Consider the following 57,671-nt stretch of genomic DNA (forward strand, 5'->3'; position numbering starts at 1 on the left):
TTTCTTTCGACCTAACTCAGTCAAGGTCAGTGTCTTACATTCAATCAGTGCCTTAGAGGCCAGCATCAAGCTGTTTAATCGTTTTAGGTGAAGTTCTGGGCAGTATTGGTGTAAAGAATGTTGTAGGATATTGGCTTCGCGCATCTTGTTGTCCAAGTGTAGTTTTTAGCGAAACCATTTGATCATGCAACAAGATGCGCTTCCACCCTAATTTGATGATTTATTTGTAAATCATCAGGGGATTCTTCAGGACCAAGTGTTGCAAGAGTGCTTCAACCGCCACCACGTTAACCCACGAAATGTGCATATTGAGATCACTGAAAGCATGCTGATGGGCGATGCCAGCCATTGCTTGAGCACGCTCGAGTCTATTCGTCATTTAGGCTCGCAAATCTATATCGATGACTTTGGTACGGGTTATTCTTCCCTGAGTTATCTGAAAAAATTTCCGATTTCAGTGATTAAAATCGACCGTAGCTTTGTGGAAAATGCCCTCGAAAATAACTCGAACGCCAACTTAGTCAAAGCGATTGTCATGATGGGGCAAAGCCTAGAAATGGAGTTAGTTGCTGAAGGCATAGAAACCGAAGCACAGTGGCACTTCCTACGAGATTTAGGTTGCCACTTCGCTCAAGGGTATTTGATCTCCAAACCGCTCCCCTTCAACGAGATCACTCCCTTGCTACGCATCAAGCACACAGCGCTGTTGAATGATGGCTATCAAGATAAATGCGTGAATATCTAAGCTTATAAAAAATAAAACGATAAAGAACAAAAAAGCAGCCTAGGCTGCTTTTTTTGTGGCAAATAAAACGGGTTTAAGCCTGTGGTTGGCCTTGACCGTTCATTATGCTTTCGCCACCCTTAGAGGCTAGCTTAGCTAAATCTTTATCGATAAAGAACAGTGCCTTACCATCTTCGCCCACTAAACGTATCTTATCGACAATCGACTTAAACAGCTTTTCTTCTTCGTGCTGCTCAGCGACATACCATTGTAAGAAGTTAAAGGTTGAGTAATCTTGATTCGAAAATGCGGCATGGGCCAAGGCATTGATCTGACGGGTAATAAGCTGCTCATGCTCATAGGTTAATTCAAACAACGCCAGTAAAGAATCGAACTGTGACTGCGGCGCCGCAATCGCACCTAACAAAGGTAAGCCACCGGTTTCACTCACATACGTGAACAGACGACGCATATGGCCCATTTCTTCATCCGCGTGCTCACGCATAAACTTAGCTGCGCCTTCAAATCCCTGATCTTCACACCACGCACTCATTTGCAGGTATAAATTTGAGGAGAAGAACTCCATATTAATTTGTTCATTCAACTTTTCGATCATAGTTGCAGACAGCATAGTAAATCCTCTTTTGCATTCGAACTGAATCATAGGGGACATTGTCATCAAGGGGGTCGACAAAAGCAACAAAATTTACCTTTGGATTTCTTGCTAAGTTAATGATTCACTGATAAAAATGATTTTCATTTGTTCATCGACTCGCGTTCAACCCTCGAATTAGCGCAGTAAATTGTGTGACTTCTAGCGAGGTTATCGCCCAAAGTGGCAGAAAAAACTGACTGGCCTATCACAGAAACTCACATGCAAATCATAGCCATCCCTGATCACCGTGGCATAATAGCCAGTCATAATCAGGTGGAAATTCATTCAGCGTCATTACGACCCATTGCATATAAGGCAGACCCTAATGTCCGTAACAGCCGATCCTTGTTCGCAACCTAGCTTAATGCATCCAGATCAAGCTATTCCCCTTTTGCTCGAGCAAGTTAGCCCAGTGTCAGACACCGAAGTCGTATTGCTTCCCCATGCCCTTGGCCGCGTCCTAGCAGAAGATTTAGCTTCCTGCATCGACCTGCCGCCCTTTAACAACTCCTCTATGGACGGCTACGCCTTCCGTTTTGTCGACTTAAATACGCAAACCAATCAGACCGCATTGCGCCTTATCGGCAGTTCCTTCGCTGGCCATGGTTTTAAAGGTGAAGCCAAACCTAATACCTGCGTGCGGATCATGACAGGCGCGCCTGTGCCTACAGGTTATGACACAGTGCAAATGCAGGAAGAAGCCGAGGTTGAAGGTGAGATTATTCATATCCGCCATCCTAGGGCGCAAGGCGCCAATGTGCGTTGCCGCGGTGAAGAACTCACCCAAGGCACTAAAGTGCTCAGTGCTGGCATTCAAATTGGTGCCGCCGAACTCGGGGTGTTGGCCACGATTGGTGTTAGCCAAGTGCGAGTTTATCGTCAGCTTAAAGTGGCCTTTTTCTCCACAGGCGATGAACTGCGTCCCGTTGGCAGCGAATTAGCCCTAGGACAAATTTACGATTCAAACCGTTACTCGATCCAAGGCTTACTCAGCCGCGCTAATGTGGAATGGCTCGATTTAGGCGTAATAGCCGATGATCCTGAAGCCATACGTCAGGCATTTCGCAATGCCGCTAGCCAAGCCGACATGGTATTAACCTCGGGTGGCGTGTCGGTCGGTGAAGCAGATTTCACTAAACAAATTCTTGATGAGGAAGGCAAAATTACCTTCTGGAAACTCGCCATCAAACCAGGCAAGCCCTTTGCCATGGGCCGAATAGGCAAAGCGATATTCTGTGGTTTACCGGGGAATCCCGTGTCTTCTATGGTGACGTTTTACAAACTCGTTTGGCCAATACTGAACAAGATGCAGGGGTTAACCCCAGTTGCACCTTTGATGTTAGACGCTACGCTCACCACGCCCGTGCGTAAACAACCAGGCCGCGTCGAATATCAACGGGGCGTTTTAAGCCGTAATGCACAAGGTAAACTTGAAGTTGCCATTACCGGTAGCCAAGGTTCAGGCATGTTGACTTCGATGAGCTTAGCAAACTGTTTCGTTTTATTGGAGCAATTCCAAGGTGATACTCCCGCTGGCGCCCAAGTGACGGTCGAGCCATTTAACAGCGTGCTTTGCTAGGAAAATCCCAATGAATGTGCCAGAAGATATTCTCAGCGACAGCGAACTCTTAAGATACAGCCGCCAAATATCCATCAAGGCTATGGATATCGACGGTCAAGAACACCTAAAACAAGCCAAAGTGCTGATGATAGGCGCTGGCGGTTTGGGCTGTGCTGCTAGCCAGTACCTGACAGTTGCGGGTATTGGTGAACTGACACTGGTCGATTTTGATACAGTTGAATTATCCAACTTGCAGCGCCAAGTGCTTCATCAAGATGCCAATGTCGGCCAGCCTAAAGTCGAATCGGCTAAACAGAGCCTCATGCAGCTCAATCCCTTTATTAAGATCAATATTATCAATGCTGTATTAGATGATCATGAGATTGATGCCCTTGTCGCCGATCACAATCTAGTGCTCGACTGTACCGATAATGTCAGTGTGCGCGAGCAACTTAATCTCAGCTGTTTTAAGCATAAAGTGCCCTTAGTGTCTGCCGCGGCAATTCGGATGGAAGGCATGGTCACTGTGTTCGATTATCACAGCGAAACGCCTTGTTATCATTGCTTTAGCGCCCTATTTGGCGAGCAACAACTGAGCTGCGTTGAATCGGGTATCCTAGCCCCTGTCGTCGGCATGATAGGTTGTTTGCAGGCGGTTGAAGCCATCAAAGTGATTACTGGCATGGGTAAAACCTTAGCGGGACGCATTTTGATGATCGATGCAATGACGATGGAGTTTCGCGAGATGAAGTTACCGAAACAAGTCCGCTGCAGTGTTTGTGGTACTAAAGAGGCTTAGGTTGTTCTCGCTTGAAAAACGGCTTTATTTACACTAGCTTAATTGCCACCGCTTAATTTGCCGTCATATAGCTCAACACTGATGACGCTTAATGGCCCGTTAAAATAAGGAAATCACAAGGAAAACATATGGATTCGGAAAACAGTGTATTTGACCGCATGACCACAGACGACCCCATAGTTGGCGCAGGTATTTACAACCTCGTTATCGGCCTCACGCTGATTTGGGGTTTTGCCGTTAACTATTGGATGGTCACCAATATCGACCCAGAGGCGATTGCCAGTGTTAATCCTTGGATTTTCTTTATCGGCTATTTCGCCTCCTGTTTTTTTGGGATTTATCTGTTCCAAAAATCGACTAACCCCGTTGTCAGTTTTATTGGCTACAACTTTGTGGTCGTGCCCTTCGGCTTAATTATCAATATGGTGGTTAGTCAATACGATCCCGAATTGGTGACTGAAGCCATTCGTATCACAGGGCTAGTGACCATAGCCATGATGTGTTTAGGCACACTCTTCCCCGCCTTTTTCCAAAAAATTTCCGGCGCACTCACGATTGCTTTATTGCTCGTTATCGTCGTCGAACTGATTGAAGTGTTTATCTTTAATACTCACCACGGCATTTTAGATTGGATAGTCGTGCTGATTTTCTGCGGTTATATTGGTTATGACTGGGGACGGGCGAATCAAATCCCTAAAACCATAGATAATGCCATCGATAGCGCCGCCGCTTTGTATATGGATATCATCAACTTGTTCCTACGGATCCTGCGGATTTTAGGGCGAAAATAACTCACCAAGGAGTGTCTATGAAAATCAAATTCCTACTTGTTACTGCTCCACTTCTGGCGAGTGTGGTATTAGTCGGATGCAGTGATACTGAACAAGTAAAAATAGCCAATCCCGCCTCTGAGTATTGTGTCTCCATTGGTGGCAAATTAACAATTGAGAAAACCGCTGAAGGTGAACATGGGATCTGCACCTTACCCAGCGGTGAAGCAATTGAAGAGTGGGCGTTATTCCGTCGCGATCATAAGGAAGAAAAGCCGCAGTAACAGTGGCTATTTTTACCTTTAATAAAAACAGGCGCCATTAGCGCCTGTTTTGTTAGCTGTACTTAATTGGGTCATACTCAACAGTCTTAACGGGCTAAGTGTTCACCGCGCCAGATTTTGCGCTTAGATGCTGACTGGAAACTCCACGCTAAAACCCGCGTAATTTTATTACCCTGCTGCATCTCAATCGTTTTCACAGTATCGACTTTCAACTGCGCTAAGGCTTGATAACAAGGTTTCAGGTTTTCCTTCTTCGACACTAGACTGGTAAACCATAAGCATTGATCTGCAAACATTTGGCTCTCACGGATCATAGTCGTTAAAAACTGTCGTTCACCGCCTTGGCACCAAAGCTCAGCCGCTTGACCGCCGAAATTCAGCTTAGGTGCAACCTTTACCAAGCCACCCCGATTGAGCTGCAGATTATTCACCTTACGCTTTGTACCTTCGCTCGCCTCAGCCATAGAGGCATGAAATGGCGGATTGCACAGGGTTAACGCAAAACATTCTCCGGCTTGAATGATTCCCTTGAAGACCGCCTTGTCATTTGGCTGTAATCGTAAACCTATCTGCCCTTGCAGCACTGGGTTTTGCTCAATAATACTCTGCACATTACTGAGTGAATGGGCATTAATATCCGAGGCGACAAATTGCCAACCGTATACTTGGCAACCCAATATGGGATAAATACCGTTCGCGCCAGTGCCGATATCTAATACCCTAGTTTTATCCAAAGCAAATACATCATCGCCTTCGGCTAGAAGGTCTGCTAAATAATGTAAATAATCGACTCGACCGGGAATAGGAGGACATAACGCTCCATCAGGAATATCCCAAGACTCAATCCCATAATGATATTTCAGTAGCGCCGCATTAAGGATTTTAACTGCTAACGGATCGGCAAAATCGACCGATAAAGCCCCATAAGGCGTGGGTCGAACAAAGGCTTTTAGCTTAGGGAATGAACTCATCAGCGCCGGAAAATCATAGCCGTTCAAGTGTACATTTCGAGGATGTAAAGCTTTTTTAATCTCAGCACTAGGCCTGTTTTTGACCGACTTGGCTTTGCCTTTCACCTCAGTTCTAGCCTGCTTTGGTGCTTTAGTTTTTGCATGACCAATGTTGGCTGTACTCGTTAGGCGTTTCGCAGTCACTAATTGGACGGGTTTCACGGCAGGTTTTGACATAATAGCTCTTGTAACGCAATGGGCCGACCTAAGTCAGCCCATAGAGTGAGGCAGTAAATTAATCGTACAGATAAGAGGTAAACAATAAGTTTACGATCAAGGGTTTACCAGCTTCTTTGGTGATCAAATTGTTAACCATTTCAAAGCACTCACGACGAATCTCTTCACGACCCGTGAGTGACTTAATCTTCTCTTCCGATTGATTGCCTAACACTTCAACAATTGCGGCTCGTAATAATGGATTATGGAGCTCAATTGTCACTAGATCATCTGGACTCTTTACCATTAACTCAACGCTAATCTTCACAAAACCCAATTTCTTGCGATTAGAAATGTAGTTAGTGACAATTTCGGGTTCGAAACCATAGTAGGCATACTCACCCGTAGGTGGGGTTGCTGCTGCAGGTGCAGCTTCTTTTTCATCGGCCGCATAAACACTGAAAATACTTGTAACCAAGATAAGACAGACTGAAAGTAATTTTTTCATAGCGACTTACGGCTCCCTAAAACAATAATGGTAATGGAAGAAACTTCCCAATCTATATAGCCAAACAACCTGAAGATGCGGTATCCGTATCTGGAAGTAGCTTGGGTATATATGCTCGCGTCGCGACATGCTAGACTGCCGACGTTTGTTTATATTGTAACGAGTATTTAATGAATGTGACTAGCTTAAGCTTTCCCTATGGTGAATCTATTCAGTGGTTTTCAGCCGATCTAGCCGACAAACTCCCCAAATCGCCCTTGAAAGAATGGTTGCTTGCCACTGGCAGCCTAACGCAAAAACTCAAAACTTGCTGTGCTCAATTTGAAGTAAAGATACTAGGCGAAGGACTGCATGCTCCCTTAGAGGGCGAATATCCCCAGCAAGGTGCTGTATGGATCCGTGAAGTCTTGCTTTGCCTCGACTCGATACCTTGGGTATTTGCCAGAACCTTGATCCCTGAAAAATTAATGGCCGAGCGCAAAATGGATTTCCTTAGTTTGGGTACTCGCCCCTTAGGTGAATTACTGTTTAGCCAAGATAACTTCATCCCCGGTAGAATCGAAGTTGCCAGTTTCGAAACCTGTAGTCGCCTTGCCCACTTAGCTGAAAGTTTAGATCAAAGTGTCGAACATGCACTCTGGGGACGCCGCCGCTATTTCCATCACGGTGAGCATGAAATGATCGTCAGCGAAATCTTTCTGCCAGCGGCCGAGCAAGCTATCCGTCAGTTGTAAACTTTAGACTTCATCCAAAGCTTAGTCAGAATTTAGCCTCAAGACAGATAAAAAATGCCTCTAGATCAGAGGCATTTTTGTTCGGGTTTCAAACAATCAACTTAGTGGACATTTAACTTAGTGCACATTTAACTGGCGGCGCCAAGTCAATAAGCTAAGGAAGGCAAGGCTTAACCAACCTAAGCTGCCGCCACCTGAACCCTCACTGGCCGGCGGAGTTACTGGAGGCGTAACAGGTGCAACAACCGTTACCGTCGAACTGCTAATCGCCTTAGTATTTTGCGCATCGATAACCGTAAGTGTCACTGTATAAGTGCCAGCCTTCGCATAGGTATGGGTTGGCGCCGTGACAGTGCTTGTCGTGCCATCACCAAAATCCCAAGCGTAGGTTAATACTCCCATACCACCATCAACGTTACTGGTGAAGTTCACCGCTAATTGACTAACTGTCTTACCAAAACTGACAGTTAACGGCGCTATAGCATCAGAGTTCGCATTCGCAAGACGAATAACCGCAGTACCATTGTTGCTGGCTTGAGATAGTACCTGCATTGTCAACCCTAGCTGCTGCAACACCATACCTGACTGTGGCTGTAGTGGCGCGCTGTAATCAAAACTGTCATCGAACAGGCTGACAGCATCGCGATGATTGTCCTCAAAATAGAAGGTTTGATTTACTGTACTAAAGGCCGCATCACGAATTTGTACGTCGGTAGAGCGAGTGCCAATCATGTTTTGGTCAGCATCAATCACGCCAATCAAGCCATGGCCAGCATGGTTTGAAACGTTATTGTCTCTGAAACCTAAATCTTCTAACCAGAGTAAAACTCCGGGATCAAAGCTTTTTGCTTTCAAACCCGCATCGACACCATTATGGCTACGCAGCTGAATAATATAACGAGACTGGGATTTTGGATCCGGACGAGAATCCTTAATCCGGCTATAGCCATAAAGCGTCATTTTATCCGCAACTTCAGCGTTATCACCATATAACTCAGTGGTATTTTGTTTAACACTGATGTTATCAATAGTGATCCCTGACTTAGAGGTTAAATCATCGGTGACATAGTTGATCTCGACAGCAACAGATTTTCCAGCATATGCGGTTAAATCATATTCTAATGTTACCCAAGCATCGCTACCATCCGCAGACGACTCGCCAGTAATAATATGACGAGCGCCATTTATCCCATTGTTCGACTTAGTGTAATTACCTGCAATGGCCACACCATCCACTTTCACCTGCATGTAGTCAAAGTCAAGTTCAATACTCCAACGAGCCTTCATACTCAGAATCAGTTTATCTGTGGTTACGGCAGGTAATTTAACATTAAAAATCATACTGTTATTCAGCATATTCCCTTGACCAGAATAGTACTGATAACTGCCCTGATAAGGTGTTTTAAAAGGAATTAGCGTTGGAGGAAGTGGAATAGAGATCTGATTAACCGCCTGATGATTAACCGCCTCATTCAACGTCACTTCCATGCCTGATTTGGGAATGCTATCTAAGGAAATTTCACGTTCATTTAACCACTTACCTTTGTATCTTTTCTGTAGATAAGATCGAGCATAAGGACTAAAACCACTCGGCTGAGCGCCAGGAATAGCACCAGCCCAACTACCACCAGACATTAAAGACCATAGCCCCACAGGCGAGCCGTCTTTCTTATCATTTTCAGAGGTATCGTACTCATCAGGCAGACCTAGATCATGGCCAAACTCGTGGGTACACACGCCCGTTGCCGCATCGATAGGCTGAATGGTATAACCGAATACTTTTTTGTTGGTACCAGTAAGCGCATAACCATTGGTTGCTTGGTCGACATAATATCGATGCGACCATATCGCACTTTCACCTAGTTTTCCGCCACCGACCTCTTCGCCTACGCTAGAGTGGAAAATCATCACATGGTCGATAATGCCATCGGGCTCATCGTAAATACCGTTACTGTTCAAATCATTTTGGTCTTCAATATCATAGCTAGCCAGCTCTGCTTCAGACATATTTGCAACAGCTTGAGATACGGCTTCTTTGACCAATTGTTCGACCTGTGAATCACTACGGGTATCTGGATCATTAGCACCATAGTATTCAGCATTTTGCGAGGCGGTATACCAGCCCTTCACATCCCCAGTAAAGGAGAAGGTTTGCCCAGATACCGCTTGATAATATTGATACCCCGAATCTAACGTCTGCCCCTGTGGACCTTTGAAGCCCGTAGGCGAAAAGAGTAATTCCTTGTAGTGGGACGCAGGATAACTCGGGTAATACATGTCTGTATCCCCCGCTTTTAAGCCATTGTCATCATGTTTTAGATCAGCAAAATCCACTAATACTGTGAGCACTTTAACGGTTTTCTTTACATCCGCATCGGCCTGTAAACGCTGTGCAGGTGAGCGCATCATTTGCGATGATTTAGCTCTTTGTAGACGCGCATGTTCAGCTTCAACTTCGATGCGTGGCGCTTTAGGTTGTGCCAAAGTGGCGCGATGAATATAAGCTTCTATCGCCTCCTGCTTTACGCTATCACTGGCATCGGCGGCCACTTCGCCACGCTTAATCAACCAATATAAAATTCGATCTTTATTAATCACACCCGCATCTGCAGGTGTATGATTCGGAGCCGCAATACTCGCGCCGCTAATCAATGCCAACATCAGTCCAAACGCTGTTACGCCTTTTGTACTTCGCATTTTTAACATCCTTACTGTAACAGCCAACGCCATTCTATTTATTAAGACTAGTGTCTCTTTGTATTAAGACAAATTACCTTTAATGAGTAACCTACTCAGGGTTTATCCATCTTCAAGTGATAGAGACAGAGTTTTCGACATTAGCAGCACTGCACTTCAGTAACAACTTGATACACCTGTTCGCAGGTAAGATTTGCACTTTTGTCAGCAAATATTCAGCAAACCTCTGTGCTGACTCAATTCCAAGCCAAATCTCAGCCATAAAAAAACCGCATTAACAACGTTAATACGGTTTCGTTTTGATCAAACTAGATAAAGTTAGCCAGCGGTTTTCAGATAGTTTGAAATACCGTCGAGGAACATTTGTACTGAGATCATGACCAGCACCATACCCATCAAACGCTCGACTGCTGTGAGCCCCTTTTCCCCCAGCACACGGGTGAAAAGTTTATAAAACATTAAGATCACCGCACTCGCCCCCCAAGCTGACACTAACGCTATGGTCCAATCGCCCATACGTGAGCTATCGGTATGCGCCAGTAAAATCAAGGCTGCAAGAATCGATGGGCCAGCCATCAAGGGAATAGCCATAGGCACGATAAAAGGCTCTTCTCCCGCGGCTAATCCAACGACACCACCGGGTTGGGGGAAGATCATCTTAATCGCGATCAAAAACAGAATAATACCGCCTGCAATACTCACAGATTCGGAACGAAGATTTAAGAAACTTAAAATGGCTTCACCCGCATAAAGAAAAGACAGCATGATCACTAAGGCGAAAAGTAACTCGCGGATGAGTACCTTACGACGTTTCTTGGGATCGATATGCCGCAGAATCGATGCGAAAATCGGCAAATTCCCCAAAGGGTCCATGATCAGAAACAACATTACCGCAGCAGAAAATATATCCATTTAACGTATCAACACCCAAGCCAACATAAGCCGATATTATATACCCAAACAACCTGAAGATGCAGGATTCAGCGGGAATGTAACGCACTTTAGGCAAGGCGGTTATTTGCGGACCTAGTGGGCTAAGTTAAAAATAACCAACACGGCATAAAGTACGTTACAACCCGCCGGAACGGAGCGCCTAGGGAGCTCCACTTCCGTGTTGCAACAATTCAAAAGGTGGCCGACATTCTGTCATTGATGCGCCTTGAATTGAAGCACCCTAGGCGCTCTGAAACTCGTATCTTCAGGTAGCTTGGGTATAGTACCTTTTCTCGAGTTAGATCTGAAAATTTCTCCGCAGAATGGCCAAAGTGAATAAAATTCTCACCTTCAAAACACAGTATAAAATGTCAGTTGAGTAAATTGCCTGCAAGTCACTGCTCACTTTGCTTTACAGCTGGTATACTATGGCGTTTTTTCAGCAAATTTTCCGTGGAATCCATGCTCTATCTTCTTGCTAGCTGTATCGCACTCTTAATTGGCCCTCTGTTTTATCGCTACTTCTCATCGAGTAGTGGCTTACAAAAGGGGCTCGATGGTTTTATATTCGTCTCATTAGGCGGATTAGTGCTGATCCACATCTTGCCAGAATTACTCGAGCATGGTGGCATGCTTGCGATCGTCTTTGTACTCCTCGGCATCTGGGGGCCTACCGCCAGCGAACGCCTATTTCACCGTTATTCAGAAGTCACCCATAATTTTACGCTTTTCTTGGGTATTGGTGGCTTATTACTGCATACCATCACCGATGGCACCGCTATGGTTTTGGCGCAGCAAGACGATAACTCCATTCTGCTAGCTCTTGGTGTCATACTCCACCAATTACCCGTCGGTTTTGCAGTATGGTGGATACTTAAACCCCATCTTGGAACACGTTGGACACTTATGATCTTTGCAGCCCAGATGCTATTTACAGGCATAGGCTATTTCGCCGGTGAGCAACTACTTCCTTATTTAAATATCGATGACACTGTCTACTTACAAGCCTTTATTACAGGCACAATTCTGCATGTGGTACTACATCAACCCCATGGTCAGCATGAAAGTGATACGCAAGGCAAATATGAATACCAAGCTGGCATAGGTAGTTTGCTCGGCATCGGCTTACTCGTGATGTTGCTATTAATGGATTCAGGCGGCCACGGCCACGAACATGCCCACCATGATCACAGCACAGAGCAATTAATGACTTGGCTATTAAAGCTCGCACCCGTGTTGCTGCTGAGCTATGGTGCGGCTGCGTTGCGCTTTAAATTAGGTTTGACGCCGCAGGATAGCAGTTTAGCCCGTCGCTGGTTCCAACGCTTAGCAGGGCCTGAAGCCTTAGTGATCACAGCTCTACTTCTCGGTCCTTGGTTAGCGTTATTCCAATTGCTTGTAGTGTTTATTCTGAGTGCATATTTAAGCCATGCTAACGTCACCATTACCGATCCACACACTAAATTACCCAGCAATTCACTGCGTTTCGGCTTTGCTCATTTAGTCGATCGCAGCGCACCTTGGATTTTACTTAGCCTAGTATTAGTGAATTTAATTGGCCACCCTTCAATGCCCTTAAGCAATCCATTGCTACAGGTTGTTGTGCTATTGCTTGTATTTTTACCTATGCGTTTCTGCAACTTAGGCGCTGCCGTACTCGCTCTTGCACTGGCTTATAGTGGCTGGAGTCCTATTGCGATTATGATGCCGCTGATTGCAGCACCTGTGCTCAACATAGCTCAGCTTAAGTTAATGACATGGACGCAAAGGGCGATATTACTGAGTATTATTGCGCTGAGTTTAGCCGCAGCCTTACGCTTGCCACTATGGTTCTCCTTATTTACCTTGCCTGAAGTCGTGAACTTAATTGCTCTACTGATCCTCTCAGGGTTGTTTGCCGCCAGCTTACTGCGCTTAGGTCCACGTAAATTTTTACGCCGCTTAATGCTTAGCAAACCGGTAGCACATGCGCATAGTCACGCCCATAGCCATTCCCACGAGAATACACATACTCATGAATCTAGCGCTTCGCACACAGACGAGCAGAAACCTGTTGTGACACCTAGTGCAGATAAACATGTACATGAACACGCAAAAACGGATAAGCACTCGCACCACTAACGCTGTTCATTTGTGAGCAGACAGGCTAAGTTAATCTACCTTTGGATTAATTTAGCCTGCTATGTGCATACTCTTTGTCGCCATTAATGCTCATCCTAAGTATCCCTTAATCATCTGTGCCAACCGCGATGAGTTTCATCATAGACCAACTGCGCCAGCGCATTTTTGGCCGCCGGAAGAAAACATTCTCGCGGGTAAAGATCTGCAGGCCGGTGGCACTTGGTTTGGCATCAATAAACAAGGACAAATTGCTGGCGTAACCAATCTGCGCGTTCCACAAAAGAACCCTGAAGCCATGCGTAGTCGTGGCGAGCTGATTACTATGACGCTCAACTCAGGGTCGCTCGTGTGCCCTAATTGGCTCGTTGAACATAGCGACAATTATCAGCCGTTCAATCTCATCTTCGGCCAAGGTACTGACTTATATTGTTTTAACAGTATCAATAAAGACACAGTAAAACTTGCCGATGGATTTCATGCCATTAGCAATGGTGCACTCGATGATATTTGGCCGAAAATGGCGAAGGGACAGCAGGCGTTAGAAGCGGCAATCAGCCAGTCCAGCAGTATAGAAGTGCAAGTACTGTTACAACTAATGAAAGACGATTCCCAGCCGCAAGATAATGAGCTGCCTAATACGGGAGTAGGGATCGAGTGGGAACGGCGTTTAGCTGCGATTTATATTCGTCACCCCGACTATGGCACCCGCTCCACCAGCATTCTGCTTGAAGATGCTGAGGGCGGTATGCATTTCACCGAAGTGAGATACGATGGCAAAGGTAGACAGCTTGGACAGCAGGATTTCCATTTAACTCTGCCTGCCGAGCCGCCCACCAAACCAGACTGTTTATTATCGCAAATCTAATTTGAACTGCTGTGCAGCACTGAGTGTAAAGGACACGGTTTAGTCTGAACTGTGGTCCATAGTGATCACCCAACGATCGTCGATTTTTTCAATCAACAGAGTAAACACGCCCGTTGGGGCATCTTTTATCCGCCGTAAATCCCAGCGCCCAACAACCATAGCGGCGTAATTACTGAGCATTTTTATTTCTTTGATAGTGAACTTCAGTTCACCAAGCGCTTCTTTATTTGGATAATTTTTCTTATAGGCAGCGAGAGTTTCTTCCCAGCCAAAACGAAACTTACCATTAGAGACAAAACGCAGTTGATCACTCTTCCAATAGCCTTGCATATAAGCATCGAGATCGCCGCGATTCCAGGCGTCTTCTTGGCCTTTGAGCATCTGCGTAATTTCATCCGTCGGCACCGCATTAACATGACAAGTCAGCAAGAGTAACAGTGCCGCAAAAACACGCTGCCAGATAACCTTGTTTAATAGTCCATTTTTCAACATAGTATCGTTCCCCCACAATCAATCAGGTTAAACTGTACTATACCGAATTCAGTACAGACTATCTTGTTTAAGCCAGTTTAAAATCTAAAAAAGCTGATGATATTATTAATTTTTCGACTCTGGGCACCGAACTATGTTTACACCACTTTGCCGTTGGCTACTTAACACTTCAGGCTGGCAGATAGAAGGCCAACTGCCCGACTGTGCTAAATACATCATCATAGTTGCACCGCACACTAGTAACTGGGACTTCATTGTCGGCATTTTAGCCCGTGGCGCCCTAGGTATCCGCATTCACTTTCTCGGCAAACACCAACTCTTTATCCCGCCTTGGGGCTGGTTTTTCCGCGCCATTGGCGGCAGTCCGGTGGATCGGCGCAAGAACAACAACTTAGTCGATGCCGCCGTGCAGCTGTTTGAGTCAAAATCCGATTACAAGTTAGCGCTAGCGCCAGAAGGCACCCGCGGCCCAGTGACGCGCTGGAAGTGCGGCTTTTATCATATCGCCAGCAAGGCCCAAGTACCCATTACACCCGTTGGCTTAGATTTTAGCCGCCGCACTGTCGTTATCCGCACACCACTGCAACCCAGTGACGATATCGTGACCGACATGCAAGAGATTTTGAGCTTCTATCGCACCATTAAAGGCCGTCATCCCAAGGTGATCCCTGATTTTATAGCGAGTGCCAAATATTAACATTTATTCCATTTAGAGCAGCAAATATGCAACCCGAAACCTGGTTACTCTATTTATTTGCCATTGTATTGATTGGGATTTCACCCGGTCCTATCGCTATGTTGTCTATGTCCCATGGGATCCACTTCGGCAAGATGCGCAGCATAGCCACAGGCCTTGGCAGTGTTAGCGCCGCTTTAATCTTAATGATGGCGTCAGCGGCAGGACTGGGGGCGATTATTAGCGCCTCAGAATACGGTTTTACCCTGCTCAAATGGTGCGGCGCGGCCTATTTAGTATTTTTAGGTATTAAGCTGTTATTGACGAAAAACCAAGCTCAAGCCCTTGAAGTTAGCCCGTCAGAGGGCAAAGGTACGCCTGCGCAGCTTTATAAGCAGGCGTTTCTAGTGGGGATCAGTAATCCGAAGGATTTACTGTTTTTTGCCGCGTTATTTCCGCAATTTATCAATCTTGCCGCGCCGCAATTACCGCAACTGACCATTCTTGCCGTCACTTGGGCCGTGGTGGATTTTAGCTTTGTGATGATTTATGCCTGCATGGCCAATGTACTTGCGCCCAGCCTAAAGGCGAGCAACAAGCTGCATTGGTTTGACAGAACCAGCGGCGGTGTATTTATCACCTTAGCCGCGATTCTTGTCTCTCGAAACTAAATCAACAGTCATCAAACTAGTCGACCTTAACCGACTTTAAACTGCGAATATCATTGCCTGTTGGCGCTTGGAACGCCTGCAGACCAAACTCAGGCAATATTGCAAAAACATGGTCGAAGATATCCGCTTGTATCGCTTCATAAAATGCCCAGCGAGTGTCGTTAGTGAAGATATAAATCTCGATCGGTAGACCCTCTGTGGTCGGCGCTAATTGGCGAACCATTAAGGTCATATCCTTGTGGACTTTATCGTGACGCTGTAGGTATTCCTGCAGATAAGCGCGGAAAGTGCCGACGTTAGTCAAATGGCGGCCGTTCACTTTCATATCGAGATCCGACACTCTGGCATTCGACTCACGAATTTCGTTTATTTTTGCGGGGAAATATTCTTTTAAGCAATTGATCTTACTGAGACGTTCGCGCTCTTCCTCGGTCAAAAACTTTATGCTGTTGATATCGATATTGATCGCGCGTTTGATCCTGCGACCGCCCGACTCAGACATACCCCGCCAGTTGCGAAACGCATCCGACACTAAGGCATAAGCAGGGATCATAGTGATGGTTTTGTCCCAGTTGCGCACTTTCACCGTGGTCAGCGAGACTTCTTCTACCGCACCGTCGGCGCCGTATTTATCCATCTGGATCCAGTCGCCTTTACTCACCATACGGTTAGCCGCTAACTGAATGCCCGCCACAAAACCTAAGATAGTGTCGCGGAACACTAACATCACAAAACCCGTTGCCACACCTAAGCCGCTGAGGAAGTACACAGGTGATTGATCGGCCAAGATTGAGATAGAAACGATAATCCCAACAAAGAATAAAAATAGCTTAGTTAACTGTACGAAACTCTTAACAGGCAAGCGCCGACTCACCAGATTCACATCTGAAATTTCATCAACCGCATCCATACCTGCATACATAGCGCGGATAATCAGCACCACTAACCAAATACTCAGTAATCGGTCGACTAGCCCGCTTAGCAGTGGATGCTCAGTCAGCGCGATTGGCACTAATAGATTAAGTACGATAGCGGGCACAAGCATGGCCAGCTTTTCAAGCACCTTATAACGCATGAATACATCGTCCCACGTCGCCTTAGAGCGCAGGATTACCATATTCACCGCACGAATCACCACGCGTCGGACAATAAAATAAGCGATGCTCGCTAACAGTAAGCAAGCAATGACCATAACTGTGGTCGATATTCCATCAGAGGGTTGGCTATCAATCCCAAAGCCCGCTAACCATGCCGAAATTTCGAGCCTTATTTCCTGATCCACAATTTCACTCCAACGTAGGCGCTAGCGCAACAAACCCATACAAAGGTAACTGCCGAGTTGACCTCGGTTAAATGCCACCCTAGAAAACACTCAAATCAAAACACAAAATATTTACAAATACTTATTTTAAAAGAGATTTTAGCATTTTGAATTGACCCCGCACACAGGAAAATGAACAATATTTCCCCTATCCCTAAGGAAACCATCCCATGTGTCGTCATTCATATACGCTAGCCTGTCTTAGCATTGGACTCCTGAGCCTATGCCAACCGCTTCAAGCGGCCGAATATAGCACTTCTAAGCAATTAGTTAGGCCAGATAAATCAGACGAAACTGCCAATGCACCTTATATCGCCCTTATGCTCGATTATATTCCCGCCACAGATAATCTCTATGGCATTACAATCGCCCCCTATCATTTCGATAATAATTACCAACAATGGGGTTATTACCTAGGCTATGCCCGCAGTCGTGAAACCGATATTATCGTGCCAGAACCCGCGCAGTCCTATCGCCAAGAAAGCCTCTTCCGCTTAGGCTTAAGCTACAGCTTAACGGCAGATTTAAGCTTTTATGCCGGCGGCAGTGGCTATATCAGCACAGTGTCTTACACGAATAACATTTCACCCAAAATTGTCGATGGCAAACCCACATGGGAAGAAGATAAAACGACCCGTTGGGGCGCAGAAGCTGGGTTAAGATATCGAATCACTGAGCACTTCATACTGAGTGCCGGTTATAACTCCAGCACAGAATCCACTATTTTAAGCATAGGTTACGCGGGCTAAGCTCCTAGCGATTGGGCTTGAGCTATTTATTGCGTTAGCTCGGCTCGCGCCTTAGCAAGATCAGCCTCGACTTCGGCGACTTTATTGCGTTTCTTGTTGATTTTATCCATAGAACGACCTTCTTCTATGGCTTTGGCCAATTCGTTTTGGCGCTCGGTGAGTTTTTCCTCTAAAGCCTCAACTTTAGCGACTCGCTCGGCGTATAAGCTATCATCGTCGCAATGGGTTGAAACTTCGTCATAGGCCTTTTCAAGTCCCGCGACTTTATGCTTATTACCTGCCGCTTTTGCTTGGGCAAGTTCGGCACTAATGGCATCTAATTTCGCCGCGCAACCCACTTTCGGTGCTTCAGCAGCCAAAGTGACAGTGCTAAATGCCAATCCAATCACTAAGCCATAAATTCCATGTTTCATCTGCATCTTAATCTCCTGTTACTTTATTCATTGAGCATACCGCTCATGTACACCTATCTAATAGTGCCACAGTCAGCTAGCTCAATCTGTACTAGCGTTAAAATCTCGCCATTAATCCACTTTATTCATCAAAACACGACTTAGACAGTGACTAACATGCGGCAAATTGTTTATGTTAGGGCAGAATATTGACTCAGACGGATATCGGAGCCAGAAAATTAATGCACACTTCATTACGCCTTAGCGCACTTAGCTCATTGTTATTGCTAACATCATCGGTTATGGCGGCCGACGTAGCCAATATCACCCTAGAAAATGGCGCCCAAGTCAGACTCAAAGACGACTTTACCTGGGAATACGTGATCACTGAAACCAAAGCAGCGCCCAATGCCTTAGCCACTGCAGCCGTAGCAAGTGCATCGAGCAATATTGCCAGTGTCCCAAGTGCCGCAGTTACCACTCAAACTGTTGCTGCGCCAGTCACCACCTTGACCGCCACTGCGATTACCCAACCTGAGCTATTAGGCTCAACGGTAAAAGATGGGATCAAAGTCAGCTTTGCTGAAGGTCAATGGAAAGGCGACAAACTCGGACTCAGCTTCGATCTCGCCAGCACCAGCAATGAACACGTTACCTTAGTTGAAGTTGAAGCTAGCTTCTTCGCCGATAATGGTACTTTGCTCAAAACCGAAAAACTCGAAGTGTGGGAAGCCATTTTCCGCATGCCTGAGACCTATCTACGCAAAGGCGAACAGCGTAAAAGCAGCGTCATTTGGGTCGAAGGCATAGATAAATCCCAATGGCAGAAGCAGCTCATTAACCTCAAAATAACCGAAATTAACTCACGCTAACAGGCAAAGAAGTAAGGGATTGCGAACCCGTTTTCAATCCCTTATCAACACTTTTATCAAATGTTATTGCTTTGTAGAGCCTGTGTTCGAGTAGAATGACAACACTTACTCTCCCTTTATTTTGAGCCCACGAGCAAGATGCATAATCTGATATCCAATCCAGCATTGTACCTTGTTGCTACGCTCTGTAGTGTCAGCCCCTTGTGTTATGCCGACACAGTTTTTTTGCTCAATGGCGATAAAATTAGCGGTGAAATTAAAGAGTTTAACGATCAAAATCTCATCATCAACACCAGTTATACCCCTAAAATTACCATTCAACGCAGTGCTATTCTCAGCCTCGAAGTCACAGATACTAGACCTTGGAGTGTCAGTCGTTCCATACAGGACATAAGTATTCAAGCCTCTAATGAACATGGCATGGTATTAATTAATAACCAGCACACTCCCGTGAGTGAGTTGAGATTCTCGCAGCACTATGCAAACTCAGATTGGAATTTTAACGGTAGTGTAGAAACCACACTTGATGTCACCAAAAACAAGAAAAATAGTCAGAAGCTACATATCAAAGGCGATATCACAGCGGAAACCTTGCAATGGCGACATAATATCAAGACCGAAGTGCGCTACGAAACCGAAGATGACGTGACTAAGCGCAACACCCTCGAAGGACATTATTCATTAGACTATCTGCTCAATGAGCATTGGCTGTTACGTCAGGAAGATTTTTATGAAGAAGATAAACTCGGCATCGATAGCCATAGTTATTATGCGGGGCTCGGTCCTGGTTATCGCTTTTGGGGTGCTGGGCGCGATAAATTAGACTTCGTCGTAACCTACAACCATTTTTGGCTTGAACAACAGTCCTTTAAACTAGAACTAAATGCTTGGGCGGCCTCACTTAACTATAAACAATATTGGTTTGGTGGCATTTTAGAGTCCTATGCCGATCTGCAAATTGCCTTCCCAGATATGCCTTCGATTGATTACATCTCAAACTCGACAGTAGGACTTAAATATCTGCTAACTCAGCGGATTTATTTGTCATTTAAATATGACTTCAACGACACTAAAACAGTGATAGGCAATACGAGAGATACCAGCTACACCTTAGGATTAGGGGTTAACTTCTAATCCTGGCTCCCGATACGCTAACCTGTGAGCCATAGGATGTTCATCATTCAATTGCAGTAAATCCCATAAGTTACCGTAGAGATCTTTAAACACAGCGACTGTGCCATAGTCTTGTTCTTGCGGCTCGCGCGCAAACTCCACGCCATCGGCGACCATACGTTGACAATCCCGCCAAAAACCACCGGTATTCAAGAATTTAAACAGGGATATCCAAACAATTTGAGGATTCAGCTAGCTTAGCGAGCAACGGTTTTCCTCGCATTATATCAGCCCCTCGATTGAGGGGCTTTCTATCATTGATTAGAGACTTCCAGCATTATACAGCGGCGCCCAAGCGCACATTGTACGATTGTTACTTACATCAAACAGATTGAAACGACTACAGTTATTGTCATAGTTATAACTACCAATGTTGATTCTATATTGTCCAAAATGTACATCTTGCAACGACACATGGCGGCCATCCTTTAATAAAGAAAAATGCAAATGTGGCCCAGTTGAACTCCCACCTTCACACAAGGCTGCATTTTTATTATTTGCATAAATGCCCATCACGGTATTCTGGTTTACATATTGACCATTACGCACTGTAATTTGATCCATATGATAATAGTTAGTCGCCCAACCGTTAGCATTTGTCACCCGTACTTGGCAGCGAGACAACACATTGACAGTCCCATCATGTGCGGAAGCAACCGAATAAGTCGGACTCCCCCATTGTGGCCAATCGTAGGATACATCGATTGATGATAGCGGATAGCCAGACCCAGTATGCGAATGAGCACCATTGGATTGCCATGAATATCCCTGTCGCCAAGGCATTTGCAGCATGTTACTGGGTGGCAGACTACTCGCGGTAATATTCGCCAATGGGACGACTTGTTGCATCGACTGAATTGAATCAGCTACAAGCGGATTTTTAGCAACTGAACTCATTAACAACTCACGGTCAGTATTGCCAAATAATAATCTAAACTGCTCAATGAATGGGTCCAATCCCAAAGCGTGCTCACCCGTCATAACGGCATCTTGCTGTTGCTCTATCCTACGACCGTTTAACAAAGCCAATAATGCGAAACTCGATGCGTTAACTGCGTAGGTACTTGGCGGGTATAGGCCTTTTAATTGAGACTCTTCATAGGCATAAAAACGTTGTGATAGCTGAGCCAATACATCTTGGAGTTGTTCCTCAAAACCCTGTTTATCCGATAATGTTCCCAAAGGTCGGTTAAGCGCTTCAGCTGTCGGAGACGAAATTAACTGAGATTGCATTTCCATCAAAGTCAGTATGACTTTGGGGTTAATACTATAATATCCAGCCCAATGCGTAATCGCCTCTTCTTTATCGATTAAATCAGGAACATTGACGTAAATAAAGTCAGCTAAATCAAACTGCGATGCATCTACGCCATATAAAAACATCAGATTATTAAATGGCAGTAACACACTAGGCATATCTACCATTTTCATTTCTTCTGCATCAATATGATACTGACTGGTTGGCATATCAGATGCGAACGATGGTAACGCTATTATCGCGGAGACACTTAACGCGCGGCCTATCCATAATGCCGTGCAACGTATTTTAAAAAAATTCATACTTATCAGATTCCTTTAGTAAGTCACTCAGATTAAATATTATTTTCAAATGCCAGCTTGCTTTAGACGTAATGATATTCACGACTAAATTTTTATAGCTAGAGAACATTAAAGAAGCTAAGTGACAATAATCGCCTATGCAAATAAGTGACGTATAAAACTGTCAACAAAAACTGACGCTCATTAATTTAAATGTGAGTTAAATACTAAAGTACGAAAAAAGTGAATGGGTAATTATAAAAACCAAAGAATAATTTATTCGATAGATATTTAATTTTGAATAAAAACATAATGGCATTGGCCGATCCATTATAAAATCTATCCGTTCCACAAGAATAAATTGAAATTTACAGTGAATTCCCAATAAAAATGATCAATAACTGAGAATTTTAAACGAACTTAACAGAGGTCAAACACAAAGAGTATTCCCAGTGTTTGACCCCATTAAATAGCTTGCGCGGTAATTCATACGAAATACTGAATCTTAACTCATTCGCTTAGCCATGACATGATTCGGGTTCAATTGCAGTAAATCCCATAAGTTACCGTAGAGATCTTTAAACACAGCGACTGTGCCATAGTCTTGTTCTTGCGGCTCGCGCGCAAACTCCACGCCATCGGCGACCATACGGCGATAATCACGCCAAAAGTCATTGGTATTTAAAAATAAAAACACCCGACCACCCGCCTGATTACCGATAAAATCGAACTGCTCAGGTTTAGACGCCCGCGCTAACAAGATAGAAGCGCCCTTAGAACCCGGTGGGGCAACAACGACCCAGCGCTTATCTTGCTCGGCTTGATAAGTGTCTTCGACTAATTCGAATTTTAATTTATTCACATAAAAATCAATCGCCTCGTCGTAATCTCTTACGACTAAGGCGATATGCACTAGAGCTTGTTTCATGGCGACCTTAAATCAATCCTATTTGGTCACCAGTTTACAGGTCATTTCTGGTGCTTCGTAGCCCCAAACCACTTTCGCTTCGCCTTGATGTTCCCAAAGACTTTCATTACGACCTTGATACTTAGCGCCGCTGCCGCTGGGTTGCACAAACATTAATGAAGTACTATCACCATGTTCAGCAATCAGGGTGGCAGGTTCGGTTTTAAAATAAGTCACGACCACTTCGTTAGCAGGATTGCCGTCACAGGCATAAAACACTGGGCCGGTCATTTCTACTAAACGATATTGTGCCTGCAGTTCGGCAATGCGGGTTTGATAGCTAGATTCAATACACGCGTGCTTATCGTCGCTCTTCCAGCATTCATTACGGCCTTTCACCCAACCACGTTGCATCGCCTTTAAAGTAGGAGGTTGTTCATTCTTCGCTTTTTCAAGCGCTTGGCTATAGACCTTAGCTAACTGATTATCAAGTTGGTTCAGCCCTGCATCCTTACAGACCATGTCTTCAATGCTGCCAGCATTCACTTTCGTGCAGTCAAAAGAAGGTGCATTAGCCGCCATTACTCCCGCACTTAACGCGCTAACCATCACGCCTGCGGCACAGTACCATTTGAAACCCAATCGATTACTTATCATCTTATTTGTTAACTTAGCCATCTCAATTCCTTTGTATTTCTGTGGTTTGTTTCAACGCTTGCCATAGCTAACCCTATATAGGCTTAACCGAGCCTGACTCAAAGCACTCTGCCTTGAAGAACCATGCCTTAAAGTGCACTCATAGTGATGTGATTTACTTTTATCTCGGTTCTAACTTAAGACTTAACCCTCAGCCGATATGCTGCGAAAACACCTAATTCTAGTGCGCTGCGAGGAAAATGCCCAGAGACTAAGAGCCACTTACCAATCTGTGTCCGCCTGCATAATCGGACTCTTTAGCGCTAAAAAACCACAAAATCCTGGCGAAATTGACTTACTCCAATTTGTGCATAGCTGATTAAACTAATGACAAAACGGTTAATTTTTTGCTTTGCACGCGATAGTGGTTGAATTTTCGAGTAAAATTGACTATTTTCACGCCGTTTGTCTCTTCACAAGGAAAAGGATCAACATGGAACAAGTTATTACCGCAGGGAACGAGAATCCCATTCAAATGACAGATATTGTCTATTCGAAGGAAAAATCGCTGTTCACTCTGTTAGCTATTATTTCTGGGATCGTCTGGGCGGCATTGATCATAGGCACTTTTGGCATGGCGCTGCTCTATGTGTTGATGTTTTTTATTATTTATCTCTTTAGCCACTCCGCCTTTATCAGCTACTTAAAAGGCACGGCTGTCGAAATCAATGCAGAGCAATTTCCTGAATTACATAAACAATATTTAGCGTGTTGCGAACGTTTAGAAATGCGCGAGCCACCACGCGCTTACTTATTGGCAGCTGATGGCATGTTAAACGCACTGGCGACACGCTTCCTCGGTCGCAACTATATAGTGCTATTTTCATCGATTGTGGATGCGCTTGAGTCAGATAAAGATGCGCTCAACTTCTATATCGGTCACGAGTTAGGCCATATTCGCCGCAATCATATAGGTAAAGCGCCCTTCTTAGTCTTCGCCACTTGGTTACCTTTAGTGGGTGCGGCTTATTCTCGCGCCTGTGAATATACCTGCGATCTCCACGGATTACGTTGCTGCAACAGCTTACGTTCAGCCACAAATGCCGTTGCTGTGTTAGCCGCTGGTGTCGAGCAATGGAAACGTATGAATGTGGATCAATATATCCGCCAAGCCAGTGAGTCGAGTGGTTTTTGGATGTCGCTGCACGAGCTTAATGGCAGCTATCCTTGGTTGACCAAGCGCATGGCGAGAGTCCAAGCCAAAGCACAAGGAGTGGAATATGCACCGCCATCACGCAGTGCATGGGCCTATGTACTCAGCTTCTTTATGCCACGTTTAGGCACAGCAGGCGGTGGATTGATAATCTTCGCTGCGATTATTGGTATTGCTGCAGCAGTCGCGTTGCCAGCGTATAAGGACTATCAAGAGAAGATGGGTGCCGCCACGAGTTATGAGGCGCCAACCACGACCGAAGCCACACCAGCAGCATTGAATGTACCCGATGCGGCACTGGCCATTGCCAGTATCGACCAGCAACATCAAGCACTGGCACCGATCACTGACATCTTAGTCGGTTACTATCAAACCAACAAAGCTTGGCCAACCGAATTGGATGTGCTTGGACTCACGGACGAGCAGATTGCGACATTTAATCTGTACACAGATGGCATAGTCGGTTTTATAGGAAGCGAAGCACTCGGGGATTATCAAGGCTATGAAGTCTATCTATCGCCTCAAGTTGATGAGCAAAATAATATCACTTGGGTTTGCAGCAGCAACGGTATTCCGGATGAATATCTGCCAGTAGATTGCCAAGGCTAATCCTGAATTTGCCCAATTAGCTGAAAGAAACTTTTACTGAGGAAGCTAATTGTATTTCCTGAGGAAATAGTAAAAAGCACAAACATAAGTTTGTGCTTTTTTGTTTTCATAATCGCGAAAGTCAGTGATTAACGCTGGATCAGATAACGAATAGTCGGACCATTCTGCTCAATTTCCAGCACTTTATAACCATGATTTTTAGCATCGAGGGGAATGTTGTTAATAGACTGCGGGCAGTCACTAATCACCTCGAGAATTTCACCGGGCTTTAACTTTGGCATAGCCTCAAGAGTAGCCACTGCGGGATAAGGGCAAGGTTCACCCACCATATCGAGTTGATAATCTGGAATATATTGAGCCATTACGCCGCCTCCGCTAGCAATTGTTCATCACGCTTCGCCTTGCGAGCAAAGAAACGTTTTTCCCACAGCAACATAGCGCCAAAGGAGAGCCCCAGCAGCACATAGGTCAGCAATAATCCGCCTTTATCGCCAAAGCTGGTCAGTAAATTAACTTTGTCCCAGTTCGTTGCTAATGGCTGAGCGATATCATCCCAGTAATACGCCAGTAAGGTTGAACCCAACACGTTACCTAAGCCCACCCACCAGAAATGCACTTGGCCTTCGACTGCACGATACATCCAACCCGTTTCACAACCACCAGCCAGTACAATACCAAAACCAAACAGTAAGCCGCCGATCACCGCATTAGGGCCAGCCCACATGATCTTAGGTGGCACACCCAGTTGCACATAGCTGTAAATACCTATCGCACTGACCGCCATGCCTAAGATAATCGCCTTCGCCATGTGAGTACGACCAGTGATCCACATATCGCGGAACGCTGAGGTAAAGCAGATTTGGGCCCGTTCGATTAATAAACCAAAACCAACACCACAGAGCATAGCAATGCCGAGTTTTGGCGCATTGAACATAGTCAATAACCCCCAACCGACGATGCCTACAAACACCAACATACCGATACGGAAACGACGTCTAGCTTGGTTTTCGTCCTGCTTGATTGAAGTCGCTTTATTTACCTTTTTCAGTTTTATCGGAATACGGAACATCGGCAGCAAGGTAAATCTTGCACCAAAGTAAGAGCCTGCCGCAGTCGCCAAAGCAAAGAACCAAGCATGTAAAGAGAACTGCGGAATACCCGTGAAGAAGGCGGCAAGGTTACAACCCATAGCTAAACGGGCACCAAAGCCAGCAATAATGCCGCCGATCAGTGCCTGAGCAATACGGATACGGCTCTGTGGCATACGCAGTTTGACGTTATTGGCCCAAAGCGCAGCAGCAATACAACCACCAAACATACCGATAATCATCATGCCGTCGATACGATCTAGAGGAGAGCCCTGCAGACCTATCACTTTGAAATAACCCCAAGTTTCTGGATCTGCACCTAAAAACTGCAGTAAATGACCACCCCAACGAGTGAATTCCCCAGTAACAGCCCAGAAGGTTCCGGTCAAACCAAAATAGTAAGTAGAAAGGATACCTGCAGCGATAACCGCTGGCATAGGCGCCCAAAAACGGACCAAATATTCTTGTTTAAATTGTTGCCATGTCATGTCATTACCCTAATGAACGAGACTATAAAAAATAAGCGCAATGCGCTTATAACCTGTGTGCCAGAATGATTGAAGTCGTTCGACAACCTCAATCTCAAGTGGCCTCACGCTTAAATGGCTTTAGCTAAGCTAGCGCAGTGCTGTCCCAACAGTCGATAACCGTGGGTGTAGAGCGTTGCCCTGCCATTGCGGCAAAAACCGATAAGCGTGATATTGCTTTTCTCTGCTAATTCCAACGCCAGTGAAGTCACGGCGGACATAGCAAACAGAATTTGGATATTGGCACTAGCGGCCTTTTGCACCATCTCAAAACTCGCGCGACTGGTGAGCAATACGGCCACTGGACGTTCCACATTGTGAGCGGAAAAGGCGCCAATTAGCTTGTCTAGTGCGATATGCCTGCCTATATCCTCATAGGCGGCGATGATCTGTCCTTGATGGTTAAGCCCCATGGCCGCATGAGTGGCGCCCGTCAGCTTAAAATGTTGTTGATTATCTTGAATTTTCCCAAGTGCGACCTGTAAGTGTTCGATATTGAATCTGGCATCTGAGTCCACCCGCATCACAGGCTTGACGGCCTCTTCGAGCTGGGCAACACCGCACAATCCACAACCTGTGCGCCCCGCCATATTGCGCCTTTGTTGCTTGAGTTCCATAAAGCATCGTTGGTTGATTTCCACTTGGATCAACACGCCTTCACTGGTGAACTCGAGCTCCACCCCTTTGATATCATTGATATGGGAAACGATACGTTCAGATAACGTAAAACCAATAGCGAAGGCTTCTAAATCTTGAGGGCTCGCCAACATCACGGTATGCGCTATGCCGTTATAGACCAGTGCAACCCGCACTTCATTAGCTAAGTAGTCAGTCAGCTCAGATGCGTGCCCATGTTCTAACAAGATCACGTTTCTTTCTGTCACCACTTCATGTGAATGATATTCCATAGCGCCCCTTTAAAACTATAAAACCAAATAAAAACAATTAGTTTGATGACAATTTAAGACTTGTATCACAAACCCATAAACTAAATAAGAATCGCCTTGAATCATCCTTACGCATTTTCTACTATCCCTAAGTCTTCTATTGGAAGAACGTCGTCTCCGGTGAGGCGTCCGGATTTCAAATCCGGGTAGGGCTGCCAGCAGTCCTGGGTAGGTTCGACTCCTATGTTCTTCCGCCAATTCTCATGGGAAAAAAACAACTCGGCATCCCGAACTTCTCGACTATTACTGCGATACTTCCTACGGGTAAAACCACTTCTGTCAAAGAACTCAAGCAGTTGAATACTCACCTTACGCCCAAGCCCAACCATGTCTTTAAATTCTGCCGTTTCGAGCTTGCCATGTTCTGCAATATGAGTACGCACTAAGCTGGCGTAGTAACAGATTTGCTCGCTGAGCAAATATCTGTCCTTCACCACAGCAGTAATAAACCCCTGCTGCACCAGCTGGAAACACAACAACCTTAATTTGGCAGGTTCTAGCGCAAGGTATTCGCCCATTTCGGTGACCCATACAGGGGCAGTTTGCTGTGCCAGCCAAGGCGCAAGCACCTGCCAACAATGCTGAGCCTCAGCATCTAGCACTATTTTGTGTTCAGCGAGCTGCAACAAGGCACCACGCAGCACCATGCGACCTTCTTGGCAAAGCGTGTCGAGCACTTTATTGGCTAATTCGGGCGGCAAAGCGCTATGGCTCATGCGCTGCAGGCGATTACGCCCAAGTCCAAGTTGGTCGGGATGCTGTTGATGGAACTCGCTAAGTAAAGTAATAAACTGTTGTTTTTCTTGCTCAAGTAAACTTGTCGCTACAGCAAATGCCCCAAAACGGACTAAACCCGCTTGGGCTAACAGCATTGCCAGCCCTTCGTCGGTTAATTGCCAACGCCACGCGATTTCATCAAGCTCTAGCGCCTGAGTTTGGCCGAGTAAAGCCACCACATGGGCAGGATTATCCAAGCGTGCTAATTGCAGTAATCTCGCGACTCGTTCAGGCGTACGTTTCTTACGATTAGGGACTTTCAGCGCCAACACTCGCCCCGCACCTAAAGTCTGTTTACCCCCAATGTGTCGCAGGACAATTCGATCGTCTTGGCATAGGAGTAGTGGCTTTTCGAGTACCAACTCCGCCAGACAGAAGCCTTCTTCATCAGCTTCATTTAACAGGGAAACTCGACCTAAAGTATGATCGGCGCCATGGTGACAGTGGACATTTTGCCAATGCACTAATGACTCACAGCCTAAAAAATCGAAGGCTCGAATATGCACTACAGGGCGGCTACAGAGCTCGGCTTGAGGCAAACTGCTCAGCCAATCGCCACGCTCTGGCTCCCTATGGTTATCGACACCCGTTAAATTGAGTGCTACGCGTGTACCCGTGACAGCCCTTTGGGCTTCTTGTCCCTGACAATGTATGCCTCGCACTCTGAGTTTGGCCTTTTGCCCTGAGCTAAAAAGACTATCACCCACGCACACATTGCCGCTGATCACTGTACCCGTAACCACACAACCTGCGCCCTTCACACTAAAGGCGCGATCGAGCGTCATCCTAAAACTGCTGGCATCCTCAGCCCGCTTAGACTCCTGTTCAGCTAAATCAAGAATATGCGCCTTAAGCGCGGCCACACCATTGGATGCTAAGTCGGCAGTTTCACTTGCCGACACCTGAAAAACACCACTGGCCTCAATGCCATACTCGGCCAGCAAAGTTAAGCCATCGGCGACAAGCTGCTCAGCCATACTACTACCAACCAGATCCCGCTTAGTCAGTACTAAGGTCAAACTGTGAAGCGGTAAGAGCGCTAGGATTTGCAGATGTTCGCGGGTTTGTGGCATAACGCCATCATCACAGGCCAGCACGAGTAAGGCATGGCGAGCATGACTCACGCCCACCAGCATGTTGTTGATAAATTTTTCATGCCCAGGCACATCAATAAAAGCAAGGCGCGAACCATCCATAAGCGGCATAAACGCATAGCCGAGATCGATCGTCATACCGCGGCGTTTTTCCTCCGGCAGACGATCGGTATTCATCCCAGTCAAAGCGCGAATAAGCGTACTCTTGCCATGATCGACATGACCCGCAGTCACAATGATCACAACTGCACACCTAACGTACTCAACTCGGCGAGGAGTTCGGCTTCACTATCAAGACCGCGCAGATCTAATCTGAGTTGGTCCTGACTCATGCGACCTATGATAGGCCGTGCCGCCTGCTTAAAATGTTGCTCTAATAGGCTTAAACTGCCGCCATTGAGTGCGGTAAAACACAACGCCACTGAGGGTAAAAAAGTATCGGGCTGCGAGCCACTGCCGACCTGTGTTTGGCACTCGACTAACTCAATGCGATAACAAGGTTCAAAGTGTGGAACCAAAGCTTGCTGTAAGCGACGACCAATCTGCCATAACGTCTCTTGGCTACGGGCAAATTTCGCCATAATAGGCAGCTCAATGTCTAAGGTTTCAGGGTTAAGATAGTGGATCAATGTCGCTTCTAACGCCGCCAAGATCAGCTTATCGCAACGCAGGGCGCGCTTTAGTGGATGACTCTGTAACTTCTTAATCAGCGACTGTTTGCCAACGATCAAACCAGACTGAGGGCCACCCAATAGTTTGTCGCCGGAAAAACTGACTAAATCGACACCATCGGCTAGCATGGCTTGGGGCGTAGGTTCTTGTTTTAGGCCAAAGCGGCGCAGATCCGTCAGTGAACCGCTGCCAAGATCTGAAATGAGTGATATGCCACGCTCACGGCATAACTGACCCAGCCTTGCCTCCTCCACTGCGGCAGTAAAACCACTAATATGATAATTACTGGTGTGGACCTTCATTATCGCAGCGGTATTTTCAGTAATGGCCTGCTCATAATCCTTAAGGTGAGTCCGATTGGTGCTGCCGACCTCGACTAAGGTGCAACCCGCTTGGCGCATAATGTCAGGGATGCGAAACGCGCCGCCAATTTCCACCAACTCACCACGGGAGACTATGACTTCTTTCCCCGCAGCCACCGCTGACAGCATCAACAACACAGCTGCGGCATTGTTATTCACAACACAACAAGCCTCGGCACCCGTTAAGCGCTGGATTAAAGCACTGATTGCATTATCCCTGTGACCACGTTCACCTGCCGCAAGCTCAAATTCCAGCGGTGTGGGGTAGCGCATAACAGAAGTCACGGCTCGAATTGCCGCTTCTGACTGCTGCGCTCGGCCAAGGTTGGTATGCAATATGGTGCCAGTGAGATTCCATACAGGTTTTAAGCTGTGGCTGTAATCATTAGACAGTCGATCAACCAAACATCTGTGCAATTGCGCAAGCTCGCCACACCATGTCGGCAAACAGTGCTCACGGCCGATTAAGCTGCGCGCCGCCTTTAACTGGGTATCCAGTGCGGCCTTTACTGCCGCTTTGCCGTAGGACTGCTGCAATACCACAAAACTAGGCTCTGCAAGTAGGCTATCCATTGAAGGCAAAGCTCGGTACAGAACTTGTAGTGTTTCAGGTGCTTGGGTCATCATCTGTGTCATTTTGTTTATATTATTGCCATTGGTTTATAAAAAGCAGGAAGGGATCAGCAACCCGACTCCCTCCCGCATTTGTTTAAGCTATGTGGCTTACGTGGTTTCGTGGGCCAGTAGCAGTGGGTTCAGTGTTGTTGCACCAAAGCCCTTAGCATTTAGCTCACTGTCTAACATCAAGGTTGCGAGATCGTCTGCCGCCACATCCATAGACGGCGAGTTTTCGACGAACATCATCTTGGTATAGCCATGACATTCATCGCAGCTTTCGATCCGCACTTGAGCCTTGGCATCATCTAGCGACCAAATCGTCATCTCTTTGTCCTGACCGCAACTGGTGCAATGGGCACGAATGTAATGCCATTCGCTCTCGCACAGACTGCAATGCAGGTAGCGCAAACCAGCTCGGGGCTGATCGACAATCACACTCGCCACCGGATGACATCCACAAACGGGACACATACTCTGCTGCGCCACCTTGCACGGATCCATCCGCTTGATGACCATAGGTGCCCAATGCGACCAATAAACGCCCATCGCCGCCCAGATGAATAAGCTAAAACGGGCAGGCACTTCACTGACATGCCCTTGGCGTAGTGAACGCCCCCACGAACTCAGTTGCTCGGGTGATTGCTGCATCAACAAACGCACTACCCGAGCTATGGATTCATCCACCTGCGGCAACAAATCACTTAACAGTTGCTGTAGCAGTCCTTGCCAATAGCTATCTGCCTCTGAGCCCAACAGAGAAAGCGGAGTCGCCTCATCTTCCCCCCAAGCGAGAAGCTTACCGAAGTCAGCCTCCTGCGCTAACCTGGCCTGTATAGAGACCAAACGGCGACATAGCTCAAAGTAATCAGCCAGCGGCGAGTCCTTGGCCAATGACAGCAAACGTTGCGCCCTTCTGTGATACACAGCTTGGGGATCTGCCGCTTTTAACGGTTTAAGTTCCAGCGGCGATTCGCTGCCTTGGGCCAGAGGTATCTCGGCTGTATGACTCATTAATGTTTCTCCACGTCCGAATGTTCATCCAACATCACAGGGTGATGTTTGCGGCACCAAGCCTTAGAGACTTTGCCGTAAAGCATGCCCGTAACCGACCCTTCCACCCATGTCGCCATCCAGAAATGCACCATCACAAAAATCAACATGATGAGCGCACAAATGGCGTGCAACAGAATGGCCCAACCCACCACAGTGGCTGAGAAATAGGGCGCAAAGTAAGGCTGCCACATGATGATTCCCGTCACCGTTAAAGTGATAGATGTCAGCACGAAGGCGCGAAACAATACCTTTTGCCCAGGGTTGTAATGGCCGATAGGCGGGATTTTCTCCTCGTTCTCGAACATCACATCCTTAATGGCGAGCATCCAAGCGAGGTCGTGCTTTTCCCATTTGTTGTGTTTGTAGTAACGCACCAACATCAACATCAGAGGTAAGCACATCATCAAGCCCGCAATGGGATGAATAAACTTCGCCAATTGCGGTGTGCCCGCTATCGCCCCAAGCCATTGAAACGACGGATAGAAGAAGGAAAAGCCAGTGAGAAATGTCACTAGGCCAACCGCCACAATGAACCAATGACAGATGCGATCGAACAGCTTGTGACGCACTATCATTTCTTGCTTATCATGCTTGCTCATTTGTCGGCCCCCTCTTCCTGCTTAGCCTCTTCCTCTGGCGGTTGATAACCCGGTTGGTCTTCTTCGACTATGTTGCGACCGACGGTGATCTTATGCAGACAAGCGACGGCGGCAGTGGCAAGAATGCCCATAGTGCCTAAAGGTTTGACCCAGTCCTGCCACAGAGTGAGTGACAGTGGGATCTGCGGGTTATCAGGCATGTTGTAGCTTTCGGGCTGATCGATATCGTGCAATATCATCATCATACCCGTGCCACCTACACCCTCAGGGTTATAAAGTCCTGCCTTAGCAAAGCCCTTTTCCTTCAGTTCTTCGACCCGTTTTTGCGAGTAGAACAACATGTCCTCACGGGTGCCAAAACGCAGCGCCCCTGTGGTACAGGACTTAACGCAGGAAGGTTCCAATCCCACAGCCAAACGGTCAGAGCACATAGTGCACTTGTAGGCCTTGTTATCCTTAGGATCGATTTTGGGCACATCAAAGGGACAAGCACTGGCGCAATAACCGCAGCCGATACATTTGTCCGAATCGAAGTCCACCACACCATTGGCGTGCTGGATAATCGCGCCCGAGGTCGAACAGGCCGTTAAGCAGGCAGGGTCAGCACAGTGCATGCAGGCCGAGTGGGTAAATTGCCAACGCAGCTTGTTGCTTTCCATCACCTCATGGAACTCCATCAGGGTCCAACATTGGCCCGATAGCGACATAGGGTTTTGGTAACTGCCTTGGAAGGTGCCCACCTCTTCCCGTAAATCATTCCACTCAGAACACGCCACTTGGCAGGCTTTACAGCCATTACACTTAGTGGCGTCGAACAGCTTGGCGACCTTTTCTGACGAATTACGCCCCTTTGACGCAGGCGTCACCGCTGAAGTACCGGAGCGGCGGATAATGTCTTGTGATGCCATAATCAGATCCCCTCCGCTTTAGTGATGTTAACCAAAAATGCTTTGAACTCAGGCACCTGTGTATTTGCATCCCCCACTTCCGTGGTGAGTACGTTACAGGAGTAACTCTTACGAGTGAGTGCATTATGGCTGCCGTGACGGGGTAACCCGACGGTATGGACTAACTGGCCATTTACCTTTAACGGCTGTAGACGTTTAGTCACTAAGGCTTTGGTTTCAATGCTGCCGCGTTTAGAGCTGACAGTGACCCAATCCCCATTGGCGATACCTTTTTCTGCCGCTAACATCTCATCGATTTCGACGAAGGTTTCAGGCATAGAAATCGCAGCTAAACGAGCATGCGTAGACCAGAAGTTAAAGTGTTCAGTTACACAGTAAGTAGTTGCCACATAAGGGAAGTCCTTATGGGAGCCTAAGGTTTCCTTCACACCCGGTAACATACGTACCGCAGGGTTACTGGTGATCTTGTGTAACGGGTTCAACCCAATAGGCGACTCCATCGGCTCGTAGTGCTCAGGGAACGGACCTTCGGCCAATAATTTAAGGGCGAAGAAACGACCCACACCTTCGGGTTGCATGATGAAGGGGCCAGCGGATTCCTGTGGTGTTAACTTCATATTGAAGTCGCCCACATCGATACCGTGCCACTTACCGTCAACCCACTCGACGATAGTGCGTTTTGGATCCCAAGGTTTGCCGTTGATATCGCAAGAAGCGCGGTTATAAAGCACACGACGGTTTGCTGGCCAAGCAAATGCCCAACCCGGAGTAACACCTTTACCGGAAGGATCATGGTTGTCACGGCGAGCCATCAAGTTGCCTTCTTCGGTCCAAGAACCCGCATAAATCCAACAGGCGCTGGCGGTACTACCATCAGCTTTCAGTTCAGCAAAACTACTGAGCTGACGTTGAGTCACGAGATCCTTACCGTTAAGCTCGCGAGCGATTTCTTCAGCGTGCGGTGAGTGAGGATTGTGGTAATTCCAGCTCATCGCGTGCACTGGTTCAGGCAGCTTACCGCCCTCTTGTTTGTACAGTTCACGCATTGCCATTAAGACGCCAGAGAGAATCTCAGCATCTGGCTTGGCTTCACCCGGCGGGTTAGCTCCCTTCCAATGCCACTGCATCCAACGGCCAGAGTTGACGATGGAACCTTCTTCCTCGGCAAAACACGTCGTAGGTAAACGGAACACTTCCGTCATGATTTCAGCGGGATTGACTTCATTGAAGCCATCGGCATTTTGCCAGAAGGTTGCAGTTTCCGTTGCCAAGGCATCTAACACCACCATGTACTTAAGATTACTCAAGGCTTTGAGTACCTTATTACGGTTTGGCATAGAGTTAATGGCGTTAACACCTTGGATAATGTAGCCATTCACTTCGCCGTGGAAAGCCATATCTAAGTGTTTAGTAAAGTCGTACTGCTTGTCCCATTTCGGCAACCAGTCATAACCAAAGTCATTTTCAACCGTAGCGTTATCGCCCCAAAAGCTCTTCATTTGTGAAACAAAGAATTTAGGGTAATTTTGCCAATAGTTGGTTTGACCCGGACGCAGAGCGACAGGGGTATAGTTGTGGAGATAGGTTTTAAGATTAATGTCTTTTTCGTTCGGTAACTTGAGGTAACCGGGCAAGCTTTGACACAATAAACCCATATCGGTCGCGCCTTGCACGTTCGAGTGTCCGCGCAGAGCGTTAACACCACCGCCCAACACCCCAATGTTACCCAGCAGCAACTGCACCATGGCCATAGAGCGAATGTTCTGCGCCCCTTTACTGTGGTGAGTCCAACCTAAGGCATACATAAAGGTCGCGGCTCTATCGTGGGTATGAGTGCTACCAATTTGTTGGCAAACGATCTCATAGTCCGCAATCGGCGTACCGGTAATATTGCTTACCGTTTCAAAGTCATAGCGTTCTACATGTTGCTTCATTAAGTTCCACACGCAGCGTGGATGTTCGAAGCTAGGATCGATTTTCGCGTAACCCTGTTCGTCTAACTCGTAGTACCAAGACTCTTTATTGTAGCTATCTGTTTCTTCATCGAAACCACTGAACAGACCTTCACTAAAAGAGAAGTCTTCGCGCACTATGTAACTGGCATTGGTATAAGCCTTCACATAGTCGTAGTTCACTTGTTTGGTTTCAATAAGATAGCGGATCACCCCGAGCAGGAAGGCGATATCTGTGCCCGAGCGGATCGGCGCATAGTAATCGGCCACAGCGGCGCTACGGGTGAAGCGAGGATCGACCACCAAAAGTTTAGCGTTGTTATGTTGCATAGCTTCTGTAACCCAGCCGAATCCGACAGGGTGAGCCTCTGCAGCATTACCGCCCATAATAATGATCAAATTAGAGTTTTTAATATCGATCCAGTGGTTGGTCATGGCACCACGTCCAAATGTCGGAGCAAGACTTGCTACCGTTGGAGAGTGTCAGTTACGCGCAATAGTATCGATTGCAACTAGGCCCAGTGCCCGTGCAAATTTCTGGGTGATATAGCCGCCTTCATTCGGCATCGCCGACGAGGTCATCATCCCAGTGCTAAGCCAACGGTTAACCGTCATCCCAGCAGAATTCTTTTCAATCAAGTTAGCATCACGGTCATTCTTCATCAGACGGGCGATGCGTTGGTAAGCTTCAGTCCAGCTGATACGAGTCCATTCATTACTGCCTGGCGCACGGTACTCAGGATATTTAAGACGATTAGGGCTGTTCACATAATCCACTAGACCAGCACCCTTAGGACACAAGGCCCCGCGGTTGACTGGATGGTCTGCATCCCCTTCGATATGGAAAATACTTTGTTCGGCGTTTTTGCCGTTACTTCCTTTGCTGTACATCAGCAATCCGCAACCCACTGAGCAATAGCAGCAGTTATTGCGGGTTTCTTTCGCGCTAATGAGTTTGAATTCTCGAACGGCCGCATAGGCCTTTTCGGACATCAATCCCAACGCTGAAATTGCTGAGGTGGCAGCTCCGGCAGCACACAGTCTAAAAAACTGGCGTCTGTTCATTGCGTCCTCTCACACTCTTGTCGTTATGAGTCTAGTGGTTGCTGTGGTAAAAATGGCAACCGATTGAGTGAGTCCTACTAAAGACCACACTTAATTTAAGATTATCCCCAAAGAAGAAATAGATAACAAATAATGACATGAGATCAAGATCTCAAATAAACAACCACAGAACTTAACTCCAAAAAACATTTCAAATAAAGCACCAAAGACCAACAAATGATAATAAAAGCACAATTTAAGGAATTAAAAACTAATAAACCACAAAAGACAATTTGTCCAACATGACAACCCCATATTGTCCCACATCATAGAGTTATGGTTATTAAAAATGATTATATGCATTCAAATATGCATAATGATGGCGGATAAAAACACAAAGGTAACGGTTTCTAGATGGATAGACAGCCACAAAAACTGACAATGTAAAGATTAGGGCAAAAAGTGCAGAGTCTGCGGTGTTAAACACACCAAAATGGCAAAGACAAAGATCGAGGAAAAGCAGATAAAAACCAAAGAAAAAGGTACAAGCAATCTGCCTGCACCTTAAATTTTGCCTTTTAACGCTTATTTTTAGCGCATTGAGGCGCAAAATCTGGGCGCGATAACAAAAGCGCCTCAGTGCAGCCTATTCCCGCGGAGTAAACACCTGTTCAGCCATTAAACTAAAACAAACGCCTAAAAGCTGGCTAGCGTTCCTGCTGGCAGATAAGTGTTAAAGCTCGCTGTATACAACAAATCTGTCGCGGCTTCGATATCTGGCGCGAAGTATCTGTCTTTATCGTAATAAGCGACGACTTCACGTAATTCGGCTTTAGCCTTAGCTACTGCGACACTTGGGGCTAAAGGCGCGCGGAAATCTAAACCCTGAGCCGCCGCTAACAATTCAATTGCCAGTACACCACGGGTATTTTCGCTCATATCGCGCAAGCGGCGGGCCGCAAAGGTCGCCATAGAAACATGGTCTTCTTGGTTAGCCGATGTTGGCAAGCTGTCAACTGATGCCGGATGAGCGTAGGTTTTGTTCTCAGACGCCAATGCCGCCGCCGTTACTTGGGCGATCATAAAGCCCGAGTTCACCCCGCCATTTTTCACCAGGAAAGGCGGCAATTTTGACAGGCTAGAATCGATCAATAGCGCGATACGACGCTCGGCAATAGAGCCCAGTTCAGCAATCGCAATCGCCAGATTATCCGCCGCCATAGCCACGGGTTCTGCGTGGAAGTTACCGCCCGAAATGATATCGCCCGTGTCTTGGAACACCAGTGGATTATCGGTTACGCCATTGGCCTCGGTGCCTAACACATCAGCCGCGTGACGAATTTGGGTCAAGCAAGCCCCCAGCACCTGTGGCTGACAGCGCAGTGAGTAAGGATCTTGCACCTTTTCACAATTAGCGTGACTTAGGCTTATCTCAGACTCTTCACCCAGTAGATGACGGAAGACCATGGCCGAATCGATTTGACCTTTCTGACCACGCGCCGCATGGATGCGAGGATCGAACGGGCTACGGCTGCCCATAGCCGCTTCGACGCTCATGGCACCGATCACTGAACTTGCTGCGAACAAGTCTTCGGCGTGGAATAACCCTTCCAGCGCCAGCGCAGTCGACGCTTGTGTGCCGTTCAACAGGGCCAACCCTTCTTTCGCCGCTAAGTCGATTGGCTTAAGGCCGGCGATTTCTAAACCTTCGGCGGCGGAAATTAACTCGCCTCGATAGCTCATTTCGCCTTCACCCAGCATAGGCAAACACATGTGTGCCAGTGGCGCTAAGTCACCCGAGGCGCCGACTGAACCTTTTTCTGGAACGCAGGGATACACTTCGGCGTTCACTAAACTGATTAAGAAGTTAATAACTTCTAAACGAATGCCTGAAAAACCACGGCTTAACGAGTTGATTTTTAACACCATCATCAAGCGCACTGTGGCATCTTGCATGTATTGCCCCGTGCCAGCGGCATGTGACAACACGATAGAACGTTGCAGCAATTGCAGATCTTCGGGCGCTATCTTGGTATTGGCCAACAAGCCAAAGCCCGTGTTGATGCCGTAAACGGTGCGGCCTTCATCCAACACTTTTTGCACGATTTGCGCACTGGTGTTGATATCAGTAATGGCCTCAGGTGCGAGTTCCAGTGTCAACTTATGACGGCTGATTTCGCGCAATTGCGCTAGGCTCAAGCTGCCCGGCGTTAACACTAAGTGATTCACAGATTTCATATTTTTAGCTCCAAGCTTTTAGTTATTATTGTTATTGAGTCGTTAGCATCGGCTAGTCTTGCATAGGTAAATCGAGGCCCTGCTCCTTGGCGCAGTTTTTCGCAATCTCGTAGCCCGCATCAGCATGGCGCATCACGCCTGTCGCTGGGTCATTCCACAGCACACGGCCAACCCGTTTTGCCGCCGCATCTGTGCCGTCACACACAATCACCACACCCGAATGTTGGCTAAAGCCCATGCCGACGCCGCCGCCGTGGTGCAAAGACACCCAAGTTGCACCGCTAGCGGTGTTGAGTAGTGCGTTCAGCAATGGCCAATCGGATACCGCATCTGAGCCGTCCAGCATAGATTCGGTTTCCCGGTTCGGGCTGGCCACTGAGCCAGAATCTAAGTGGTCGCGACCGATTACCACGGGCGCCGACAACTCACCGTTTTTAACCATTTCGTTGAAAGCTAACGCCAAGCGAGCGCGATCTTTTAAGCCCACCCAGCAAATACGCGCAGGCAGACCTTGGAAGGCAATACGTTCGCGCGCCATGTCTAACCAATTGTGCAGGTGTGGATTATCTGGGATCAGTTCTTTGACTTTAGCGTCGGTTTTGTAGATATCTTCGGGATCGCCAGATAACGCCACCCAGCGGAACGGGCCAATGCCTTCACAGAACAGTGGGCGAATATAAGCAGGTACAAAACCTGGGAAATCGAAGGCATTTTCAACACCCATTTCAAACGCCATTTGGCGAATGTTGTTACCGTAATCGAGCGTGGCTGCACCCGCGGTTTGCAGGTCGAGCATGGCTTGTACTTGCACCGCCATCGAGGCTTTCGCCGCTTTCACTACGCCCGCTTCATCAGTTTTACGCATGGCCGCAACCTCAGCCATAGTCCACCCCTGCGGCAGATAACCGTTTAATGGGTCGTGTGCAGAGGTTTGGTCGGTCACCACATCTGGGGTAACGCCGCGTTTAACTAATTCAGCAAACACATCGGCGGCATTCGCTAATAAGCCCACTGATACTGGCTTACCAGCTTGGTTCGCCGCTTCAATCATGGCTAATGCTTCATCGAGCGAAGTGGCTTTTTTGTCAACATAACGAGTACGCAGGCGGAAATCGATGCGGGTCTCGTCGACTTCACAGGCTAACACCGAGAAGCCAGCCATAGTGCCCGCCAGCGTTTGCGCGCCGCCCATGCCACCTAGCCCGCCAGTGAGGATCCATTTGCCTTTGGAGACACCCTCAAAGTGCTGTTTTGCGACCGACACAAAGGTCTCGTAAGTGCCTTGGACTATGCCTTGAGTGCCGATATAGATCCAAGAACCAGCCGTCATCTGACCGTACATGGCTAAACCTAGCTTGTCTAACTCGTTGAAATGTTCCCAGTTCGCCCAATGTGGCACTAGGTTTGAGTTAGCAATCAGCACGCGCGGTGCATCAGCATGGGTGCGAAATACGCCCACAGGTTTGCCCGATTGCACTAATAAGGTTTCGTCGTCTTCGAGGCGTTGTAAGATTTCGATAATTTTGTCATAACAATCCCAATCGCGGGCGGCGCGGCCGATACCGCCGTAGACGACTAAGTCTTCTGGGCGCTCGGCGACATCGGGATGTAAGTTATTCATTAACATGCGCATTGGCGCTTCTGTGAGCCAACTCTTACAGCTTAATTGTGTGCCATGCGGTGCAATAATACGGCGGCTTGGGTCGTGGCGCTTATCCATTGAATTTTCCTCTTTCAACCTGTGGTGCTAACTCGTATTCGCTAAGTCGCTAATACGGGTTAGCACTATTGTTTTTATTGTGTTTTTATCTATCTATTTGTCGAAATAATCTAATAGGGTAAAGCTGTTAAGGTTACTGATTTAAATCTGCACCTAACGTTACTTGCTAAAGGTTAAGTGGCCGCCGAGTTTAAAACGGCTACCTGGGTGAACTAATTTTGCGAAACTCACGACGCCTTGGCGTGACCAAGTGCGGCGTAAAATCTGTAAACAGGGCTCAGTGGCGGGGATTTCGAGCCTTTGCTGTAATGCTTCACTGGCGATAATCGCTTCAATCGTGTGATGCGCCTCGGTCAGCGGTGCCACTTGGGACAAATATTCGTGGGGTGTCTGCTGGGTAAAATCCTGCAATAAATAATCGGGCACCAACTCGGGATTCACATAACGCTCTTCGACTTGCAACGGTAAGCCCTGCTCGCAATGCACTAAGATCGAATGGAATACTGTCGCACCGTGCTCAAGTCCAAGGGAAATTGCGATACTCGTACTCGCCGCGACTTGCTCTAACACCCATTGCTGCACGCTATAGCCGTGGCCGCGGTCTTTTATCTCATCGGCAATATTGCGGATCGCCAACATAGACGACTGGGATTTACACCCAGCGACGAAGGTACCTAGCCCTTGAGAACGCTCAAGCACACCGCTATCCGTCAGCTCGGTTAGCGCACGTCGCGCCGTCATTCGGCTGCATGTAAACAAATCGGCAAGCTGATTCTCAGAAGGCACACGAGCATGCTCTTCCCACTCACCCGACTCGATAGAGGAGATAATGTATTGCTTAATTTCTGCGAACTTAGGTGTAGCCAAAACATTTCCTCAATATAAAGCGCTAGAATCTAGGTACTATTCACTCTTTCAAACGTTCAAAATTGCGGCTACAATCCTAGCTTGTATATACAAGTAAATACAAGCCAGCTCACATAAATTTAATAAACCGTTAATCACTTGGTTAACATCTGCCAGCACAGCGAGGGGAATACATGTCTTGGGATCAGGTTTGGATAGACGTTAACTTAGCCACAATGGACCCTTCCGTATCAGCACCTTATGGTGCGATCACCAACGCGGCCATCGCAGTAAAAGATGGCAAAATTGCTTGGCTTGGCCCCCGCAGCGAACTGCCCGCCTTCGATGTTTTGTCAATTCCCGTTTACAGGGGCAAAGGCGGTTGGATCACCCCAGGATTAATTGACGCCCACACCCACTTAATCTTTGCCGGTAATCGCGCCAATGAATTTGAGTTACGCCTACAGGGCGCCAGTTACGAAGAAATTGCTCGTGCAGGTGGCGGCATTATTTCAACCGTTAAAGCTTGCCGCGAAGCGGATGAAGCAGAATTATTTGAACTCGGCCGTCAGCGTTTAAACGCGCTGGCCAAAGAAGGAGTGACTACGGTTGAGATCAAATCGGGTTACGGCTTAGATACTGAAACTGAATTGAAAATCCTGCGTGTCGCCCGCGAGCTCGGCAAGCATCACCATGTAGATGTGAAGACCACATTCCTTGGCGCCCATGCAATTCCGCCAGAATATAAAGACAATAGCGACGGCTATGTCGACTTAATTATCAATAAGATGCTACCCGCAGTGATCGCCGAAAATCTTGCCGATGCGGTGGATGTGTTCTGCGAGAATATCGCCTTTAACCTTGAGCAAACCGAACGGGTACTCAGCGCAGCCAAAGCGGCGGGCTTAGAGATTAAGCTCCATGCCGAGCAGTTAACTAATATGGGTGGCAGCGCACTGGCCGCACGTCTTGGTGCTAAGTCTGTGGATCATATCGAATATTTAGATGATGCAGGCGTAAAAGCCTTAAGTGAAAGCGGCACCTGCGCCGTACTGTTACCAGGCGCGTTTTACTTTTTGCGGGAAACCCAAAAACCACCTATCGATTTACTGCGCCAATACGGCGTACCTATGGTGCTCGCCAGCGATTTCAACCCAGGTTCATCCCCCATTTGCTCAACCCTGTTAATGCTGAATATGGGCTGCACCTTGTTCCGCTTAACACCAGAAGAAGCCCTAACAGGACTCACCTTAAATGCCGCCAAAGCACTAGGAATTGAAGACACGGTTGGCAGTTTAGTCGTTGGCAAACAAGCCGATTTTTGTCTGTGGGATATCGCCACGCCTGCGCAATTAGCCTATTCCTACGGCGTCAATCCCTGCAAAGATGTGGTGAAGAATGGCAAGCTAGTTCACCAGTAGCCTAAGTGCATCAATAATAGGTGCATCAGCAGCAAAAACGGCATAAGCGAAAGGTTAGATAAGGTCGCTCAATCAAACTTGGCGACCTTATCTGAATTTAAACACTGGCCCCATTTTCTAACTGCTCATCTTCTTGTTTTACCAGTTTATGCTCACCTTCGTTACAACCTATTTTCCAATAGCTCGAGGTATAAAAATGGCTCTTAAGCAATGAATGCGCTTGCTTAAAATGCCTTCTTAACGCGCGCATGCTATTAAATTCACAGGCAATCCATACGGCGGGCTCGCCAGCAAGCCAAGGTAATTGGGCAATTCGCTCGACCAAAGGGCGACCTTCGGGATCGGCTTCAGGATTGATCACCCAATGCAGCTCGACGCGTTCAGGATGCACTAAAGGTTGAATATCTGCTTCACTTAGCACTTCTACCACAGCGTAACCTACTGCATTGTTTGGCAATTTTGCCAGATTCACGCTAATTGCGGGTAAGGCTGTCATATCACCTGCGAGTAAAAACCAATCCGCCTCAAAGTTGATCAGTTTTTTAAGTCCAGGTCCGCCAATTTGAATGAGTTCGCCCACCTGCACCGTTTTCGCCCAACTCGATGCGGGGCCGTCAGTATCGTGCAGCACAAAATCCACATCGATTTCATCATCGCGTTGCTGGCGGATAGTGTAAGTTCGCATTAATGGACGCTCACCCGCTTGTGGGAATAACAACTTGATATAGGCACTCTCTTGATCGACAGGAAATCCAGCCAATCCCGCACCGCCTAAGGTGATGCGTAACATATGCGGAGTGATATAAGTCGAGCGGATCACTTCTAGCTCACGTGGTGCAGGTTTATTCATTATGATTTTCTCCTATTGCGTTTTCTGCCGTTAAGCGCAACTCAATGGCTCCTTTTCCAGCCGTATCTTTTGGCTTACTAGATGGTCTTTTTTGAGTAAGGCAATCAGTTTCACTTTTGGCGGCAGCGGCATCATCCACACTTTTACTGATCCTATTGGCAAGTTTAATAAAAGTATCAACTTCGTCTGAACTGAGCGCCTGCGTCATGCGCGCCACGGTTTTACGTTCTGAGGCATTGATCTGAGTCATGATCTTTTCCCCCTCAGCCGTGGGTCGCAGCAACTGGCTGCGGCCATCCTTAGGGTTATCGATTTTAGTGATCAACCCACTCTGCTGTAGCTCATTAAGAACACGGGTAATTTGTGCTTTATCCCGCTGCATACGCAGGGCGATAGACTGGGCCGTTGATTCAGGATTACGACACACACCCTTCAAGGCACGGATATGAGTGACAGGTAAATCAATCTCTTGTGCAGCAATATCGCTACGCAATTGCTTTTTGTAGGCATGCACTAATCTGTGCAAAGTTTCACTGAGTGACAATGACGACATAGAAAGCTCTCGATATAGTTGACTGTATCAACAATATCGAGATTAGTTGATTGTGTCAACTAAGCAACCCTGTACTGAGTGTGCGGCAATGTGCAAATAATCAGAAAATGATTAAGCACTGGCTTTCCAGTGACGCGCCATAAACTCATCCTTGAGGGCTCGACCGTGACATCCCTGTCACGAACGGTCACTTACATGCCAGTGCTTCATCTCATCAACTCCGTCGCATATTGACGACCTAATTTAGCCATTAGCCTTATGCAATTTGAGTTACAGGAAACTGCGCCGCCATCACAAACTCGTTATGTTGATAATGTGGCGTCATCAAGATGGCTTGAATCAGTTCTTAAGTATGTAATTCATTTTAGGGTAAAAAAATGCCCTCCAATACCCGATAACAGGGCTTAAGGGCATTTTTGGGCGATGTGATGAATCAGTCTGGGGTAGAGTGATTCACTGACATGAACCAGAAAACTTAGTGAATCAATCCGCCAGCTCTTGCGATCCCTACAATACCAATCAAAATCCAAAAACCAAAAACCATTGAGTAACGTGTAAGCGGCATCTTTGCGTAAAGCGGCACACCATGTTAGCAAAACAGCATCTATCGTGTTGAAAATCCATACAAACATAAAAGGACTTTCAGGGCCAAGCCAACTGACAAGTGAGAAACTAAATATGCGCATTAGAACACCAACCATTTCAAAGGTCCGCATGTTTGCGTTCAAAAATGCATTAAATTTTTTATAAGACAATTTATTACTACTCTTTTATTTATAAGCAAATTCTTATCATGTAGAACGACATAAAAGAACGACTGTTACCAACGCAATCCCTTTGACACGGGTAAATTGCGTGAAATTTTAGTATGTAAACCAGACGAGGTAAATCTGATTCACGGATTTTAACGAGGCAAACATGTATACGCAGGTCTTACCTAGATTAATCACCAAGTTTACATCTCAATATTTTGATTTTTATCCACAAAAAATCAAAATATTGAATAAGCAACAAAACATAGACAAGGCTTAATCTGCGATATTGTGCGCTTCTGGGATAAGTAATTTATTTATAATGTCGACTCAACATAAGAATAGGATAGAAGGTATCACCATCAGCACACTCACAGCCGAATATACCCAACCCAATGGTTAAAATAGTGAAAGATTGCGATACCAATAAAATTGGCGACGATACTAAATCGAGTGAACCAACTTAACGAGCTATCTATTATTACACTTTGAAGAAAGCTCAATGACAAACGACCCGACATAGGCGCTGCTCGGAAACTTGAAATAATCAGTGTATTTATTGCGTTATGGATAATAACAACTGACTCATCAGCTCAAAACATTACACGAATGACTAACCGTCAACCTGAAACCCTGCTAAATTACAGTCCTAAACTCGCACGATTAAGGAAGCTGCATGCTCAATCCTGAACACAGTTACTGGCATGACACGCTTAAAGCCATTCGTCGCTGCGGTAGAAAACTCATTGAATTTGAACTGTTATTCACCTTAGTGTCGGCGGGTATTATCGTCCCGTCTTTTGGCTGGCTACTGCGCCATCTGATTGCCAAAACGGGCAATGTCACCATCACCAATTACGACTTAATCGCCTTTGCCATGTCTCCCTATGGCTTGCTGTTTATGGTCATTACTCTATTCAGCAGCTTTACCGTGTTTTTTACCCAACGTGCTGGAGTCACGATTCTCGCAGCATCTGGGTTATACGATATTCCCATTGGCCCAGTGCGAGCGCTAATTTTCGCAACTGCGCGCTTACCCGTATTTATTCGCCTTGGTGGCATTTATGCGGCTTGCTTATTGCTGCTCAGCGTACCTTTTATCGGGTTAGGATATCTGATTTTTAGCGTGTTTCTACAGGGACACGACATCAATTACTACTTGTATTTTAAGCCTATAGACTGGTATCTCGCCTTAACGAGTATGGCCTTCTTAGCTATAATCTATGTCCTTGTTGCCTTATATCTGTGGGCCAAAGCGGCCTTTTCACTGACGATTATTGTGAGTGAAACGACCGATGCTTTGACGGCACTCAAACGCAGTTGGCAATTAAGCGCAGGCAATGAACGCCCGATTATGTGGCACGCTGCGGGTTGGTGGTTGAGGATAGGTGCTTTGGTGTATCCCTTAATACTGCTGATCTCCTGGGGAGCCGATACTTTACTTGATAGGGTTACGCTGACACTTTCGGCAGAATTAGCCATATTGGCCCTCGTCTCTGCACTGATTTTTATGCTCAGTGCGGCATGGTCCTTACTCGGAATGTTTGGCGAAGCCTTTATCATATTGCTGTTATACCGTCAGCTGGGAGAAAAACCCGCAGGGTTAGAACGCCTTGGGCGACAAACGGTAAAAAGAACGTCTGAACTGTCACTTTATACAATAAGCGGGGTGTTGATCGGCACTTTTTTAATCATGTTGGGATTAGGGGTATATGCCCTCAATAGTGAACCACAAAGGGATGACATCCTGATTACTGCCCACCGTGCTGGCGCAGCTAGGGCACCAGAAAATACCCTTGCGGCTTTGCGTTTAGCGATTGCAGAAAAGGCGGATTATGCCGAAATCGATGTGCAAACGGCATCCGATGGCACCTTAATGGTATTGCACGATGCTGATTTGATGCGCATAGCGGGCGATCCAAGACGAGTTGCCAACCTCAGTGCGAGTGAAATGCAACAACTTGATGCGGGGAGTTGGCACAGTGCCACCTTTGCAGGGGAATCCGTACCAACACTACTAGAGATGCTTAATGAGGCACGCAACAAAATCGGTTTGAACATTGAGCTTAAATATAATCAAGCCGATCCCAGCTTAGCGCAGGCCGTTGTCGCCTTATTGCAACAAGAGAAAATGACACAACAAGTGGTGATTACGTCGCTCGAAGCAAGAGCCATTGAAGAAGTGCAACGACTCGACCCTTCCATTCACACTGGCCTTATCGTCACTCAATCCATTGGCGATCCCATTAAGGCGAATACACAATTCTTAGCGGTCAATCAATCGATTACTAACGAAAAATTTATCGCCCGTGCACACAAAGGAGGTAAGCAAGTGCATGTATGGACAGTAAATAATCCACGGCAAATGCTGCGCATGTTGGCGCTGGGAGCCGATGTGCTCATTACCGACTATCCGCAGGAGGCCGTGGAAATCCGAGAACAGTGGCTCGCGTTATCCCCTGTTGAACAAACGGCACTGCGCCTACGCTATGTTCTGTAAATTCTGCTTATTTACTCAACCTCGCCTCGAAGCGCTTAGCTCTGCGTTGGAGCAACCAAAAGAGGCTTAACACCCCAAATGAAGCGGCTAAAGTGGTCAACGTTAGTGCAAAACCTTTGAATGAAAACAGGTTTAAAGTAAAACCATCTAATACCAGTACCGCCAAGCCAAGGGGCATTTGGATAAGCACAGCGGTAAACCAATCGAAGGGAAGTTTAGGAAAGATCCTGTGGTAAGCATAAAGCACTAAACCTGCAAGCAATATCAGCAAACTCGCATCATGAGCCGCCAACAAAAGATACTCCACACTGTTATGCGAGATGTGAGGCACCACACTCAACATGTCCAACATATAACCCGCGCTCGCGACTAATGAGAAACTGATAAAACTCAATAAGGCTAATAAGATACCAAAGCCAAGTGCGGGTAAATATTTCATGTAAGGTCTCTCTATTCACAGGTGAAATATGCTATCTCGTCTCCCGAAAACCACAGCAGGCAAGGTATAAAGGAGTAAAGAGACATTAACTACAATAGCAGCCTAAATTTCCCTTAGCTATTAAGACCATAGTCTTATGTCTACCACAAACTTGTGCGCAATAAACGAGATGAAATCCAGTATCAAGTTAGTGTTTTCTCGGATAATCAGTAGATAAGCTTTTAAAATTACTAGATTAATCAAATTTCAATCTTATCGCTTAGTGATATCACCCACAATTTGCCCATGTGTTTGGGTGAAATAGACTAGCCAATTTCACCAATAACGCTTAGGATCGGAGTTGCATTTTTTAGCCAACATATTGTGGAGTATCAAAACATTATGGGTATCAGAGCCATAGTCGTAGACACAGCAGGCACCACGACAGACCTAAACTTTATCCAAGATGTACTATTCCCCTATTCTGTCAAAGCCTTGCCAGACTTTTTAGAACAGAACCAACACAATGTATTGGTTGAAAACTGTATTTGTGACACTAAAGATATCGCCCTAGAGCCTGAGGCTGACTTAGCGCGTGTAACTGAGATACTGCAACAGTGGGTCAACGAAGACCGTAAAGCTACGCCACTTAAAACCTTACAAGGGTTAATTTGGAAACAAGGCTATGCCCACGGTGAATTTAAGGGCCATATCTTCCCGGACTTTATTGAAGCGGTGAAACGTTTTAGCGCACAAAACCTGCGTATTTACAGCTTTTCATCCGGCTCTGTCGACGCGCAAAAACTGTTGTTCGGCCACAGTGACGGCGGCGATTTAACTGAAATGTTTAACGGCCATTTCGACACCCGCACGGGCAACAAATTAGATAAGCAGGCTTACTGCAATATCCTCAACACCATCAGCTTAAGCCCCAAACAAGTGCTGTTTGTGTCTGATGTCATTGAAGAATTAAAGGCTGCCGACGCTGCGGGTATGATGACCTGCCAAATGGTTCGCGACAGCAAGCAACGCACTGGCGAGTTCCGCAAAATCAGCAGCTTCGATGAGCTGCTGATTGAATAATGCGATTATTGAATAACGTGATGGTTGTTGAATAACACGATAGTCGACTCAGTCAGCTCAAGCTGATTTAGCCGATAAAACGAAAGCGACCTTGTGGTCGCTTTTTTATTAATTGACTCAATTGCCCTTCACCGCCAGCGGAAACGCGGCCGAGATACATTTTTCCACCTCAAAACGATAACCATAATCCGCATTCTTATCGGGTGTGATCAACAAAATCTCGTAATCATTTAATTCAATCACATTCGACTCGGCAGGCTTTTTACAACGCGAGCGGCCATTGGCTTCAAGTGAAAATGCGAACGTAGCTAGCCATTGCCGCACTAAGTACTGATATTGAGTTCGCACTGAGGCGTAGGCCTTTTTGCGATCTTCCTCTTCCAGCTCGCTGTCATCATTACTATTCTCAGCCTTGCTCGATTTATCGCTTTCAGAGTCAAGAGCAGTCTGAGTTAGCTCTACAATCGGTACCGTCAGCACATCGGTCGCATCCGGCAACCGTCCCGATTTAGGCTCGCGAGGCGCATGCTTAGCGGCTTCTTGGGGAGAGGTAATAAAGTTGCCAAACGAGGTTTCAATGCGAGTCTCTAAATCAATTAACAGGCTCAAGTGATACAAAACCACAGTCGCTAGCACGATACGGATCAAAAAAGTCGTTTTACGGAATGAAGTATGCGAGGTAAGCCGTAACGATTTGACACCTAAAGGTTTAAGCAAAAAGATCAATATTAAATAGATAGGAATAATCAACTGCAATGCCAGCAGCACGATAGCGCTTACCATCAAAAACCAAGCGGGCATATAGAGTAAAATCGCTAAGTTATGGGTGTAATTGAGATCGCTTGCTGAGACCCCAACCACTTCGTTAACTATCGCGCCAGACCAGCCCAAAGCAAAGTTGGCAATCATCGCATAAAACAACAACAACACAGCTTTGCCCGCCAAACTGTGCCAAACCCGCTCAAACACAGGCCAAAACTCGATAGCCATAGCGATTACGGCAATCACAGCGACCAACCCCATTAACTCGCTACTAAAAGCCAATATCAAAGCAATAAGATACAGCTTTTGCGCAAAGGATAACTTAGCCACCCCTTGGATAAGACAGCGCCAAAATTTGCCCAAACCTAAACGGATTTCACTCAGTGATGGTAAGCTGAGCTTTCGCAAGTATTGGCGAGCCGACCCAATGTAACCGATTAAATTCATTATTATTTTACATTCCATTGAAATAGTAAGACGGGCAACATTTGCCACTGTAATGTGCAAAGCACAGTGTTGGCAACTGTGCCACTCAATCTCGGTATATTGGTCACTTTGGCTATCTCTAGCCAAAGTCGAACGTTCTGTTTAGAGTCGAATGAAAGCTCTGCAACACCCCATCGCCCGTTTAAATCCAACTAAAATGAACTTGAGAGAGGAAATCAAAGCGGCCTTATGGTCACTTTTGCAAATCGATAAACCTGACTCAGGACTAACTAAACGACGCTTAATTCCCGCTCAGAAAATACGGTTTTAGCGACAAACATGCCATTAAGTGCAGCAGGAAAGCCAGCATAAACCGACATTTGCAATATCACCTCAACAATTTCCTGCGGCGTACAACCCACATTCAATGCGCCATTAATATGTACGTTTAACTGTGGCTGGCAATGCCCTAGCGCCGTGAGTGCGGCAACTGTCACTAGCTCCCGCGTCTTAAGGTCGAGCCCTTCACGCTGATAAATATCCCCAAAAGGATATTCAATAATGTACTTGCCTAAGTCAGGGCAAATATCGGCAAGACTGCGGATGACTTTCTCCCCCGCCTCACCGTCGATTTCAGTCAGTTTAGCGAGGCCCTGCACATATCTTTGATTACTCATTTTTAGCTCCTGTTGGATTAAATCACAGCAAGCAGCCTAAACCTTAGAGTTAACTCTAAGTCAATGGTTCATTGATGGATGACACAGGCAATGCGGATCAGTAAAACTAACCCTCTGTTTAACTCGCCGACTAGAGGCGCAAGCAAATAGAAAAGTAAATACTATTAGCTTTTTAGCATTTAACCACAAATGTTAGCGACAGAGCTTAGCCACTAAAAATGAGTTTGGTAATAGTGAATTTTTTGCTTAAGGGCAGCCAAATGCTCCTGCTCTTGGCGAATACGCTCAGCCAATTGTGTTGCATGTTGCTCGAGCAACTGCTGTCGCTGGCCAGCGGTTACATCGCCTTGGACACGCAACTCGGCATAGGTCAATATCTGCTTTAACGGCATGCCCGTTTCTTTTAAGCGATTGATAAACCCAATCCATTCCGCTTCTTTCGCCGCATAATCACGATGCCCGCTGCCATTTCGCACGACAGACTGCAGTAAGCCAATTTTCTCGTAATACCTGAGCGTATGCGCCGACAGTCCAGTGAGTGCAGCAAACTGACCTATGTTCATAGTCTAACGATCCGCAGGATGGTTAACACCATCATTCGTGGGCACATTTTCGAGATCGAATGGGTTAACCCCTTCGAGGCAACCAATGTTGTAACCATACTCATGGGGATTGGAACGCCGCTGGTGATGGGTGTAAATACCGCAGATAGAGCAGAAGTAGTGTTTGGCAGTTTTGGTATTGAATTCATAGAGTTTCAGCGCATCCTCACCCTTGAGGATCTTAATCCCCGCCAGCGGCACAGAGCCAACCATTGCGCCCTTACGGCGACAGATAGAGCAATCGCAACGGCGTGGATTTTCGATGCCATTAGGCAATGACAACTCCAATACCACGGCACCACAATGGCAGGACGCTCTGTGTTTTGGCTGAATAATAGTATTGCCTACTTGTTTAATCACACCCACTCCTTGTCTCGCTAGATTCTATAAACCTAAATTCCCAAGCCGCTGCACCAACGCTCGCCATTGTTGCAATTGCGGCTCCTTAGCACTCATCACTGGCCCCAACATATTGGACTTAGCCCGCTTAAAACCACTAAATACTAAGGTGGCGGTATCAAGCTGTTTGAGCGCGGGAGCGCCTTGAAACCACTTGTAATACCAAGGCGGCGTGTCCATAGTCATGATAATTCGCGAGGTTTTATGGCGCAGCAACTTAGCGGGTATCAATTTACCTTTCTCATATTTAAATGCAAACCCAGATAAAAATGTCCTATCGATTAAGCCTTTAAACTTAGCAGGAATACCGCCCCACCAAATCGGGGTGACAATCACCACATGCTCCGCCCACTGGATATTCGCTTGAAACGTCTGCAAATCGGCTTCGAGTGGCTGAGGTTGACGATAACCATAGCTCAGATTCGGGTCAAAATTCAGCTCAGCTAGTTTGACGATTCTCACTGAGTGTTTATCTGCCGCCGCTTGGGCATAGGTTTCAGCCAGATGCTCACAAAAACTCTGCGCCTTAGGATTACCACAGATCACTAAAATCTTTTTTGCCACGATGAAACTCCATAACAGTCAATGTGACAAATAGCATAAACTCTGCCCCTAAGGGGAGAGTCAAGACCTAAGGTAACAGCTGCGATTCACAGGAGGTGAGCCCATCAATACAGGCATCTAACTGAGTGACTTTATGTTCTAACTCACTTATCTGGCGTAAAAAATCTGCTTTTATACCCAACAAAAAAGCCTGCACTGTGGCTAACTGAGCATGCTTATCGCCTTGTTCGAGTAAATCTTTTAGTTGGACAAGCTTAATACCGAGGGCTTTGGCCTCTTTGATCAGCAACAATAGCCTAATATCCGCCGCACTATAAATGCGATAACGCCCCTGACGTGCGGGAGTGTCGATAAGCCCCCACTCCTCATATAAGCGAATCGCTTTTATCGACAGCCCTGTTTGCTTTGCCGCTTGTCCAATATACATAGCTCAACCTACCCCTTTAAAGACATTACTCATATCTGCATTGCTTGCCATTATCAGCCACAGTATCAGCTTAGGCCAAGACTTGTCGCAGCAATCTTATGCTGCTAGTCTGGCCGCTTAAACGAGCGTTTTAACTTGGGATTTTTATCATGGGATTTAAACAACAGTTGCAAGAAGGTGTACAAGAACAGGCAATGGAAAAGTTTCTCGCACAGCACCCCATAGTCACAGAAATCCCCGTTGCATGGGGCGAAATGGATGCCCTGCAACACGTAAATAATGTGGTGTATTTCCGCTATTTTGAAACGGCACGTATCGACTTTTTCAATCGCCTCTTCCCGCTAGATACCCTGTATAAATCCGGCATTGGCCCCGTAATCAGCGAAAATCAGGCTCGCTATAAACGCCCAGTGACTTTCCCCGATACTTTATTGGTAAGTGTCAGTATTAGCGATATTCACAGCGATAGATTTACCATGCATTATCAGGCTTTTAGTAAACAGCAGCAGGCAGTAACGACGTTAGGTACTTCAGTCGCGGTGATGTTTAACTTTAAAACGGGCAAAAAAGCCGAGTTACCGGCAGAACTGCTGGCGATTCTCAAACAGCACGAAGTCGCTTAAGCTATTCAAATCGATAACGAATTGCCAGCACACTTTAGGCCATACCTTGAGGGAAGCATGTATGTCAGATAACGAAAATATCGAGATCGCCATTGAACATCAACAGGATAGACAGCGTTTTATTATCCCTGTCGACGGCTATGAAGCCGTATTGGAATACCGATTATCAGGCAAGGATATTGATTTCAGCCGCACCTTTGTCCCCAACGAGCTGCGCGGTAAAGGCCTTGCCGAACGCTTAGTGCGCCACGGCTTAAAGTGGGCCAAAGGCCAAGACTTTACTATCAAAGCCAGCTGCTGGTATGTACAGAAGTTTTTGAAAAACTAAATCCAATAAACAGGGTAATGGCGCTTGGGATCGGTGGAGAGGTTATTGACCACCAGCGCGACCAGTAAGAGTAATACTGAGCCGAGGAACACTGGCATTAACGCGTAAAGAAAGCCGAGTTGATGCACGTTTTCACCGCCAATCACGGCAATCAATGCCGTTGCGCCGCCTGGAGGATGAAGAGTGCGAGTCAGGTACATGAATGCGATAGACAGGGATACCGCTAAGGCGCTCGCCAGCACCACATAATCGCCACACACTTGGTACACTGCGACCCCAATTAAGGCCGATAACACACTGCCACCAATCAAGTTACGCGGTTGAGAAAACTCCGCCAGCGGTGCACCGTACACTAGCACAGCCGACGCGCCGAACGAGCCAATGACAAACATAGTGTCGACGAGGTTTTCACTCATATAATTTGCGAGACTCGCGACCAAGTAAATGCCACAGAAAGCCCCAATCCATGACCACACAATCTTTTTAAGTGGCTGTCTTGGTGGACAAATGTCCTTCGATCGCATGCGGGTAAAATAGAATCTCATGGTTAATCCGAACCGATAAAAATTAAGCGATACAGACAAGTGATCTGCATCACAGTTAGCGGGCCGACAAATTAACCCTTCAGCAGCGCAATTGCAATTACGCTGACCGAAAGAGTAAGCAGACTAAGCACTTTCACCATTCAGATTAGCGAGCATTTCGCGGATATCTTCAGGAATCGGGCGGCTTTTTTCACTGCTGTAATCGTAATGTACGAGTGTGGTTTTCACTTCGGCGGTCTTGTTGCCCGCTTGCCAACAGGTTTGGGTCAGCTCGAAGCTGCTATTACCGATACGGCTGACATAGGTTTTTACTGTGACACTCTTGCCATAGTAAGTCGGCGCGATAAATGCCACGGTAAACCCCGCGACGATTAAGTTCCACTGATGTAAATCCAGCTCAGGATTAAAAATCTCAAAGATTGGCGTGCGCGCCGCTTCACACCATACGGGGATAACAGTGTTGTTGATATGACCTAGGCCGTCGGTTTCAGTAAATCTTGGATTGATTTCGAGACTGTATTCTGTGGCTGACATGCAAACTTCCTTTTTATTATTTTATGAATGGAAGAGCGTGGTGATTATCGCAATGAAACCACACCACCAAACTCATCCATTATCCTAAGCCAAACAGGTTCTAGCCACTAGCCCAAACCAGCATTTTAAAACTGGCAACTCGCCGTTTCTGGGGTTTGCTTGCCGTTAGCATCGTACTTTTTAAGGCATCCAGCCTTACCCATATCATACATTTTCTCGTATTCTAACTTGCCATTTTTATAAGACTTATACACCCCATGAGTTTTTGGGTTCTCTAAGTGATAAATCTTACGGCCCTTAGTGATATGTGAGTAATCGGCAAAACCCGGCTCTTCGGAATAGATGACACCGTTAATGTAGCGCTTGTGTACCGCATGCTGTTCATCGATACGCAGCATTTCATTCGCTATCTTGCCATTCATGTCGTAACACACTTTATCCACGGCATAATTGCTATCGAGGTCTTCAATACAACTCACGGCACCATTATCAAAGTACTCGCGCTGTATACCGCAGCGCGCAATGGCGTTATCCCAGAAATAAGGTTCACCGTTCCAGGTTTCGCCTTCTTGCTGGCAGTAGTTCCACAGGCTTCTTAATTGGCCATTAGGATAGAAACTGTAATGGGGGCCAGAGACACGGTTATTCACTTGGTGACCATATCGGGAGAGTGAGTAACCACCATCAGTGGAATAACTGATGCTTGGGCCGTATTCCTTACCCGCTTTGTACGTTTTTAAATTTAATAAACGGCCATTGGAATCAAACTGATATTCTTTATCTACAGCGCCATTGGTGTAATAAGCCAATTTATACAGGGAGCCGCTGCTATGATATTCGCGCTGCTCACCGTGTTTTATCGATGAAATTGCTTCATTTTTGCCATTAATCACCCCTTCACAATCATCTGAGTAGGGATTCTCACGCATAATACATTCATCGTGCGAAGGCTTAAGCGTCACCGCTTCATTGAATTTATAACTCGTGAGTTCAGTCAGCTCACCATTCTGGGGATTAAAGCGCATTTGCTGACCATCAAACTCTCCTTGGCGGTAGTTAGCGATATCCACCACGACATTCGGACTTGAATACCAAATACTCTGACCATTAAGGCGACCTTGTTCATAATGGCGGGTATTAAACATCAGATTATTTTTGTCGAATGATTTAGACTCTCCTTGACGTAAGCCATTGACATAGTTCACTTCTGTACGAGTCCCATCTTCGGCTTTAAATACCCAAAGGCCAGTGCGTTTTCCTGCAAGATAGGCGCCTTCACCAACTTGATCACGGAAATGTCCGCTCGTCACTTTATCGACCCAAGCGCCTTGCTTCACACCCTTTTGATATTGGCCTTTGCTGCCATCAGCCTCAAGCCACTCGCCATCTTTTACGCCATTAAGATAAATGCCTTTTGCCACTAATCGCTTATCGCCTTCTGCACTGGAGTCATAATCGGGCTCATAGACTTCGTAGGGGCCGTCGAGCACATCCTGATTGTAATGGGCAAAACCAAAGCTATCGGCCTCATCGAACATCGACTGTGCAATCCATTTACCTTGCTTTTTACCGTCAAGATATTCGCCTTCCCAATAAATGGCTTGGTTCTCTGTCTCCATCCACTTACCGACTTTTTTGCCCTGTTTGTAGTTACCAGAGTAAACCACGTTACCATTGCGACCATCGTAGGCTGCATACGGACCATCGAGCACGCCTTGGGCATAATGACTTTCACTGGCAAGCCCTGCCCAAGTGCTCCCCATGCCCATACTCATAAAATCGTAGGATGGGCCAGTTTTAGGGATCACGGCACCACCACTTTTAAGCCAATCAAAGTCATCGGCCTCAAAGGCCACGCTCACCAATACAAAACTGCCGTCTTCTTCGCTATAACCACTGCGATCAAAGGTGGTCACAAGGCTATATTGATGCTCATTACCTTGGGCATCTTTATCTTTACGAGTGAGTGGATAACGTAATTTATATTCGACGGCTGTCTTCACATCGACGGGGGAACCTTCGGAATTACGATAACCCACTAAGGTCGGCTTGAGCTTAGTAGAACCATCGACAATCGCTTTAATGGCGGGATCTTCAATCGCGTCAACATCATAGGTCATACGATATTGTTGCGGCGGAATTTGGCTTAACACTTTACGAACGCTACCCACGGTAAACGAGGTTAAGGTTGGTGCGACTTCATCGAGCACAACCTGTAGACGGGGAAGTTTTGTGAGATCATCCCCTTCAAAACCATAGCCCCGTAAATGCTGACCATCGGCATCTTTAAGCATGACAACCACTTCTTTGGTGCCACCTTTATCAAAATCGAGGTAAAAAACCGCAACCACTTCAGCAGAACCATAATCATCAAGACGCACGCCGGGCGCATCGCCATAGAGCATTTCGCCCCACACTTTATGATCTTTTTGATAGAAATTGAGCCATTGCCCGTTAGGCAAGTCCACTGGGCCATGGACGATTTTGTCGTAATCCTCAGCGTCAGCTGCAGGAATGACAGTTAAAGAAGATAACAACACCGCACTCACTGCAGCGAATAAACTACGAATCGAAAGTTCCATTTAACTACACCTTTTATACCGACGCCTCGCGCCTCATGCGCACCAGTAAACGGGGCGAATTTTAAGCGAAGAAAAGCACTTCAGGAAGTAGTAGATAAAAAAAAGGCCGCTTC

53 protein-coding genes, 1 tRNA gene and 4 pseudogenes are annotated in these 57,671 nt (G+C 46.6%); 20 read left to right on the plus strand and 38 right to left on the minus strand.

The annotated features are described in order from the left end of the window. Positions 1-144 (minus strand): annotated as a pseudogene (locus L5M10_RS08995) (IS4 family transposase); the annotation flags it as partial. A gap of 100 nt (positions 145-244) precedes the next feature. On the opposite strand from L5M10_RS08995, the pseudogene L5M10_RS09000 reads away from it, so the two are divergent. Continuing rightward, positions 245-745 (plus strand): annotated as a pseudogene (locus tag L5M10_RS09000) (EAL domain-containing protein); the annotation flags it as partial. A gap of 73 nt (positions 746-818) precedes the next feature. On the opposite strand, the gene ftnA reads toward L5M10_RS09000, so the two are convergent. Then, complete coding sequence (ftnA, locus tag L5M10_RS09005) at positions 819-1,355, minus strand: non-heme ferritin (protein WP_105250975.1); 537 nt, start codon at positions 1,353-1,355, stop codon at positions 819-821. Between the two features lie 349 nt (positions 1,356-1,704). Between ftnA and glp the strand changes: the two genes are divergently transcribed. The 4 genes from glp to L5M10_RS09025 all read left to right on the plus strand — a co-directional run bounded on the left by glp (position 1,705) and on the right by L5M10_RS09025 (position 4,793). After that, positions 1,705-2,958 (plus strand): gephyrin-like molybdotransferase Glp, encoded by a 1,254-nt coding sequence (glp, locus tag L5M10_RS09010; RefSeq protein WP_173496991.1) that lies wholly within the window; start codon positions 1,705-1,707, stop codon positions 2,956-2,958. Positions 2,959-2,968: 10 nt separating this feature from the next. Further along, the gene (gene moeB / locus L5M10_RS09015) at positions 2,969-3,739 is read left to right on the plus strand and encodes a molybdopterin-synthase adenylyltransferase MoeB (protein WP_173496990.1); all 771 of its coding nucleotides are present in this window, start codon (positions 2,969-2,971) and stop codon (positions 3,737-3,739) included. Positions 3,740-3,867: 128 nt separating this feature from the next. Beyond that, positions 3,868-4,530, plus strand: coding sequence for a Bax inhibitor-1 family protein (locus tag L5M10_RS09020; RefSeq protein ID WP_168826929.1), 663 nt, complete (start codon positions 3,868-3,870; stop codon positions 4,528-4,530). A gap of 17 nt (positions 4,531-4,547) precedes the next feature. Further along, complete coding sequence (locus L5M10_RS09025) at positions 4,548-4,793, plus strand: DUF333 domain-containing protein (protein ID WP_131525670.1); 246 nt, start codon at positions 4,548-4,550, stop codon at positions 4,791-4,793. Between the two features lie 86 nt (positions 4,794-4,879). On the opposite strand, the gene rlmF is transcribed toward L5M10_RS09025, so the two are convergent. Beyond that, entirely contained in the window at positions 4,880-5,980 is a 1,101-nt protein-coding gene (gene rlmF, locus L5M10_RS09030) for a 23S rRNA (adenine(1618)-N(6))-methyltransferase RlmF (RefSeq protein WP_173496989.1), read from the minus strand. A gap of 58 nt (positions 5,981-6,038) precedes the next feature. Next, positions 6,039-6,467: a flagellar basal body-associated protein FliL gene (locus L5M10_RS09035; protein WP_168826922.1), complete on the minus strand. Its 429-nt coding sequence runs from the start codon at positions 6,465-6,467 to the stop codon at positions 6,039-6,041. A gap of 170 nt (positions 6,468-6,637) precedes the next feature. On the opposite strand from L5M10_RS09035, the gene L5M10_RS09040 reads away from it, so the two are divergent. Beyond that, the gene (locus tag L5M10_RS09040; RefSeq protein ID WP_131525672.1) at positions 6,638-7,201 is read left to right on the plus strand and encodes a chorismate--pyruvate lyase family protein; all 564 of its coding nucleotides are present in this window, start codon (positions 6,638-6,640) and stop codon (positions 7,199-7,201) included. Positions 7,202-7,318: 117 nt separating this feature from the next. Here the strand turns inward: L5M10_RS09040 and L5M10_RS09045 are convergent, their stop codons facing one another. Continuing rightward, positions 7,319-9,898, minus strand: coding sequence for an immune inhibitor A domain-containing protein (locus tag L5M10_RS09045; protein WP_263255176.1), 2,580 nt, complete (start codon positions 9,896-9,898; stop codon positions 7,319-7,321). 318 nt (positions 9,899-10,216) lie between these two features. Further along, positions 10,217-10,810 carry a YhgN family NAAT transporter gene (locus L5M10_RS09050; protein WP_011848195.1) on the minus strand — a complete coding sequence of 198 codons (594 nt, stop codon included), beginning with the start codon at positions 10,808-10,810 and terminating at the stop codon, positions 10,217-10,219. A 483-nt stretch (positions 10,811-11,293) separates the two neighbouring features. Between L5M10_RS09050 and L5M10_RS09055 the strand changes: the two genes are divergently transcribed. Together L5M10_RS09055 and L5M10_RS09060 are read left to right on the plus strand one after the other, a co-directional pair. After that, positions 11,294-12,952 (plus strand): ZIP family metal transporter, encoded by a 1,659-nt coding sequence (locus tag L5M10_RS09055; RefSeq protein ID WP_263255177.1) that lies wholly within the window; start codon positions 11,294-11,296, stop codon positions 12,950-12,952. A 61-nt stretch (positions 12,953-13,013) separates the two neighbouring features. Further along, positions 13,014-13,817, plus strand: a complete 804-nt coding sequence (locus L5M10_RS09060) for an NRDE family protein (protein WP_131525674.1) — start codon at positions 13,014-13,016, stop codon at positions 13,815-13,817. A gap of 39 nt (positions 13,818-13,856) precedes the next feature. On the opposite strand, the gene L5M10_RS09065 is transcribed toward L5M10_RS09060, so the two are convergent. Beyond that, positions 13,857-14,309: a YybH family protein gene (locus L5M10_RS09065; protein ID WP_105250965.1), complete on the minus strand. Its 453-nt coding sequence runs from the start codon at positions 14,307-14,309 to the stop codon at positions 13,857-13,859. 133 nt (positions 14,310-14,442) lie between these two features. Between L5M10_RS09065 and L5M10_RS09070 the strand changes: the two genes are divergently transcribed. Further along, positions 14,443-15,006: a lysophospholipid acyltransferase family protein gene (locus tag L5M10_RS09070; RefSeq protein ID WP_263255178.1), complete on the plus strand. Its 564-nt coding sequence runs from the start codon at positions 14,443-14,445 to the stop codon at positions 15,004-15,006. A 26-nt stretch (positions 15,007-15,032) separates the two neighbouring features. Continuing rightward, complete coding sequence (locus L5M10_RS09075; RefSeq protein ID WP_105250963.1) at positions 15,033-15,656, plus strand: LysE family translocator; 624 nt, start codon at positions 15,033-15,035, stop codon at positions 15,654-15,656. Positions 15,657-15,672: 16 nt separating this feature from the next. Here the strand turns inward: L5M10_RS09075 and L5M10_RS09080 are convergent, their stop codons facing one another. Then, complete coding sequence (locus L5M10_RS09080) at positions 15,673-16,938, minus strand: mechanosensitive ion channel family protein (RefSeq protein ID WP_105250962.1); 1,266 nt, start codon at positions 16,936-16,938, stop codon at positions 15,673-15,675. A gap of 209 nt (positions 16,939-17,147) precedes the next feature. On the opposite strand from L5M10_RS09080, the gene L5M10_RS09085 reads away from it, so the two are divergent. Further along, a complete protein-coding gene (locus L5M10_RS09085; protein ID WP_219235484.1) occupies positions 17,148-17,726 on the plus strand; it encodes a porin family protein in 579 nt (192 codons plus the stop codon). A gap of 26 nt (positions 17,727-17,752) precedes the next feature. Here the strand turns inward: L5M10_RS09085 and L5M10_RS09090 are convergent, their stop codons facing one another. Next, positions 17,753-18,145, minus strand: coding sequence for a DUF1090 domain-containing protein (locus tag L5M10_RS09090; protein ID WP_105250960.1), 393 nt, complete (start codon positions 18,143-18,145; stop codon positions 17,753-17,755). A 215-nt stretch (positions 18,146-18,360) separates the two neighbouring features. Between L5M10_RS09090 and L5M10_RS09095 the strand changes: the two genes are divergently transcribed. Both L5M10_RS09095 and L5M10_RS09100 read left to right on the plus strand, forming a co-directional pair. Continuing rightward, the gene (locus tag L5M10_RS09095; RefSeq protein ID WP_263255179.1) at positions 18,361-18,990 is read left to right on the plus strand and encodes a DUF3157 family protein; all 630 of its coding nucleotides are present in this window, start codon (positions 18,361-18,363) and stop codon (positions 18,988-18,990) included. Between the two features lie 138 nt (positions 18,991-19,128). Further along, the gene (locus L5M10_RS09100) at positions 19,129-20,124 is read left to right on the plus strand and encodes a DUF481 domain-containing protein (RefSeq protein WP_105250958.1); all 996 of its coding nucleotides are present in this window, start codon (positions 19,129-19,131) and stop codon (positions 20,122-20,124) included. On the opposite strand, the pseudogene L5M10_RS09105 reads toward L5M10_RS09100, so the two are convergent. The 4 genes and pseudogenes from L5M10_RS09105 to L5M10_RS09120 all read right to left on the minus strand — a co-directional run. Further along, positions 20,107-20,328, minus strand: a pseudogene (locus L5M10_RS09105) (VOC family protein); the annotation flags it as partial. The gene L5M10_RS09100 and the pseudogene L5M10_RS09105 overlap by 18 nt on opposite strands. 96 nt (positions 20,329-20,424) lie before the next feature. Further along, on the minus strand, positions 20,425-21,723 hold the full coding sequence (locus tag L5M10_RS09110) for a M23 family metallopeptidase (RefSeq protein ID WP_263164086.1): 1,299 nt from the start codon (positions 21,721-21,723) through the stop codon (positions 20,425-20,427). 484 nt (positions 21,724-22,207) lie between these two features. After that, positions 22,208-22,630, minus strand: coding sequence for a VOC family protein (locus tag L5M10_RS09115; protein ID WP_263164088.1), 423 nt, complete (start codon positions 22,628-22,630; stop codon positions 22,208-22,210). 18 nt (positions 22,631-22,648) lie between these two features. Further along, a complete protein-coding gene (locus tag L5M10_RS09120; RefSeq protein ID WP_263164089.1) occupies positions 22,649-23,287 on the minus strand; it encodes an MliC family protein in 639 nt (212 codons plus the stop codon). A 451-nt stretch (positions 23,288-23,738) separates the two neighbouring features. Between L5M10_RS09120 and L5M10_RS09125 the strand changes: the two genes are divergently transcribed. Continuing rightward, the gene (locus L5M10_RS09125; RefSeq protein ID WP_113941250.1) at positions 23,739-25,067 is read left to right on the plus strand and encodes a M48 family metallopeptidase; all 1,329 of its coding nucleotides are present in this window, start codon (positions 23,739-23,741) and stop codon (positions 25,065-25,067) included. A gap of 128 nt (positions 25,068-25,195) precedes the next feature. Here L5M10_RS09125 and yedF read toward each other — a convergent pair whose 3' ends face one another. The 3 genes from yedF to fdhD form a co-directional block, all read right to left on the minus strand. Beyond that, positions 25,196-25,429, minus strand: a complete 234-nt coding sequence (yedF, locus tag L5M10_RS09130) for a sulfurtransferase-like selenium metabolism protein YedF (protein ID WP_107946196.1) — start codon at positions 25,427-25,429, stop codon at positions 25,196-25,198. Then, the gene (gene yedE / locus L5M10_RS09135; RefSeq protein WP_263164090.1) at positions 25,429-26,643 is read right to left on the minus strand and encodes a selenium metabolism membrane protein YedE/FdhT; all 1,215 of its coding nucleotides are present in this window, start codon (positions 26,641-26,643) and stop codon (positions 25,429-25,431) included. The genes yedF and yedE overlap by 1 nt, the downstream gene beginning before the upstream one ends. 110 nt (positions 26,644-26,753) lie before the next feature. After that, positions 26,754-27,590 (minus strand): formate dehydrogenase accessory sulfurtransferase FdhD, encoded by an 837-nt coding sequence (fdhD, locus tag L5M10_RS09140; protein ID WP_263255180.1) that lies wholly within the window; start codon positions 27,588-27,590, stop codon positions 26,754-26,756. A gap of 141 nt (positions 27,591-27,731) precedes the next feature. Between fdhD and L5M10_RS09145 the strand changes: the two genes are divergently transcribed. Further along, positions 27,732-27,826, plus strand: a tRNA-Sec gene (locus tag L5M10_RS09145). Between the two features lie 69 nt (positions 27,827-27,895). On the opposite strand, the pseudogene selB reads toward L5M10_RS09145, so the two are convergent. The 9 genes and pseudogenes from selB to hutC form a co-directional block, all read right to left on the minus strand. Then, a pseudogene (gene selB, locus L5M10_RS24225) lies at positions 27,896-29,743 on the minus strand (selenocysteine-specific translation elongation factor); the annotation flags it as partial. Further along, on the minus strand, positions 29,740-31,161 hold the full coding sequence (selA, locus tag L5M10_RS09150; RefSeq protein ID WP_263164158.1) for an L-seryl-tRNA(Sec) selenium transferase: 1,422 nt from the start codon (positions 31,159-31,161) through the stop codon (positions 29,740-29,742). The pseudogene selB and the gene selA, both read right to left, overlap by 4 nt. A 96-nt stretch (positions 31,162-31,257) precedes the next feature. Continuing rightward, positions 31,258-32,163, minus strand: coding sequence for a formate dehydrogenase accessory protein FdhE (gene fdhE / locus L5M10_RS09155; protein WP_105250948.1), 906 nt, complete (start codon positions 32,161-32,163; stop codon positions 31,258-31,260). Next, positions 32,163-32,804 carry a formate dehydrogenase subunit gamma gene (locus L5M10_RS09160; protein ID WP_011982054.1) on the minus strand — a complete coding sequence of 214 codons (642 nt, stop codon included), beginning with the start codon at positions 32,802-32,804 and terminating at the stop codon, positions 32,163-32,165. The genes fdhE and L5M10_RS09160 overlap by 1 nt, the downstream gene beginning before the upstream one ends. Next, positions 32,801-33,712: a formate dehydrogenase subunit beta gene (gene fdxH, locus L5M10_RS09165; protein ID WP_317630139.1), complete on the minus strand. Its 912-nt coding sequence runs from the start codon at positions 33,710-33,712 to the stop codon at positions 32,801-32,803. Before fdxH ends, L5M10_RS09160 begins: the two co-directional genes overlap by 4 nt. Positions 33,713-33,714: 2 nt before the next feature. Beyond that, positions 33,715-36,729 (minus strand): formate dehydrogenase-N subunit alpha, encoded by a 3,015-nt coding sequence (gene fdnG, locus L5M10_RS09170; protein WP_263255181.1) that lies wholly within the window; start codon positions 36,727-36,729, stop codon positions 33,715-33,717. A gap of 675 nt (positions 36,730-37,404) precedes the next feature. Further along, the gene (gene hutH / locus L5M10_RS09175; protein WP_113941242.1) at positions 37,405-38,946 is read right to left on the minus strand and encodes a histidine ammonia-lyase; all 1,542 of its coding nucleotides are present in this window, start codon (positions 38,944-38,946) and stop codon (positions 37,405-37,407) included. 52 nt (positions 38,947-38,998) lie between these two features. Further along, positions 38,999-40,666: a urocanate hydratase gene (hutU, locus tag L5M10_RS09180; protein WP_263164097.1), complete on the minus strand. Its 1,668-nt coding sequence runs from the start codon at positions 40,664-40,666 to the stop codon at positions 38,999-39,001. A 159-nt stretch (positions 40,667-40,825) separates the two neighbouring features. Then, positions 40,826-41,533 carry a histidine utilization repressor gene (hutC, locus tag L5M10_RS09185; RefSeq protein ID WP_212600830.1) on the minus strand — a complete coding sequence of 236 codons (708 nt, stop codon included), beginning with the start codon at positions 41,531-41,533 and terminating at the stop codon, positions 40,826-40,828. A 173-nt stretch (positions 41,534-41,706) separates the two neighbouring features. Here hutC and hutI point away from each other — a divergent pair, with 173 nt between their 5' ends. Next, the gene (gene hutI, locus L5M10_RS09190) at positions 41,707-42,933 is read left to right on the plus strand and encodes an imidazolonepropionase (RefSeq protein WP_263255182.1); all 1,227 of its coding nucleotides are present in this window, start codon (positions 41,707-41,709) and stop codon (positions 42,931-42,933) included. 97 nt (positions 42,934-43,030) lie between these two features. Here the strand turns inward: hutI and L5M10_RS09195 are convergent, their stop codons facing one another. The 3 genes from L5M10_RS09195 to L5M10_RS09205 form a co-directional block, all read right to left on the minus strand. Beyond that, on the minus strand, positions 43,031-43,783 hold the full coding sequence (locus L5M10_RS09195) for a siderophore-interacting protein (RefSeq protein WP_263255183.1): 753 nt from the start codon (positions 43,781-43,783) through the stop codon (positions 43,031-43,033). Then, the gene (locus L5M10_RS09200) at positions 43,776-44,336 is read right to left on the minus strand and encodes a MarR family winged helix-turn-helix transcriptional regulator (RefSeq protein ID WP_113941237.1); all 561 of its coding nucleotides are present in this window, start codon (positions 44,334-44,336) and stop codon (positions 43,776-43,778) included. Before L5M10_RS09200 ends, L5M10_RS09195 begins: the two co-directional genes overlap by 8 nt. A 404-nt stretch (positions 44,337-44,740) precedes the next feature. Beyond that, positions 44,741-45,022 (minus strand): hypothetical protein, encoded by a 282-nt coding sequence (locus L5M10_RS09205; protein WP_263255184.1) that lies wholly within the window; start codon positions 45,020-45,022, stop codon positions 44,741-44,743. Positions 45,023-45,764: 742 nt separating this feature from the next. Between L5M10_RS09205 and L5M10_RS09210 the strand changes: the two genes are divergently transcribed. Continuing rightward, complete coding sequence (locus tag L5M10_RS09210) at positions 45,765-47,588, plus strand: glycerophosphodiester phosphodiesterase (RefSeq protein ID WP_263255185.1); 1,824 nt, start codon at positions 45,765-45,767, stop codon at positions 47,586-47,588. A 7-nt stretch (positions 47,589-47,595) separates the two neighbouring features. On the opposite strand, the gene L5M10_RS09215 is transcribed toward L5M10_RS09210, so the two are convergent. After that, entirely contained in the window at positions 47,596-48,027 is a 432-nt protein-coding gene (locus L5M10_RS09215) for a hypothetical protein (protein WP_105250936.1), read from the minus strand. 381 nt (positions 48,028-48,408) lie between these two features. Between L5M10_RS09215 and mtnC the strand changes: the two genes are divergently transcribed. Continuing rightward, positions 48,409-49,089: an acireductone synthase gene (mtnC, locus tag L5M10_RS09220; RefSeq protein ID WP_105253037.1), complete on the plus strand. Its 681-nt coding sequence runs from the start codon at positions 48,409-48,411 to the stop codon at positions 49,087-49,089. A gap of 117 nt (positions 49,090-49,206) precedes the next feature. On the opposite strand, the gene L5M10_RS09225 is transcribed toward mtnC, so the two are convergent. From L5M10_RS09225 to L5M10_RS09250, 6 genes are all read right to left on the minus strand, one after another. Next, positions 49,207-50,298 carry a hypothetical protein gene (locus L5M10_RS09225; RefSeq protein ID WP_212601144.1) on the minus strand — a complete coding sequence of 364 codons (1,092 nt, stop codon included), beginning with the start codon at positions 50,296-50,298 and terminating at the stop codon, positions 49,207-49,209. Positions 50,299-50,567: 269 nt separating this feature from the next. Then, a complete protein-coding gene (locus L5M10_RS09230; protein WP_263142254.1) occupies positions 50,568-50,954 on the minus strand; it encodes a carboxymuconolactone decarboxylase family protein in 387 nt (128 codons plus the stop codon). A 212-nt stretch (positions 50,955-51,166) separates the two neighbouring features. Next, positions 51,167-51,517, minus strand: coding sequence for a MerR family transcriptional regulator (locus tag L5M10_RS09235; protein ID WP_263197510.1), 351 nt, complete (start codon positions 51,515-51,517; stop codon positions 51,167-51,169). Positions 51,518-51,520: 3 nt separating this feature from the next. After that, a complete protein-coding gene (locus L5M10_RS09240; protein ID WP_263179440.1) occupies positions 51,521-51,916 on the minus strand; it encodes a GFA family protein in 396 nt (131 codons plus the stop codon). Between the two features lie 24 nt (positions 51,917-51,940). Further along, a complete protein-coding gene (locus L5M10_RS09245; protein WP_263142259.1) occupies positions 51,941-52,519 on the minus strand; it encodes an NAD(P)H-dependent oxidoreductase in 579 nt (192 codons plus the stop codon). Between the two features lie 67 nt (positions 52,520-52,586). Beyond that, positions 52,587-52,946: a MerR family transcriptional regulator gene (locus L5M10_RS09250; protein WP_105250930.1), complete on the minus strand. Its 360-nt coding sequence runs from the start codon at positions 52,944-52,946 to the stop codon at positions 52,587-52,589. Between the two features lie 194 nt (positions 52,947-53,140). On the opposite strand from L5M10_RS09250, the gene L5M10_RS09255 reads away from it, so the two are divergent. Together L5M10_RS09255 and L5M10_RS09260 are read left to right on the plus strand one after the other, a co-directional pair. Then, positions 53,141-53,569, plus strand: coding sequence for an acyl-CoA thioesterase (locus L5M10_RS09255; RefSeq protein WP_173248526.1), 429 nt, complete (start codon positions 53,141-53,143; stop codon positions 53,567-53,569). A 61-nt stretch (positions 53,570-53,630) separates the two neighbouring features. Then, complete coding sequence (locus L5M10_RS09260) at positions 53,631-53,897, plus strand: GNAT family N-acetyltransferase (protein ID WP_173242495.1); 267 nt, start codon at positions 53,631-53,633, stop codon at positions 53,895-53,897. Here the strand turns inward: L5M10_RS09260 and L5M10_RS09265 are convergent. From L5M10_RS09265 to L5M10_RS09275, 3 genes are all read right to left on the minus strand, one after another. Next, entirely contained in the window at positions 53,894-54,442 is a 549-nt protein-coding gene (locus L5M10_RS09265; RefSeq protein ID WP_105250927.1) for an HPP family protein, read from the minus strand. The genes L5M10_RS09260 and L5M10_RS09265 overlap by 4 nt on opposite strands. Positions 54,443-54,565: 123 nt before the next feature. Then, positions 54,566-54,976, minus strand: coding sequence for an acyl-CoA thioesterase (locus L5M10_RS09270; RefSeq protein ID WP_168826862.1), 411 nt, complete (start codon positions 54,974-54,976; stop codon positions 54,566-54,568). Positions 54,977-55,101: 125 nt separating this feature from the next. Next, positions 55,102-57,558, minus strand: a complete 2,457-nt coding sequence (locus tag L5M10_RS09275; protein ID WP_263255186.1) for a toxin-antitoxin system YwqK family antitoxin — start codon at positions 57,556-57,558, stop codon at positions 55,102-55,104. Between the last annotated feature and the right edge of the window lie 113 nt (positions 57,559-57,671).

It is taken from the genome of Shewanella sp. SM32 (genome assembly GCF_025654235.1).
Classification (GTDB): domain Bacteria; phylum Pseudomonadota; class Gammaproteobacteria; order Enterobacterales; family Shewanellaceae; genus Shewanella; species Shewanella oncorhynchi.

Coding starts and splice junctions, on each gene's coding strand:
- ftnA (WP_105250975.1), bottom strand. CDS start 1,355: ATGCTGTCTGCAACTATGATCGAAAAGTTGAATGAACAAATTAATATG.
- glp (WP_173496991.1), top strand. CDS start 1,705: ATGTCCGTAACAGCCGATCCTTGTTCGCAACCTAGCTTAATGCATCCA.
- moeB (WP_173496990.1), top strand. CDS start 2,969: ATGAATGTGCCAGAAGATATTCTCAGCGACAGCGAACTCTTAAGATAC.
- L5M10_RS09020 (WP_168826929.1), top strand. CDS start 3,868: ATGGATTCGGAAAACAGTGTATTTGACCGCATGACCACAGACGACCCC.
- L5M10_RS09025 (WP_131525670.1), top strand. CDS start 4,548: ATGAAAATCAAATTCCTACTTGTTACTGCTCCACTTCTGGCGAGTGTG.
- rlmF (WP_173496989.1), bottom strand. CDS start 5,980: ATGTCAAAACCTGCCGTGAAACCCGTCCAATTAGTGACTGCGAAACGC.
- L5M10_RS09035 (WP_168826922.1), bottom strand. CDS start 6,467: ATGAAAAAATTACTTTCAGTCTGTCTTATCTTGGTTACAAGTATTTTC.
- L5M10_RS09040 (WP_131525672.1), top strand. CDS start 6,638: ATGAATGTGACTAGCTTAAGCTTTCCCTATGGTGAATCTATTCAGTGG.
- L5M10_RS09045 (WP_263255176.1), bottom strand. CDS start 9,898: ATGCGAAGTACAAAAGGCGTAACAGCGTTTGGACTGATGTTGGCATTG.
- L5M10_RS09050 (WP_011848195.1), bottom strand. CDS start 10,810: ATGGATATATTTTCTGCTGCGGTAATGTTGTTTCTGATCATGGACCCT.
- L5M10_RS09055 (WP_263255177.1), top strand. CDS start 11,294: ATGCTCTATCTTCTTGCTAGCTGTATCGCACTCTTAATTGGCCCTCTG.
- L5M10_RS09060 (WP_131525674.1), top strand. CDS start 13,014: ATGTGCATACTCTTTGTCGCCATTAATGCTCATCCTAAGTATCCCTTA.
- L5M10_RS09065 (WP_105250965.1), bottom strand. CDS start 14,309: ATGTTGAAAAATGGACTATTAAACAAGGTTATCTGGCAGCGTGTTTTT.
- L5M10_RS09070 (WP_263255178.1), top strand. CDS start 14,443: ATGTTTACACCACTTTGCCGTTGGCTACTTAACACTTCAGGCTGGCAG.
- L5M10_RS09075 (WP_105250963.1), top strand. CDS start 15,033: ATGCAACCCGAAACCTGGTTACTCTATTTATTTGCCATTGTATTGATT.
- L5M10_RS09085 (WP_219235484.1), top strand. CDS start 17,148: ATGTGTCGTCATTCATATACGCTAGCCTGTCTTAGCATTGGACTCCTG.
- L5M10_RS09090 (WP_105250960.1), bottom strand. CDS start 18,145: ATGCAGATGAAACATGGAATTTATGGCTTAGTGATTGGATTGGCATTT.
- L5M10_RS09095 (WP_263255179.1), top strand. CDS start 18,361: ATGCACACTTCATTACGCCTTAGCGCACTTAGCTCATTGTTATTGCTA.
- L5M10_RS09100 (WP_105250958.1), top strand. CDS start 19,129: ATGCATAATCTGATATCCAATCCAGCATTGTACCTTGTTGCTACGCTC.
- L5M10_RS09110 (WP_263164086.1), bottom strand. CDS start 21,723: ATGAATTTTTTTAAAATACGTTGCACGGCATTATGGATAGGCCGCGCG.
- L5M10_RS09115 (WP_263164088.1), bottom strand. CDS start 22,630: ATGAAACAAGCTCTAGTGCATATCGCCTTAGTCGTAAGAGATTACGAC.
- L5M10_RS09120 (WP_263164089.1), bottom strand. CDS start 23,287: ATGGCTAAGTTAACAAATAAGATGATAAGTAATCGATTGGGTTTCAAA.
- L5M10_RS09125 (WP_113941250.1), top strand. CDS start 23,739: ATGGAACAAGTTATTACCGCAGGGAACGAGAATCCCATTCAAATGACA.
- yedF (WP_107946196.1), bottom strand. CDS start 25,429: ATGGCTCAATATATTCCAGATTATCAACTCGATATGGTGGGTGAACCT.
- yedE (WP_263164090.1), bottom strand. CDS start 26,643: ATGACATGGCAACAATTTAAACAAGAATATTTGGTCCGTTTTTGGGCG.
- fdhD (WP_263255180.1), bottom strand. CDS start 27,590: ATGGAATATCATTCACATGAAGTGGTGACAGAAAGAAACGTGATCTTG.
- selA (WP_263164158.1), bottom strand. CDS start 31,161: ATGATGACCCAAGCACCTGAAACACTACAAGTTCTGTACCGAGCTTTG.
- fdhE (WP_105250948.1), bottom strand. CDS start 32,163: ATGAGTCATACAGCCGAGATACCTCTGGCCCAAGGCAGCGAATCGCCG.
- L5M10_RS09160 (WP_011982054.1), bottom strand. CDS start 32,804: ATGAGCAAGCATGATAAGCAAGAAATGATAGTGCGTCACAAGCTGTTC.
- fdxH (WP_317630139.1), bottom strand. CDS start 33,712: ATGGCATCACAAGACATTATCCGCCGCTCCGGTACTTCAGCGGTGACG.
- hutH (WP_113941242.1), bottom strand. CDS start 38,946: ATGAAATCTGTGAATCACTTAGTGTTAACGCCGGGCAGCTTGAGCCTA.
- hutU (WP_263164097.1), bottom strand. CDS start 40,666: ATGGATAAGCGCCACGACCCAAGCCGCCGTATTATTGCACCGCATGGC.
- hutI (WP_263255182.1), top strand. CDS start 41,707: ATGTCTTGGGATCAGGTTTGGATAGACGTTAACTTAGCCACAATGGAC.
- L5M10_RS09195 (WP_263255183.1), bottom strand. CDS start 43,783: ATGAATAAACCTGCACCACGTGAGCTAGAAGTGATCCGCTCGACTTAT.
- L5M10_RS09200 (WP_113941237.1), bottom strand. CDS start 44,336: ATGTCGTCATTGTCACTCAGTGAAACTTTGCACAGATTAGTGCATGCC.
- L5M10_RS09205 (WP_263255184.1), bottom strand. CDS start 45,022: ATGCGCATATTTAGTTTCTCACTTGTCAGTTGGCTTGGCCCTGAAAGT.
- L5M10_RS09210 (WP_263255185.1), top strand. CDS start 45,765: ATGCTCAATCCTGAACACAGTTACTGGCATGACACGCTTAAAGCCATT.
- L5M10_RS09215 (WP_105250936.1), bottom strand. CDS start 48,027: ATGAAATATTTACCCGCACTTGGCTTTGGTATCTTATTAGCCTTATTG.
- mtnC (WP_105253037.1), top strand. CDS start 48,409: ATGGGTATCAGAGCCATAGTCGTAGACACAGCAGGCACCACGACAGAC.
- L5M10_RS09225 (WP_212601144.1), bottom strand. CDS start 50,298: ATGAATTTAATCGGTTACATTGGGTCGGCTCGCCAATACTTGCGAAAG.
- L5M10_RS09230 (WP_263142254.1), bottom strand. CDS start 50,954: ATGAGTAATCAAAGATATGTGCAGGGCCTCGCTAAACTGACTGAAATC.
- L5M10_RS09235 (WP_263197510.1), bottom strand. CDS start 51,517: ATGAACATAGGTCAGTTTGCTGCACTCACTGGACTGTCGGCGCATACG.
- L5M10_RS09250 (WP_105250930.1), bottom strand. CDS start 52,946: ATGTATATTGGACAAGCGGCAAAGCAAACAGGGCTGTCGATAAAAGCG.
- L5M10_RS09255 (WP_173248526.1), top strand. CDS start 53,141: ATGGAAAAGTTTCTCGCACAGCACCCCATAGTCACAGAAATCCCCGTT.
- L5M10_RS09260 (WP_173242495.1), top strand. CDS start 53,631: ATGTCAGATAACGAAAATATCGAGATCGCCATTGAACATCAACAGGAT.
- L5M10_RS09265 (WP_105250927.1), bottom strand. CDS start 54,442: ATGAGATTCTATTTTACCCGCATGCGATCGAAGGACATTTGTCCACCA.
- L5M10_RS09270 (WP_168826862.1), bottom strand. CDS start 54,976: ATGTCAGCCACAGAATACAGTCTCGAAATCAATCCAAGATTTACTGAA.
- L5M10_RS09275 (WP_263255186.1), bottom strand. CDS start 57,558: ATGGAACTTTCGATTCGTAGTTTATTCGCTGCAGTGAGTGCGGTGTTG.